The organism is Frateuria sp. Soil773, assembly GCF_001428405.1.
GTDB lineage: Bacteria > Pseudomonadota > Gammaproteobacteria > Xanthomonadales > Rhodanobacteraceae > LMSL01.
The window spans coordinates 383,769-439,289 of record NZ_LMSL01000041.1; the positions used below are offsets into that span (position 1 = coordinate 383,769).

Genomic DNA, 55,521 nt, shown 5'->3' on the forward strand with positions numbered 1-55,521 from the left:
GCCGGCGCCACCGCGGTCAGCCGCCGGCCAGCAGCGCCGCGTAGCCTTCGCGCGCATCCGGCCAGCGCGGCGCGAACCCGCTCGCGCGCAGGCGCGCGTTGCTCAGCCGCTTGCTGCCGATGCCGGGCGGCGCGGCGCCCTCCGCCGGCCGGGGCGCGCCGGCTAGGCTGGCCAGGTAGCCGTGCAGCACGTCCAGCGGCAACGGGGTGTCGTCCACGCCCAGGTACAACGGCTCGGGCCACTCCAGCCGCAGCAGGTGCGCGACCGCCGCGGCCGCATCGTCAATGTGGATCCGGTTGGCCCAGTGCGGCCGGTCGTGCGGCGCCCGCGCCTGCCCGGCGCGCAGGCGCTCGATCAGTTGCAGCCGGCCGGGCCCGTACAGGCCCGCCAGGCGCAGCACCACCGAGGGCAGCGCCTGCGCGGCCAGCCAGCGCTCCGCTTCCAGCAGCACGGCGCCGTTGAAGCCGGGCGGGTCCGCCGGCGTGGCTTCGTCCACCCAGCCGCCGTCGTGCTCGCCGTAGACCGCGCTGGAGGAAACGAACAGCACGCGCCGCAGCGCGGCGACATCCAGCGCACGGCACAGGCCGGCCAGCCCGTCGAGGAACACCGCGCGATAGGCCGCCTCGTCGCGCGCATCCGGCGTCGGCAGGTAGACCAGTTGGGTGATGCCCTCCGGCAGGCCGGCCAGGCTTTCCGGCCTGACCAGGTCGCCACGCAGCCAGCGCAGGCCGTCGCCGGCCGCGGCGGGCGGCCGCCGGCGCAGCGCGAACACTTCGTCGCCGCGCGCGAGCAGGCATTGCGCCACGCGCAGGCCCAGGTCGCCGCAGCCGGCCAGCAAAACGCGTTCGCTCATCGATAGGGCCCTGTTAGCATCTGCCTATGAATCCGTCGTGCAATCTCTTCGTGATCGGCCCCACCGGCGCCGGCAAGACCTCGGTCGGCCGGCGCCTCGCCGCGCATTATGGCCTGCCGTTCGTCGATCTCGACCAGGAGATCGAGCGCCACTGCGGCGTCGACGTCGCCACGGTGTTCGAGATCGAGGGCGAGGCCGGTTTCCGCCTGCGTGAAAGCGCCCTGCTCGACGAATGCAGCCGGCGCCCAGGCGTGCTGCTGGCCACCGGCGCCGGCGCCGTGCTCGCCCCGTCCAACCGCCGCCGCCTGGCCGAGCGCGGCTACGTGCTGTGGCTGGACGTGACCATCGAGCAGCAGCTCGAACGGCTCGCGCGCGACACCCGCCGCCCGCTGCTCGCCGGCGACGACCGCCGCACCCGGCTGGAAGCCATGGCCGTCGTCCGCGGCCCGCTCTACCGCGAGATCGCCGACCTCGCGGTGCCCGGCGCGCACGAGGCCGTGACCGCCGGCAGCGAGCGCTGCATCGACCTGATCGACCGCCACTGGCAACGCCAGCACGACACCCTGACCGCCGCGCCATGACCGCATCGACCGCTTCTGCCCCTTCCGTCCTGCGCACCATCGACGTCGCCCTCGGCGCGCGCAGCTATCCGGTCTGGATCGGCCGCGGCCTGCTCGGCGACGCCGCGCGCTGGCGCGCCCGGCTGCGCGGGCGGCACGTGCTGGTGCTCAGCAACACCACGGTGGCGCCGTTGTACCTGGAACGGGTGGCGCAGGGGCTGGACGGCCTGCGCTGGTCCAGCTTCCTGCTCGACGACGGCGAGGCGCACAAAACCTTCGCCAACATCGGCCGCGCGCTGGAGGCACTGGCCGCGCTCGGCGCCACCCGCGACGCCTGCGTGATCGCCCTCGGCGGCGGCGTGATCGGCGACATGGCCGGCTTCGCCGCCGCCTGCTGGATGCGCGGCATCGACTTCATCCAGATGCCGACCACACTGCTGGCGATGGTCGATTCCTCCGTCGGCGGCAAGACCGGGGTGAACCTGCCGGCCGGCAAGAACCTGGTCGGCGCCTTCCACCAGCCGCGCGCGGTGGTGGCCGACCTCGACACGCTGGCCACCCTGCCCGCGCGCGAATACCGCGCCGGCCTGGCCGAGGTGGTCAAGGGCGCGGCGATCGGCGACGAAGCCTTCTTCGCCTGGCTGGAGCGGCACGCCGACGCGCTCGCCGCGCGCGACGACGAGGCCCTGGCCGAGGCCATCGCGCGCAAGGTGGCGTACAAGGCCGGCGTGGTCGCCCGCGACGAGACCGAGCAGGGCGAGCGCGCCCTGCTCAACCTCGGCCACACCTTCGGCCACGCGCTGGAGACCGCCGGCCGTTATACCGCCCTGCTGCACGGCGAAGGCGTGGCGGTGGGCATGCGGCTCGCCGCCGGGTTGTCCGAGCGGCTCGGCATGAGTGCGGCGGCCGACACCGCACGGCTGCAGCGCCTGCTGGAGGCGCTCGGCCTGCCCACCGCGATACCGCCCGGGATGGATCCCGAGCAATTGCTGGCGCTGATGCGGCTGGACAAGAAGAACACCGCCGGCACGCTGCGCCTGATCCTGTGGCGCGGCATCGGCCAGGCCGAGATCGTGGCCGGCGTGGACGAGGCCGACGTGCTCACCCTGCTGCAATCGGCCGCCCGCGGCTGACTCCGGTCATCGCGGACCGAGAGACGGAAACGTGGAACTGATCGCACACGCCCTGTTCGCCGTCCTGCGCTGGCTGTGGGAGACACTCGTCGAGAGCTTTTTGTTCGAACTGGTTTGGCACACGGTGCTGTTCAACGTCGGCCGCGCCGCGCTGCTGCTCTGCACGCTGGGGCGCTACCCGCGCGGTGCGGCACTGGAATGCCACGAAGATCGCATCGCGGCGTTCGGGCTGCTGGTGGTGCTCGCCGTCGGCTTCGCGCCGCTCATCCATGGGAGCGCACCGGCGCCGGTTCCAACGATGCCTCTGGGCGACTGACGCGGCATCGCGCCGCACGCCGCCCGACCGTAAAGACCACACCCGGCTCGCCAGCATGCCGCCGGCCTTCTAGAATGTGCGGTTTGCGGCATGCCGCCGCCCCATCACGGACGCCATGCGCCTCTATCTGCAAACCATGCCCGCCTCCGCCGAGGCGCCGCGCTATGTCCAGATCGTGCTGGAACAGGACCTGCTCGGCGGCTGGACGCTGTACCGCGAATCGGGCACTCAGGGCGGCCGCGCCACCCTTAAGCGCGAGCAGTACCTCGAACGCGACGAGGCCTTCGCGGCGTTCGAGAAGGCCCGCGACGCCCAGCTCAAGCGCGGCTACCGCGTGATGTTCGCCCAGGGGCTGGAAGGCCCGCACGGACGTTGACATGAATGCACCGCTGAAGAACGACCGCTTCCTGCGCGCGCTGCGCCGCGAGCCCACCGACACCACCCCGATCTGGGTGATGCGCCAGGCCGGCCGCTACCTGCCGGAGTACCGCGCCACCCGCGCCCGCGCCGGCAGCTTCATGGCGCTGGCGCAGGCGCCGGAACTGGCCTGCGAAGTCACCCTGCAGCCGCTGGAGCGCTTCGCGCTGGACGCGGCGATCCTGTTCTCCGACATCCTCACCATTCCCGACGCGATGGGCCTGGGCCTGTCGTTCGCGCAGGGCGAGGGCCCGCAGTTCGCGCGCCCGGTGCGCAGCGCCGCCGACGTCGCCCGGCTCGCCGTGCCCGACATGGACGCCGAGCTGCGCTACGTGATGGACGCCGTGCGGCTGATCCGCCGCGAGCTGGACGGCCGCGTGCCGCTGATCGGCTTCTCCGGCAGCCCGTGGACGCTGGCCTGCTACATGGTCGAGGGCCAGGGCTCGCGGGACTTCGCCACGCTCAAGGCGATGTGCTGGAACGATCCCGCGCTCGCCCGCCGGCTGCTCGACATCCTGGCCCGCTCCGTCGCCGCCTACCTGATCGCCCAGGCCGCCGCCGGCGCGCAGGCGCTGATGGTGTTCGATACCTGGGGCGGCCTGCTCGGCCCTGCGCCGTTCCGGGAATTCTCGCTGCGCTACATGGCGCAGGTCGTCGCCGCGCTGAAGGCCGACGCCCACAGCCGCGACCTGCCGGTGATCCTGTTCTCCAAGGGCGCCGGCATGCACCTGGCCGAAATGGCCGACAGCGGCTGCGCCGCGCTGGGCGTCGACTGGACGATGGACCTTGCCGACGCCCGCCGCGCGGTCGCCGGCAAGGTGGCGCTACAGGGCAACCTGGACCCTGCCGTGCTGCGCTCCAACCCCGACACCATCCGCCGCGAGGCGCGCGCCGTGCTGGACAGCTACGGCAACCATCCCGGCCACGTGTTCAACCTCGGCCACGGCATCACGCCGGAAGTCGATCCCGCCCACGTCGAAGTGCTGGTGGACGAAGTGCACGCCTACGGCCGCGCGCTGCGCGGCTGAGGAACGCCCGCCCGGCCGGCCGCGCGATGCCGGCGCCGGCGACCGCGGGCAGCCGGCGCAATCCCCCGGCTTGCGGCATCCGGCACACGCACCGGGACGGGCGTTCAAGCCGACGCCACCCAGCCCGGCCGGCGATCCGGCCGCCCGTGGCATTGCCTTGCCCTGCCCATGCCTGCACGGGGCAGCCGCGCCGGCGCCGCCCGCGACGGCCCAGCGCCGTGCCCGGCCGCGCTTGGGGCTCGCAGCCTCCGCCCTTACAATGGAGCGTTCACGTCCCTTGCCACCGCGCGCCGGCCGGCGCGCCACCACGAGTCCCCGATGGAAAAGAGTTTCGAACCCGCCCAGATCGAATCGAAGTGGTACGCGCGCTGGGAAGCCAGCGGCGCATTCCAGCCGCCGGGCAAGGGCGAGCCGTACTGCATCCTGCTGCCGCCGCCGAATGTCACCGGCACGCTGCACATGGGGCATGCGTTCCAGCAGACCGTGATGGACATGCTGGTGCGCTACCAGCGCATGCGCGGCATGAACACGCTGTGGCAGGTGGGCACCGACCACGCCGGCATCGCCACCCAGAAGATCGTGGAGAACCAGCTCGCGGCCGAGGAGAAGACCCGGCACGACCTTGGCCGCGACGCCTTCGTCGAGCGCGTGTGGCGGTGGAAGGAGGAATCCGGCTCCACCATCACCCACCAGATGCGCCGCATCGGCGCCGCCGCCGACTGGTCGCGCGAGCGCTTCACCATGGACGAGGGCCTGTCCGCGGCGGTGCGCAAGGTGTTCGTGGAGTGGTACCGCGCGGGCCTGATCTACCGCGGCAACCGCCTGGTGAACTGGGACCCGGTGCTGGGCACCGCCGTCTCCGACCTCGAAGTGAACAACGTGGAGCGCGACGGCCACCTGTGGTCGATCCGCTACATGACCGTGGACGGCGCGGAAAGCGTGGTGGTCGCCACCACCCGCCCGGAGACCATGCTGGGCGACGTGGCCGTGGCCGTGCACCCGGAAGACGAGCGCTACGCCCACCTGGTCGGCCAGATGCTGCGCCTGCCGCTGACCGGGCGCGAGATCCCGGTGATCGCCGACGACTACGTCGAACGCGAATTCGGCACCGGCTGCGTGAAGATCACCCCGGCGCACGATTTCAACGACTACGCGATCGGCCAGCGCCACAAGCTGGCGCCGATCACCATCTTCACCCTGGGCGCGCAGGTCAACGACAACGCGCCGGAAAAATACCGCGGCCTCGACCGCTACGACGCGCGCAAGGCCGTGCTGGCCGACCTCGAAGCCGCCGGCCTGCTGGTCGAAACCAAGCCGCACAAGCTGCAGGTGCCGGTGAGCCAGCGTTCGGACGCGGTGATCGAGCCGATGCTCACCGACCAGTGGTTCGTCGACCTCACCTCCGACGTGCAGGCCGATGGCCGCCCGGGCGGGCGCAAGGCGATCACCGAGCCGGCGCTCGACGCCGTGCGCTCGGGCGAAATCAAGTTCGTGCCGGAGAACTGGAGCACGACGTACACGCAATGGCTGGACAACATCCAGGACTGGTGCATCAGCCGCCAGCTCTGGTGGGGCCACCGCATCCCGGCGTGGTACGACGAGGCCGGCAACATCTTCGTGGGCGAGGACGAGGCCGACGCGCGCGCCAGCGCGGCGACGGCGCCGGTCGGCGCGCTGCGCCAGGACGAGGACGTGCTGGACACCTGGTTCAGCTCGGCGCTGTGGCCGTTCTCCACGCTGGGCTGGCCGGCCGGCGGCCCGGTGAGGAACGAGCGCGGCGAGATCGTCGCGAACTGGGAGGACGACCAGGTCTTCCTGCCCAGCGCGGTGCTGGTCACCGGCTTCGACATCATCTTCTTCTGGGTCGCGCGGATGGTGATGGCGACCCGCTACTTCACCGGCCGCATCCCGTTCCGCGAGGTCTACATCAACGCGATCGTGCGCGATGCGGAAGGCCAGAAGATGTCCAAGTCCAAGGGCAACACGCTGGACCCGCTGGACCTGATCGACGGCATCGAGCTGGAACCGCTGGTGGCCAAGTCCACCCGGTCGCTGCTGATCCCGCAGGTGCGCGAGAAGGTGGAAAAGCGCATTCGCAGGGACTACCCCGACGGCATCAAGGCGATCGGCACCGACGCGCTGCGCTTCACCTTCGCCGCGCTCGCCAGCTACAGCCGCACCATCAACTTCGACCTCAAGCGCGCCGAAGGCTACAAGGCGTTCTGCAACAAGCTGTGGAACGCGGCGCGCTTCGTGCTGATGAACGTGGGGGATTCGGGATTCGGGATTCGGGATTCGGAAAAGCCGGCGACCGAGGCGGAGCGGTGGATTCTCACCCGCCTGAAGCAGACGCTGGCCGAGGCCGAAGGACACTTCGTCACGTACCGCTTCGACCTGCTGGCGCAGACGTTGTACGAGTTCGTGTGGAACGAATACTGCGACTGGTTCCTGGAGCTGTCCAAGCCTGCCCTGAGCAAAGTCGAAGGGCCGGCGCCCAACGGCGGCGACGCGGACGCGGCGGCCTCCACGCGGCATACCCTGCTGGTGGTGCTGGAAACCGTGCTGCGCGCGCTGCACCCGGTGGTGCCCTTCATCACCGAGGAGATCTGGCAATCGGTGGCGCCGAAGCTGGGGCTGGATCCCGCCGGCGGCATCCTGGGCCAGCCGTGGCCGCAGGCCGGCGCCATCGCCGCGGACGCCGCCGCCAGCGCCGAGATCGAATGGTTCAAGTCGGTGCTCTCCGGCATCCGCCGGATCCGCGCGGAGATGAACATCGCCCCCGGCAAGACGATTCCCCTGCTGCTCGCCGGCGGCGACGCCGGCGACCGCGCGCGCGCCGCGAAATTCGCCGCGCAGATCGCCTTCCTCGCGCGTGTGGACGCGCCGCAGTGGATCGAGGCCGGCGCGGACGAACCCGCCGCCGCGGCCGCCGTGGTGGGCTCGATGCGCGTGCTGATTCCGTTGGCCGGGCTGATCGACCTCGGCGCGGAGAAGGCCCGCCTGGCCAAGGAGATCGGCCGCATCGAAGGCGAGATCCGCAAGTGCGAGGGCAAGCTCGGCAACGCGAATTTCGTGGCCAACGCGCCGGCCGAGGTGGTGGCGCAGGAGCGCCAGCGCATCGTCGACTGGAGCGCCCAGCTCGGCGCGTTGCGCGAGCAGGTGCAGAAGCTGGGCTGACCCGCGCGGGAGGCCCTTCTTCCGAAAGCGAAGGGCGGGTGCGCCGTGCTTATTTCTGGAAATGGCCGGCGGCCATTTCCAGGGCCATCACGATGGCGTCCTCGCGCCCGTCGCGCGCGGGGTAGTAGCGCGGCCGCCGGCCGATCTCGCTGAAGCCCACCGACTCGTACAGCCGCTTCGCCAGGGGGTTGGAGGGGCGCACTTCGAGGAACACGCGCTCGGCGCCGTTCCAGCGCGCGATGTCGAGCAGGCGGCGCAGCAGGTGGCGGCCCAGGCCCTGCCCGCGCTGCGCCTCGCCGATGCAGAGGTTCAGCACGTGCGCCTCGCCGGCGGCGACCGACAGGATGCCGTAGCCGGCGATGGCGCCGTCCATCCACAGCACCCAGCAGGGATGGCCGGCCTTCAGGCAGTCGGCGAAGATTCCCTGCGACCAGGGGAAATCGTAGGACGCGGTTTCCAGCGCGCTGACGGCGGGCAGGTCCTCGCGCCGCATCGCACGCACCTCGACGTCGGGCCGAGCCACCGCGACCATCGCGGGTCAGCCCGTATCGCCAGCCAGGGCGCGGCGCAGTTGCCGCATGGCCGACCACAGGCGGCGCTTGCCGGCGGCCGTCGCCAGGATCTGCGGCGGCTCGTCGGCGAGCACGATCTGCGCCTGCGCCATCGCCGCCGCCGGCAGGTCGCGGCCCAGCGCACGCGCCTGCGCTTCGCCGAACACCAGGTAGGCGCGCACCTGCGGTAGCGGTCCGGCCACCTGGCCGTCCGCAACGGCGATCCGCGCCGCGCGCGCCAGGCCGGCACCGTAGGCGGTCAGCGCGCGCCCCAGCAGGTCAAGCTCGCGCGTGGCGCAGCCGCCGGGCAGCACCACCGCGCAGGCCAGTGCCGGTACTGGCGCGGCATCGGTGCCGGGCGGCTCGCCGGCGGACACGGACGCGGCCATAGCCGCGCCCTGCCCCGGCGCACGCAGGACCCACGGCGCCACCCCGAGCGCGCGCAAAACGCGGGCGCGGTGCGATGCGGGCGTGGCGCGCGGCAAGGCGTTCATGCGGCGCCGCGGCGGGCCCGGCGATGCGTGGCCCGTCCCCACAGGGTCATCACCGGGCCGGACAGCAGGTAGAGCGACGAGCCCACGAACAGCACCCGCGCCGTGTCCAGCGCCAGCAGCACCAGCAGCAGCACGGCGGCCACCACCCACCAGAACGGCACGCGGTCGCGGTCGCCCATCGGCAGCGACTTGAAGCTGTAGTAGCGGAACCGGCTGACCATCAGCAGCCCCACCACCACCGCCAGCACGAGCGTGACGAAGCACAGGTCGGCGCCGCCGATCCCGAACTTGTCCATGCTCCATACGTACGACATGCACACCGCGGCGCCCGCCGGGCTGGCCAGTCCCTGGAAGTAGCGCTTGTCGATCACCCCGACCTGGGTGTTGAAGCGGGCCAGCCGCAGCGCGGCGCAGGCGGCGTAGACGAAGGCCGCGGCCCAGCCCGCCTTGCCCCACAGCGGGCCGAACTCCTTCAGCGCCGACAGCGACCAGGTGTACATCACCAGCGACGGCGCGAGGCCGAAGCTGACCAGGTCGGACAGCGAATCGTATTGCACGCCGAACTCGCTCTGCGTGCCGGTCAGCCGCGCCACGCGCCCGTCCAGGCCGTCCAGCAGCGCGGCCACGAAGACCGCGATGGCCGCATCCGCATAGCGGCCGCCGATGCTGGCCACGATCGCGTAATAACCTGCGAACATCGCCCCCGTGGTGAACAGGTTCGGCAGCAGGTAGATGCCGCGGTGCCGCGGCGTACGGGCGGGTGCGCTGTCGCTCATGGAGCAATCCGTGACGTAATGCGCGCAGTGTAAACCATGCGGCTTGAGTCCCGGCCGCGGCGGTGCTAACAAGTGCGCTGGCATCCCATCCCGTGCTGGAGAATCCCATGCGTCGCCCGCTTCTCGCCGCTGCGCTGCTGCTGCTGACCCCGATCGCTTTCGCCCAGGCCTATAAGTGGACTGATTCGCACGGCACGGTGCATTACTCCGAAACGCCGCCGGCGCAAGGCACCAGGTTCCAGAAAGTCGCCACGACCGGCACCGCCGAACCTCTTTCCAAGCCCGCCGCGCCGGAGCAGGTACCCGCTTCCAGCCCCGCCAGCGGGCCCGTGGCCGATACCCCCGAGAATCGCAGCAAGCTCTGCACTTCGCTCAAGATGAATATGGATGCCCTCAACGCCAAAGGCCCGGTGGTGATGGAGACCAACGGCAGGCAGCAGGCACTCGACGATAATCAGCGTCAGCAGCAGCTCGCCTCGGCGAACATGGACTACCAGCGTTATTGCGTGCCGCGCTGAGGTTTGCCGCTTTACCGAAGTAGGAAGCCTGGTTCCAGGCGGGCGATTGCCGCTCCGTTGGCTATAATCGGCGTCTTTAACGCCCGCCGGATCGAACCATCATGCGCCTCAGCCAATTCCACCTGGCCACCGTCAAGGAAATCCCCGCCGACGCCGAAATCGCCAGCCACCGGCTGATGCTGCGCGCCGGCATGATCCGCAAGCTCGCCTCCGGCCTGTATACCTGGAGCCCGCTGGGGCTGCGCGTATTGCGCAAGGTCGAGCGGATCGTGCGCGAGGAAATGGACCGCGCCGGCGCGATCGAAATGCTGATGCCGTCGGTACAGCCCAAGGAGCTGTGGGAGGAAAGCGGGCGCTGGGAGAAATTCGGCGACCAGTTGCTGAAAATCCGGGACCGCAAGGAGCAGGAGTTCTGCTACGGACCGACCCACGAGGAAGTCATTACCGATTTCGCCCGCAACGAGCTGAAAAGCTACAAGCAGCTCCCGGTCAATTTCTACCAGATCCAGACCAAGTTCCGCGACGAGATCCGCCCGCGCTTCGGCGTCATGCGTGCGCGCGAATTCCTGATGAAGGATGCCTATTCCTTCCATCTGACCCAGGAGTCGCTGGCCGAGACCTACGCGGCGATGTACCAGGCCTATACCCGCATCTTCACCCGGCTCGGCCTGCAGTTCCGCGCCGTGCAGGCCGACACCGGCGCGATCGGCGGCAATGCCAGCCACGAGTTCCAGGTGCTGGCCGATGCCGGCGAGGATGCGATCGCCTTCTCCGACGGCTCCGACTACGCCGCCAACGTCGAGAAGGCCACCTCGCTGCCGCCGGTCACCACACGGCCGGCGGCGGCCGCCGACCTGCAGCGCGTCGACACGCCGCGCGTGCGCACCGTGGAAGACGTCTGCCGCCATTTCGGCACCTCGCCCGACCGCGTGCTCAAGACGCTGCTGGTGCGCGGCCGCGACGGCCTGGTCGCACTGTGCCTGCGCGGCGACCACGAGCTCAACGAGGTGAAGGCCGGCAAGCTGGTCGAGCTGCCGGACGAAGCCGTGCTGGCCCCGGAGGCGGAGATCCTCGCCGCGGTCGGCGCCCACCCCGGCTTTGTCGGCCCGGTCGGGCTGCCCGACGCGATCCCCGTGATCGTCGACCGCGACGCCGCGGTGCTGGCCGACTTCATCTGCGGCGGCAACGCCGACGATACGCACTACGCCGGCGCCAACTGGGAACGCGACGCGCGGATCACCCGCGTGGAAGACCTGCGCCAGGTGGTCGAGGGCGATGCCTCCCCGGACGGCAAGGGCAGCCTGCATTTGGCGCGCGGCATCGAGGTGGGCCACGTGTTCCAGCTCGGCCAGAAGTACGCCCAGGCCCTGGGCGCCACCGTGGTGGACGACCAGGGCAAGAACCAGGTGATGACCATGGGCTGCTACGGCATCGGCGTCAGCCGCATCGTCGCCGCCGCGATCGAGCAGCGCCACGACGAGGCCGGCATCGTCTGGCCGGAGGCGATGGCGCCGTGGCAGGTCGCCGTCTGCGTGATCAACCCGAAGAACGTGCCGGCCGTGAACGAGGCCGCCGAGGCCCTGTACCGCAAGCTCGGCGCGCAGGGCGCGGAAACCCTGCTGGACGACCGCGGCCTGCGTCCCGGCGCCATGTTCGCCGACATCGAGCTGATCGGCATTCCGCACCGCGTGGTGGTGAGCGAGCGCGGGCTCGCCGCCGGCACGCTGGAATACCGCAAGCGCGACGAAGCCGAAGCGCGCGCGATTACCGAAGAAGAGCTGTTCGCACTGCTCGGCTGAATGGCAAGCCAAGGCTAATGAAAACGGCCGCGCAATGCGGCCGTTTTCGTATCAATATGGCACCGCCGTATCTGCATGCAATACGCCGCCATTGTCCATTGGCATTACCGCCGAATCGCCTTCTTTTGCAATTAATCGGAAAATCGGGGAGAATCCGGCGCGCGCCAGGAAGGCGACCATTTTCAATGATGATGCCCCCCTTAATTCACAATAGGCATACGGGAGTTACCATGGCAGTCGATATCAAGAACCTCAATCACAATCAACTCAACGACCTTATCAGCAAGGCCCAGCTCCGCCAGAGCGAACTGCGCAAGGAGAAGGTCGTCAAGATCCGCGAAAAGGTGCACGCGCTGATCAAGGCCGAGGGTTATTCGTTCGAGGATATCTTCGGCGGCTCGCGCGGCAAGGCCCGCCGCAGCACCGGCACGGTCGCCCCGAAGTACCGCAATCCCGGCAACCCGGAGCAGACCTGGTCCGGCCGCGGCAAGCGCCCGCGCTGGTTCAACGATGCGCTGAAGGCCGGCAAGAAGGAAAAGGATCTGGCGATCTGATCCGCTGCCATCCGGCACGATGGAAAAAACAAAACGCCGGCCTTGCGCCGGCGTTTTCCATTCTGGACGGACCGGCCTTAGAGCCTCTTCACGGTCTTCAGATACCTCCCCCCCACGATACGTCATCCCAGCCGTTTTCAACGGCCGCAGGGCCGGTCAAGCAGGAGGCGCTTTTCAGCAGCCGAAGGGCTGGTCATCCAGCGACTCTCCCCTTCCCCCAAAACCCAGAGGCACTGGATCCCAGCTCTTGCCCCCTTTTCGGGGTTCGCTGGGATGACGCCCCGTGGGGGGACTCGGGAGACTTTGAACAGGCGCCTAGAGCGAGCGCCGCGGCGATACCAGCAGGTCGCCGAACAACAGCCCCGCCACCAGCGAAACCAACAGCGTCACCAGCAGGATGCCGGTATCCGTACCGAGCGTGGTATCGCGCTCGAACAGGTAGGACACGCTGCGGAAACCCACGCTGCCCGGCACCAGCAGGATGATCCCCGGTTCGCGGATGACCGCGCCCGGGCGGTGCATGTAGCGCGCATACAGGTTGGACAATGCGCCCAGCAGCAGGCCGCCGAGGAAGACGCCGAACGGGGCGCCGGGGATCGCACCCGAGATCGCCCCGCCCCAACGCGTGGCGAGGTACCCCACGATCACCGCCGCCATCACCACCAGCCAGTCGCGCGGCGCGGCGCGGAACACGATGGCGAACGCCAGCGCGCCCAGCAGCAGGGCGGGGTAATCGGTCCAGTGCGGCAGCGGCGGCAGCGCGAAATCGCTGGCGTGGATGCCTATCGCCACGCACAACTGGCTGGCCGCGACCGTGCCGAAGGTGAGCTTGAGCAGGGTCGCCACCGCGCCGCCCATCCGCGCCATGCCGGCCACCAGGTGCTGGCTGGATATCTCGCGCACCGCGGTGGTCAGCGCCATGCCGGGCACCAGCACGATCAGGCTGGCCAGCACCACCGCCTTGATCGCCAGCGGCACCACGAAGGCGCTGACCAGGGTGGCGATGACGGTGGCCACGAGGGCGCTGATCGCTTCGCTCGCCACCGCCAGGCGCGGCCGGGTGGCCGACATCACGGTGATCGTGCCGATGATCAGGCCGATCGCGCACGCCACCACCAGGTCGGCCCAGGAGCTGTGCAGCAGCAGCGCCACGATGCTGGCCGCGGACAGGCCGTAGCTGGCGATCACGCCGGCCTGGGCGCGGCGCGTGTCCGGCAGGCCCAGGGCGCGCAGCAGGCGGAAGCCCTCGCGCAGCCCCAGCTCGCCGGCGATCGCGCGGTCGGCGATCGCGTCGGCCTCGCACAGGCGCGCCAGATTCACGTCGCCCGGCGGCAGCCGCATCACCTGGGTGACCTGGGCCAACCCTTCCTCGCCCTGGTTCAGTTCGGCGAAGGAAATGATGATCGCGGTGGGACTGGACCAGACGTCCGCCGCCAGCCCCAGCCGCTGCGCCGACCCGGCCACCGCCGACTCCAGCCGCGGCGTGGAGGTGCCGTACTGGTGCAGCCGGCGCGCCAGCTCGACCAGGAAGGCGATGCGCGTCGTCAGCGGGGCGCTGGAGGGCGCGGCGGCAGGCGACGGTTCGCTCATGCGGCGGGCCGCACCTTCAGGGTGGTGCCTTCCACGCCGAGCACCTCGACCGTGCTGCCCAGCGGCAGGTCCGGCCCGCTGACCAGCCACTGGCCGTCGCCCACCTGCGCCTTGCCGCGGCCGTTGACGATCGGCTCGACCAATACGTAGCGCTGCCCGATCATCTGCTCGCCGCGCCGGTTGAGCCGCTCGTCGCCGGCCGCATGGCGCTGCAGGCGCGGCCGCAGGCCGTACCAGTAGACCGCGCAGGAGGCGAACGCCAGCAGCGCGAAGGCCACCGCCTGCGCCAGCAGCGACAGCGAGGGCGCCACCAGCAGCAGCAGGCCGGTCGCCGCCGCCGCGATGCCGATCCACAGCATGAAGTAGCCGGGGATGGCCACCTCCAGCCCGATCAGCACCAGCGCAAGAATCCACCACAGATAATGCATCGTGATCTGTTGAACCATGTCATCCCCCTGTCCGCCGGTCGCCCCACGGCCGGCGGGATTGATGGTCCGCTCAGCGCATGGCCGGCGGCGTGGTGCGGGCGGGCGCGCCGCCCTGCTGCTGGGCCAGCGACTCCTTCGCCAGTTCCGCGATGCCGGCCAGCGAACCGAGGATGCCGGTGGCCTCCATCGGCAGCAGCAGCATCTTCTGGTTCGGCGAGTTGGCCATTTCCTTCAGGGCCTCGACGTACTTGTTGGCGACGAAGTAGTTCAGCGCGTTGACGTTGCCGCCGGCGATCGCGTCGGAAACCATCGTGGTCGCCTTCGCCTCGGCCTCGGCCAGGCGGATGCGCGCCTCGGCCTCGCGGAACGCGGCCTCCTTCTTGCCTTCCGCGGCGAGGATCGCCGACTGCTTCTCGCCGTCGGCCTTGAGGATGGCCGCCTGCTTGAAGCCTTCCGCCTCCAGGATGTTGGCGCGCTTCTCGCGCTCGGCCTTCATCTGCCGCGCCATCGAGTCGACCAGGTCGCGCGGCGGCGCGATATCCTTGATCTCGATGCGGTTGACCTTGACGCCCCAGGGATGGGTCGCCTCGTCGACCACGCGCAGCAGTTGCGCATTGATCGCGTCGCGCTTGCTCAGGGATTCGTCCAGGTCCATCGAGCCGAGCACGGTGCGGATGTTGGTCATCACCAGCGCCAGCGAGGCCTGCTCCAGGTTCGCCACCTCGTACGCGGCCTTGGAGGCGTCCAGCACCTGGTAGAACACCACGCCGTCCACGCGGACCACCGCGTTGTCCTTGGTGATGACGTCCTGCGACGGCACGTCGAGCACCTGCTCCATCATGTTCATCTTGCGCCCGACCGTCTGGTAGACCGGGATCAGGAAATGCAGCCCCGGGCTCAGCGTGCGGGTGTACTTGCCGAAGGTCTCCACCGTCCACTCGTAGCCCTGCGGCACGATCCGGACCAGCTTCACCAGCACCACGACCGCCACCACGATCAGGACCAGCGCAAACAGGCTTCCCATGACATCCTCCCTCCTCTGGCAGAAGCGGCGAGTATAGGCGAGGAGCCCGCCGATGCCGCCTAGCCGTGCGCCGCGCCGGACGGCAGCAGCAGGCTCACGCGCAGGCCGCCCTTCTCGCGGTTGGCCAGCGCCACGCGGCCGCCGTGCGCCTCGGCGATCTCGCGCGCCAGCGCCAGCCCCAGCCCGGTGCCGGAGCGCTTGGTGGAATAGAACGGCAGCAGCGCCTGGGCCAGCACCGTCTCGCTCATGCCGGGGCCGCGGTCGGCCACCTCGATGCGCCACTCGTGGCCGACCAGGAGCAGCGACAGGGTCACCTCGTCTTCGTCGCCGCCGGCCTCGTGCGCGTTCTTGATCAGGTTGATCAGCACCTGCTCGATCTGCACCGCATCGAACCAGCCGGGCTGGGTCGGCACCGCGCCGGCCAGGCGGTAGCGGCAATGCAGGGCCAGGCTGTCCAGGAACGCCGGCCACTCGATCTTCTGCGGCTGCGGCGCCGGCAGCTTGGCGAAGCTGGCGTAGCCGGCGATGAAGCTGTGCAGGTGCCGCGCCCGCTCGCCGATGGTGGCGAACACGCCGGGCAGGCGGGCCAGGTCGCCGCGGCGGGCCAGCTCGGCGCCGGAATGCGCCAGCGAGGAGATCGGCGCCAGCGAATTGTTCAGCTCGTGGCTGATCACCCGGATCACCCGCTTCCAGGTGGTCACTTCCTGCCGCGACAGCTCGCGCGTCATGCGGCGGAACAACTGCAGGCGGTGCGGCTGGCCCTGCAGGCGGAACGCGCGCTGCGACAGGTGGAAGGTCTCCTCGCCGCCGTCCATCTCCACGCTGAGCAGCGCATCCTCGCCGCTCTCCACCGCGCGGCGCAGCGGCGGCGGCACGTCGTCCAGCAGCTCGTTGAAATCCAGCCCGTTGAGGCTGCGCCCCTCGTTGAACAGGTGCCGCGCGGCGATGTTGGCGTAGGTGACGCGGCCGCTGGCATTGGTGAGCACCAGCGCCACCGGCGTGTTCTGCACCACGGTGTCCAGCAGCAGTTCGCGCTGCACCAGGTGCTGGCGCTGCTCGCGCAGGGTCTGCCCGAGCGCGTTGTGCATGCGGATCAGCGTGCCCAGCTCGTCGCCGCGGTCGGCCGCGATGGAAAAGCTGAAATCGCCGTCGCGATAGCTGGCCACCGCCCCTTCCAGCGCGCGCAGCAGCCGCTTGACCGGCGCCATCGCCAGTCCGGCCAGCCAGAACGCCAGCGGCAGCAGCACCAGCAGGCTTGCCAGCAGGCCGCCGTACGCGCCGACCTGGGTCGGCGCGCGCACGTTGATCGCAAGGTCGCGGTGCAGCCAGCCGATGATCTGCGGCAGCGGCCACTGGGTGACCCCCACGTAGATCAGCGCCCCGGCCACGCCGGCCAGGGCCAGCAGCGCGGTCAGCCGCGTCTCCAGCGAATTCAGCCGCGGCATGCCGCGCTCCCGGCGGGATCGCGGCTCAGCGGCACGCAGGGTCCCTGGGCGTGTTCACGCAGTTCACGGCCGGGCGGCCGTCGCTGCCCACCACGCTGCGACCCATCACCGGCGCCTTGCCGGACTGGGCCTGGGCGGCGTTGCCCGGGGCGTCCTTGTAGCCGGCGCGCTGCTTGAACTTGAAGTGGCCGGACTCGCCGTCCGCGGCCTTCTGCGGCATGGCGCCATAGGCCGTGGAACCGGCCGGCGCGGGCTGCTTCGAGGCTTTCCAGTCGTCGCTGAGGCGGCTGGCGTCGGTCGCGCTCTGGGCCAGCGACGCGTCGGCGAGGGCCAGCGCGAGCAGGGCGAAAATCAAGGTACGCGATCGCATGAAGGTCTCCTGCAAGGTCAGGCGTCGATCATCCCCCGCCGCCGCGCGAGCGGCAAGGATGACTCATGGCCGGCCGGATGGCCGCGTCGCTTCCGGCATGCCGATCCGGGCGGCTACGACTGCGCGGCCAGCCCGTAGCGCTCCATCCGCCGGTACAGCGCCTGCCGCGACAGGCCCAGCGCCTGCGCGGCGCGGCTGACCACGCCGTCGGCCTTGTGCAGCGCCGCCTCGACCGACTCGCGGCTGGGCTCGTCCAGGTTGCGCGCCGCCTGCGGCGTGTGCTGCGGCAGGTTGAGCAGCGGCGGCGTGATGACGCCGTCGCCGGCGAGCAGGGCGGCGCGCTCGATCGCGTTCTTCAGCTCGCGCACGTTGCCCGGCCACGGATAGCCGAGCAGGACCTCGCGCGCGGCGTCGCCGAGCGCGGCGCGGCCGTCCAGGAAATGCTCGGCCAGCGGCAGGATGTCGTCGCTGCGCTCGGCCAGCGGCGGCAGGTTCACCTCGATCACGTTGAGGCGGTAGTAGAGATCCTCGCGGAACGTGCCCGCGCGCACCATCGCCTTGAGGTCGGCATTGGTCGCGCTGAGCACGCGCACCTTCACCTGCCGGGTGCGGCCGGAGCCGAGCCGCTCGAACTGGCCGGTCTCCAGCACGCGCAGCAGCTTCACCTGGCCGGACAGCGGCAGGTTGCCGATCTCGTCGAGGAACAACGTGCCGCCGTCGGCCAACTCGAAGCGGCCCTCGCGCGCCTTGTTCGCGCCGGTGTAGGCACCGGCGTCGGCGCCGAACAGCTCCGCCTCGATCAGCTCGCCCGGCAGCGCGCCGCAGTTCACCGCCACGAACGCCCCGCTGCGCACCGCCGAGTTGGCGTGCACGATCGCCGCGATGCGCTCCTTGCCGGCGCCGTTCGGGCCGGTGATCAGCACCGGCACCGGCGAGCGCGCCACCTGGCAGGCCAGCTCCAGCGTCTGCGCCATCGCGTCGGAGGCGAACACCAGGCCGTCCAGTTCGTAGGTGCGGTGCAGCGCGTCGCGGCGGCGCCGGCGCTCCTGCCGCGTGCGCGTCACCTCGCGGGTGGATTCGGACAGCTCCAGCAGGTTTTCCACCGTCGCCAGCAGCTTGGTGTCGTCCCACGGCTTGGCCAGGTAGTCGGCGGCGCCGGCCTTGACCAGTTCCACCGCGGTCTCCAGGTGCGTCCATGCGGTCAGCAGCACCACCGGCAGGTCGGTATGGCGCTGGCGGATCGCGCGGAACAGCGCCACGCCCTCCTCGCCCGAGGTGGTGTCGGCGGTGAAGTTCATGTCCTGGATCACCACGTCGACGCTCTCGCGCTCCAGCAGCTCCAGCCCCTCCTTCTGGGTGAGCGCGATCAGCGGCCGGATGTCGTGCAGCGAAAGCAGCAGCGACAGCGCTTCGCCCACGGCGGGGTTGTCGTCGATGATCAGAACGGTACGCATCTTTTTCCTGCACATGTCGACATGGATGCAGCTCCACGCCGAAAGGTTGCCATGACTGATGGCATTCTCGCGTAATTTCGCGCCGGCGAGGCGGTCGGCGGGCCGGGCGACGGCGAGCCGCCCCGCCGCGGCCCGCCATCCCCGCCGTCCGCGGCGCCCTCAGGCCGAGCGCATCGCCACCACCGGCGGCACCGCCGCGGCGCGGCGCGCAGGCCCGAGCACCGCTAGCTGCCCCAGCGCCCACAGCGCCAGCGCGCCTACCGGCAGGTAGAACAGCGGCAGCCGCGGCAGTTCGTAGAGCCTCATCAGCGCCAGGTTCAGCGCGCAGGCCAGCAACAGGCCCAGCACGACGCCGGCAGTGACGACCAGGAAGTTCTCGGCCAGGAAATAGCGCAGGATGTCGCCGCGGGTGGCGCCGATCGCCCGGCGGATGCCGATCGTACGTCGGCGCTGCTGCACCCAGAAATTCGCCAGCCCGGTGATGCCCAGCGCGGTGACGAACAGCAGGCCCAGCCCGGAGGCGACCAGCAGGCCGATCATGGTGGTGTCGCGCTGGAAATACTTGGCGCGCATCTGCGAGAACGTGCGCATCCGCTTCGGATTGACGATGCGGTTCGGGCTGGCCTTCACCAGCGCGGCCGACGCGGCCTCCAGCACGCGCTGGCGATCCTGCGGCGCGCTGCGCATCACGTACGTCACGCCGGAACCGTCGGGTAGCTGCGGCCACAGCATGCTGTCGTAGTCGACCCCCGGCTTGCGCAGGTTCGGGCGCAGCAGGGTGTCCACGATGCCGACCACGCGGATGGTCCGGTCGCCCACGTACAGGCTCTGCCCCAGCGCCGGCCGGTCCGGGTACAGGTGCTGCGCGAGCGCGCGGCTGATGATGGCGACCGCCGGGTTGCTCTTGTAGCCCACGACGTACTCGTCCGGCAGGAAATCGCGCCCCTCGACCAGGCGCAGGCCCAGCGTGCCGATCAGGCCGGGCGTGCCGTCGTAGACGCTGGGCTGCAGGCAGCCGGAGCCGTCCATCGACATCAGTTGCCGCACGCGATCCATCGCCTGCTTGTCCGGGCAGGTACCGTAGGACGATTCGCTCCGGCCCAGCGGCAGCGCATAGCTGACCGCCGCCACCGCGCGGACGCCGGGAATCGCCCGCAGCGCCGCCAGGTCGGCGGTATGCCGCGCCTGCGCGTTCTCGTCCTTCTCGATGCCCGCGCTGTGGATCATCGAAAGCTCCCGTTCGGCGACGCCGGTGGGCACGCTGATCCGCTGCACGCGTCCGGCCACCATGAACACCACGTTGCAGACGATGGCGCAGGTGAAGGCCACCTGCAGCACCAGCAGGATCGTGGTGAGCCTGTGGTGGCGCAGGCTGGCAAGTATGGGTTGCAATTGCATGTCCGGGATCCTCACAGGGCCTTCAGTTGCAGCGCCGGCGCCACGCGGCACACGCGCAGCGCCGGCAGCAGGCCGGCCAGCACGCTGGCGACGATGGCCAGCACGAAGGTGCCCAGCAGCATCGGTACGTCCATCTGCGCCAGTTGCGCGTAGTCGTCCGGGCGCTGGCGCACGCTCCACAGGCCGAGCTGGGCGATGGCGAGCCCGAGCACGCCGCCGGCCACCCCGATCACCGCCGATTCCACCCCCAGTTGCAGGAAGATGTCGCGCCGCTGCGCGCCCAGCGCCCGCCGCACGCTGATCTCGCCGCTGCGCCGCAGGAACTTCGCCAGCAGCAGGGCCACGATGTTGACCATGCACACGAGCAGGAAGCCCAGCGCCAGCCAGAGCTGCAGGCGCACGTCGTTCGGCACCAGGTTCTCGTGCGCCAGCCAGCCCATCAGGCTGTACAGCCTGGCGTTCGTCGGCGGCCGTTCGAAGCGGCCCAGCGCCTTCTGCTGCGCGGAGTAGTCGACCAGGAACTGCCGGTAGGCCGCCACCTGCGCGGGCGTGTCCAGTTGCATCCAGAACTGCAGCCAGCTCGTGCTGGCGTTGGTCTTCGAGTTCGCCTCGTCCCTGCCCCATCCGGAGTTGTTGCCGTTCACCGAAAGGTCCAGGTCCACCGCCACCGACAACGGGAGGAAAAACTGGTCGTCGTCGCTGTACTGGCTGCCGGTGGCGTCGGCGTAGAACATCGGCTTCGGCGCCCAGTCGCCGGCGATGCCGACCACGCGGTAGTCGTTGTCCTCCAGCCGCACCGTCCGGCCGAGCCCGCCGGCGTCGCCGAACAGCTTGCGCGCCAGCGCACTGCCCAGCACCACCACGTGCGCGCGCGCCTCGTCGTCGGCCGCGGACCAGCCCTGCCCCTGCTCGAACGGCACGCCGAACATCGCGAAGAAATCCGCCGTGGCGTAGCGGCCATTGGCGTTGAACGGCTGCAGGCCGGCCCGCGCCGGACGCACCATCAGCGAGCCGCCTGCCATCGCCGCCTGCCGCGTGGCGCGGTGCGCCTTGAGCAGGGCCATCGCGTCCGGCCAGGTGAGGTTGTCGGCCGGGTCGGGGCTGTCGTCGCCCTGCTTGTAGGCCAGCGGCAAGGGGTCGATGCGCGGCGTGTACAGGTGCGCGCTGCGCCCCGGCAGCGGATCGTCGGTCATCACGTGCAGCACCGTCAGCATGGTCATGCTGGCGCCGATGCCGAGCCCGATCGCGATCACCATCAGCGCGGTGAGCACCGGCGTGCGACGCAGGCTGCGCCATGCCAAATCGAGATAGTAGCCAAACATTCCACGCACTCCTTTCAGACTTTTCCATTCCCCGGCGGAAGCACCCCGTGCGCGATGCTTTTAGAGCGCAGAAAGCGCATCGCGCACGGCAGAGGCATTCCCGCCGCAGTTCCGTGCCTCACACCGACCGCGTCGCAACGGCCGGCGGCACCGCGGCCGCGCGCAGCGCCGGGCCGAGCACCGCCAGCTGGCCGAGCAGCCAAAGTGCCAGTGCGCCCGCCAACAGGTAATGCGCAGGCAGGTGGGCCAGCTCGAAGCGGTGCATCAGGAACAGGTTCAACGCATAGGCGAAAAACACCCCCAGCAGCACGCCGCCGCTGACGATCAGGAAATTTTCGGCCTGGAAGTAGTTGAGGATGTCGCCTCGCGTGGCACCCAGCGCCCGGCGCATGCCGATCTGCCGGCGCCGTTGCTGCACCCAGAAGCTGGCCAGCCCGCTCACGCCCAGCGCGGTGACCACCAGCAGGATCGCGATGATCGCCACCAGCATGCGGCCGGCGGCGAGGTCGCTCTTGAAGTAGTTTTCGCGCAGTTCGGCCATGGTATGGACCTTGTTCTCCACATGGCCGGGGTTGGCCTTCTGCAAGGCGGCGGCCGCTGCCTTGAGCGCCTGCGGCAATTGGCCGGGCCGACTGCGGATCAGGTAGCCGCCGCCCAGGTCCTGCGCGCCGATGCGGTACTCGGTCAGCAGTGCGTCGTCGTCGTTCGCGCGGCCGGTCACCTCGCTGCGCAGGTGATCGATGATGCCGATCACGCGATACGCATACCTGCCGTCGTAGAGAATGCGCTCCAGCGCCTTTCCGTCCGGATAGAGACGCTGTGCCAGGGCCTGCGTCATCAGCGCGGGCAACGGCGTATCCGTCTTTTTCATGAAGACATCCATCAGGTCCGGCAGATCGCCGTCGTTGAAATCGCGCCCCTGCACGATGCGCAATCCCAAGGTGGTACTCATGTGCTGGCTGCCCTGGACCACGTAGGCATGCGCGACCGGCCGCGAGCGCGCGGCGTCCGGAAAGATGGGATTCGTCTCCTTGCCCACGAAGGGCGGCGAACCGTAGGCCGCATCCAGCACGCCGGGCGCGTTGCGCAGTACGGCGATGTTTTCCGCACCCGTGCCCGGGTTGTCCTGACCCAGCACGCCGATGCTCTGAATCCATCCGATCTGGCTTTCCGCCACGCCTGTCGCCATGTGCGAACGCTGCATGGTGCCGTACACGATGAACACCAGGTTGCCGAGTACCGCCATGGTCAGCGCGATCTCGAGCATGAGCAGCGTCACCGCGGTCTTGTGGCTGCGCAGCGCGGAAAGAATGGGGCGGATCTGACGGAGAATTCTCATAGCGATTTCACCTGCAGGGCAGGAGCCACGCGCGAGGCGCGCAGGGCGGGCCACACGCCGGCGAGCAGCGCCGACAGCACCGCCAGGCCAAGCGCAATGCCCAGCATGGAAGGATCGAAGTGCGCGGAGGCGGCGAAGCTCACCGGTTGCTGGCGCACCATCCACAGGCCGAGCCAGGCCAGCGGCAGGCCCAACAGGCCGCCGGCCACCCCTACCACACCGGCCTCGACAAGGCACTGCACGAATACGGCGCGACGCGATGCGCCCAGCGCGCGGCGCACGCCGATCTCGCCCGACTTGCGCAGGAACTTGGCCACCATCAGGCCCACGGTGTTGACCATGCAGATCAGCAGCACGCCGAAGGCGATCCACGTCTGCATGCGCACGGTCACCGGGATCACGTGCTTGTAGTCCAGCCAGTCGATCAGGCCGCGCAGGCGCGCGTTGGGCGCACGCTGGAAGCGGCCAAGCTGGCGCTGCTGCGCGCTGTATTGCTCCAGCGCCGCACGGTAGCCCGCTACCTGCGCGGGCGTGTCCAGCTCCACCCAGAACTGCGCCCAGGTGCATTGCGGCGTCTTGGGATTGTGCTCGCCCGCATGGGGGTCGTTGCCCCAGCAGTTCACCGGGCCGTAGCCGTAGTCCTGCGGCAGGTCCAGCCAGGTGAAGAACGGCAGGTACATCTGCTCCGATTGCTCGAATGCGCCACTGTTGATGTCGTAGAAGCGCGGCTGCGGGTTCCACTCGTCGATCACGCCAACCACGCGAAAGGTCTTGGTGGCGATCACCAGATTCCTGCCTACGCTGTTCTCGCCGCCGAACAGCTTCTGGTTCATCGCACGCGACAACACCACCACCCGCGCCTGGTTCGCATCGTCCTGCGCCGACCAGGCCGAGCCGTAGAGGAAAGGCACGCCGAACATCGCAAAGAAATCGGCCGTGGTGGCACGGTCGGTGTACATCGCCAGCGGGCTGTCCGGCGCATCTGCGCGTGTGGGCAGGTGATTGGAACTCATGACCGCTCGACGCGGCGCGGCGCCCATCCGGTACAGATTCACCGCGTCGATGTAGGTCAGGTCGTCCGGCGGCTCGTCGGATGCGGCCGACAGATCCGTCGGGCGCGGGTCCACCTGCGGGTGGAACAGCAGCCCGCTGCGCCCCGGCATCGGGTTGCCCGACAGGTTGTGCAGCACCGCCAGCATGGTGACCGAGGTGCCGATGCCCAGCGCGATCGCCAGCATCATCAACCCGGCCAGTGTCTTGTGCTGTCTGAAGCTGCGCAATGCCAGGTCAAAATAATAGGCGAGCATCGATCGCTCCTCGGTTCAGGCGTTCCCCCGAGGGCGGAACCCCCATGGAAGATGGTCTCGGAAAATTCATACCGACCGCGTCGCCACTACCGGCGGCACCGCCGCGGCACGCAGGGCCGGGCCGAGCACGGCGAGCTGGCCCAGCACCCACAGCACCAGCGCGCCCAGCGGCAGGTAGTACCCGGGCAGGCGGCCCAGTTCGTAATGCCGCATCAGCAGCAGGTTGATGCCGTAGGTCAGCACCATGCCCAGCACGATGCCGAGCGTGGCGATCAGGAAGTTCTCGGCCTGGAAGTAGCGCAGGATGTCCCCGCGGGTCGCCCCGATCGCGCGGCGGATGCCGATCTGCCGGCGGCGCTGCGCCACCCAGAAACTGGTCAGCCCCACGATGCCCACGGCCGTGACGACCAGCAGCAGCAGGCATACGCCCACCAGCAGCCACGCCATCGCGCGATCGTTGCGGTAGTACTTGTCGCGCTGCGACTCCAGGGTGAAAGCGTATTTCGGCGTGATCAGGCGCATCGGGCCGCTGGCCTTCAGTGCGCGCAGCGCGCCCTGGATCACCGCCTCCCGCTGCGATGCGTCCTTGACCCGGATCACGTAGGCACCTTCCGTGTAAGGCAGGTTCACCGGGAACATCATGGCGTAGCCGTAATACGCCGCGGGACCGGAGTCGCGCGGCTGCACCAGCCGATCCAGCACCCCCACTACGCGGTTGGCGCCGAAGGCATAGATGGTCTTGCCGACCGCCGGCTGCCCCGGGAACAGATGCTCCGCCACCGCCTTGGTGATGATGACGGGCAGGCCGGGGCTGCCGCTGATGAGCTGCTCTCGGGTGACGAATTCGTCCGGCTTGAACCACTGGCCCGCTGCCAGTTTCAGGCCCAGCGTGCCGGCCAGCCGTGCGTCGCCCATGTACTGCGTGACCGGGATGCTCGGCGCCTTCGCCGCGTCGCTGAGGCTGACGCCGCTGGAGCTGAGCGAGTTGCCGAACAGCGTCTGGTTGATGACCGATGCGCTGGCGACGCCCGGGATGGCCTGCAGCGCGGCCAGGTCGGTGCGCGTCTGCGCCATGACCGCATCCGCCGAACCGGGCGTGACGCTGCCGATGAACAACTCGACCACGTGTGCCTCGTCCACGCCGCTGGGCCGCTGCATGCGCTCCAGCCGGTCGCCGATGAGGAACAACGCATTGCAGACCACCGCGCAGGAGAAGGCGATCTCCAGCACGAGCAGGCCGACGGCGATCCGGTGGCGGCCCAGGGCGCTCAGAATGTGACGGAAGTGCATCGGTAATGTCCTCTCGCCTGACGGCCTAGTTCGACTTGAGTGCCACGGCGGGCGCCACGTGCATGGCCCGCCACGCCGGCAGCAGGCCGGCCAGCAGGCTGCTCGCCAGGGCCAGCACGAAGGTGGCCAGCAGCATGCGCAGGTCCATGTGGACGTACGCGCCGTAGTCGGTCGGCTGGTGGCGCACCAGCACCAGGCCCAGCGCGGCCAGCGCCAGGCCGAACGCGCCGCCGGCGATGCCCACCACGCCGGCCTCCACCAGGCACTGCACGAAGATCGCGCGACGCGAGGCGCCCAGCGCGCGGCGCACGCCGATCTCGCCGCTGCGGCGCAGGAACTTCGCCAGCAGCAGGCCCACGGTATTGAGCAGGCAGATGCCCAGGAAGCCCAGCGCCAGCCAGGTCTGCAGGCGCACGTCGGCGGGCACCACGCCCTTGGCGTCCAGCCACTGCATCACGTCCAGCAACCCGGCTTGGCCGTCGTGGGTGAAACGCCCGCCCTGCTGCTGCAGGGCGATGTAGTTCTGCAGGTACTGCCGGTAGGCCGCCGCCTTGGCCGGGGTGCCCAGTTCCGCCCAGTACTGCAGCCATATGCACGGCGCGTCGGCGGCGCGTGGGTCGGGCGCGTTGCCCCAGCAGCTCGTCGAGCCGCTGGTGGACAGCTTCAGGTCCAGCGCCGTGGACAGGGGTACGAACACCTGCTCGCTGTCGCCGAACTGGCCGTTGCTGAGGTCGTAGAAGCGCGGGTTCATGCTCCAGTCGCCGAGCACGCCGACGATGCGCAGGGACTGGTCGCCCACCCGCAGCGTCTGCCCCACGCTGTCCGCGCCGCCGAAGAGCTGTTCGTTCAGCGCGTCCGAGATCACCGCGACGCGCGCGCGGCCCGCATCGTCCTCGCGGCGCCAGGCCGCGCCGTAGCGCATCGGCGCGTCGAACATGGGGAAGAAATCCGCGCCGGTATAGCGCGTCGCCACGCGCAGCGGCTCACCCTTCGCGGACACGACCACCATCGCGCCCGCCGACATCGCCGCCTGGCGGTCCGCCTGCCCGGCAAGAAGCAGCGCCTCGGCGTCGCGGCGGGTCAGGTTGTCCGGCACCTTGTCGCCCTGGCGGAAGCTGTCGTCCGGATACACGTTCATGCGCACGCGAAAAAGCTGCGCGCTCTTGCCCGGGATCGGATCGCCCGACAGCACGTGCATCACCGTCAGGGTGGTCATGCTGGTGCCGATGCCCAGCGCGATCGCCAGCACCATCAGCGCGGTGAGCACCTTGTTGCGCTTGAGGCTGCGCAATGCCAGATCGAGGTAATAGCCGAACATCCGTCACTTCTCCCCTTGCCCATGCCTTGCCGCGGCGCGCTTCCCGTGCGGCGAAGCGTCCAGTGGAAAACCGCGCGCGCCGGCCGCGTGCCGGCGCGCCCGGCCTCATCCCGACCGCGTCGCCACCACCGGCGGCACTGCCGCGGCGCGCAGCGCGGGGCCCAGCACCGCGACCTGGCCCAGCCCCCACAGCGCCAGCGCGCCGGCAGGCAGGTAGGCCAGCGGCAGGTGCGGCAGCTCGTAGAACCGCATCAGCATCGCGTTGAGCGCGAAGGCCAGCAGCATGCCGAGCGCGATGCCGAAGGTGACGATCAGGAAGTTCTCGGTCTGGAAGTAGCGCAGGATGTCCCCGCGCGTGGCCCCGATCGCGCGGCGGATGCCGATCTGCCGGCGCCGTTGCTGCACCCAGAAGCTGGCCAGGCCGACGATGCCCAGCGCGGTGACGCCGAGCAGGGCGGCGACCACGCCCACCAGCAGGCTTGCCATCACGCGGTCGCTGCGGAAGTAGCGCTCGCGCAGGTCGCCGAGGGTGCGGCTGTTCTCGTGGTCGATCACCACGTCGGGGACGGCCCTGGCGATCGCCGCCTTGGCGTCGCGCAGCACGCGCGGCAGGTCCTGCGGGGCGGCGCGCAGCAGGTAGGTGCCGACCAGGTTGGGGCCCGGCTGCGTGGGCACGAACACCGACCACTCGATGGTGCCGGTACCGCCCTCGCCCGCGCCCGGCCGCGCCATGTGAGCCACCACGCCAATCACGCGGAAGTGGTAGTCGCCGCTCCAGAACTCCTTGCCCAGCGGGTCCTGCCCTGGCCACAGGTGTTCGGCCAGGGTGTGGCTCACCACCACCTGCGAGTCCTTCGGCGCGAAGCCGACCATCGGCTGGAAATCCCCCGTCTGCGGAGCGCGGCCGGCAACCAGGCGCAGGCCCAGCGCCTCGAAGCTGCCGGGCCCGTCGAGGTACAGCCCCACCACGCCGCCGAAGCGCTTGCCTTCCCGGTCGAGGTTGATGCCGGCATTGCCGGTCGGCAGGCCGAACGGCGCGGTGTTGACCACGCTCGCCGACTGCATGCCGGGCACGGCGCGCAGGCCGGCGAGCATGCGCGCATTGAGGTCGCCCGCCTGCGCCGCCTCGAAACCGTCGATCTTGAACACCGCCAGCGCGCTCTCGTCCACGCCGCTGTCCACGCGGGTCAGCCCCATGCGATGGGCGATCAGGAAGCAGGCGTTGCACAGCACCGCGCAGGCCAGCGCGATCTCCAGTGCGATCAGCAAGGTGGCGAGGCGGTGCTTGCGCAGCGCGGCGAGAATCAGTCCAGTCTGCATGCGTTTCCCCTCACAGAACCTTGAGTTGCAGGGCCGGCGCGATGCGGCTGGCCCGCATGGCCGGCAGCGCGCCGGCGAGCAGGCTCACCGCCACGGCCAATCCGAAGGTGACCAGGAACATCGCCACGTCCAGGCGTGCCAGGTCGGCGTAGGCCACCGGCTGGCGGCGGATCAGCCACAGGCCCAGCAGGGTGAGCAGCCAGCCGCCGACGCCGCCGAGCACGCCGATCAGGCCCGCCTCGACCAGGCACTGCGCGAACACCGCGCGGCGGGTGGCGCCCAGTGCGCGGCGCACGCCGATCTCGCCGCCGCGGCGCAGGAATTTCGCCAGCAGCAGGCCCACCGTGTTGAACAGGCAGATCGCCAGGAAGGCGAACGCCAGCCAGGTCTGCAGGCGCACATCGCTGGGCACCACCTGGTTGAAATCCAGCCACTGCATCAGGCCCATCATGCGCGTGTCCTCGGCATACGCGATGCGCCCCAGCGTCTTCTGCTGCGCCGCGTAGCTGGCCAGGAAACTCCGGTAGCCGGCCACCTTCGCCGCGTCGTCGAGCTGCACCCACAGGCCCATCCACACGCACGGCGAGCTTTGCAGGCTGGCGTTGGCGGAGTCCCAGCCGGCCCAGCAAGTGAACGCATCGAAGTCGTTGCCGACGAGGTCCTCGGCGGCGGCGAACGGCACGAACACGTCCTCGGGCCGGCCGAAGAAGCTGGCGGTGTCGCCGTTGGAGTAGCGCCCGCCGCGCACGTCGTAGAACACCGGCGAGGGCCGCCACGGCGCCAGCACGCCCACGATGCGCACGTCGCCGTCCTTCAGCCGCAGCGTGCGGCCCACGCTGTCCTCGCCGCCGAACAGCTTGCGGTTGAGGTCGTCGGAGATCACCACCACGCGGGTGCGCCCGGCGTCGTCGTCGGCGCTCCAGCCGCGGCCGTAGCGGAACGGCGCGTCGAACATGGGAAAGAAATCCGCCGTGGTGGCCAGCGTCGGCACCATCAGCGGCGGCCGGCCCGAGCCCGGCGCGCCCAGCTTCACGGTGGCGTTGGCGATCAGCGCCTGGCGGTCCGCGCGGCGGGCGCTCCACAGGTCCATCGCCGAGCGGTAGTCCATCACGTCCCACGGCCCGTGCTTGGTGGACGCATGCGGCGACGGGTTCACCTGCGGATAGAAGATGCGCTGGCTGCGGCCCGGCAGCGGATCGCCGGAGAGCAGGTAGGTCACCGTGAGCGTGGTCATGCTGGCGCCGATGCCGACCGCGATCGCGATCACCATCAGCGCCGTCAATACCTTGTTGCGCTTCAGGCTGCGCAGTGCGAGATCGAGGTAGTAAACAAACATATCGTCATTCCATCGGGTTCGTCGGCGACGGTTCGCCGTTCGGGGGATTGCATGGGCGGGTTGCCCGGAAACCGGATGCGCCGAGCCGCTACACCGAGCGCGTCGCCACCACCGGCGGCACCGCGGCCGCGCGCAGCGCGGGCCCGAGCACCGCCGCCTGGCCGATCAGCCAGAGCACGGCGGCGCCCACGGGCAGGTAGAACGCCGGCAGCCGCGGCAACTCGTAGTGCACCATCAGGAACAGGTTGATGCCGTAGGCGAGCACCATCCCCAGTGCGATGCCGATCGTCGCCAGCAGGAAGTTCTCGGTCTGGAAGTAGTGCAGGATGTTCCCCCGCGTGGCGCCCAGCGCGCGGCGCACGCCGATGGTGCGCCGCCGCTGCGCCACCCAGAAGCTGCCCAGGCCGACGATGCCCAGCGCGGTCACCACCAGCAGGGCCACGCAGACGCCGAGCATCAGCCCCGCCATCGAGCGGTCGCCCTGGAAGAAATCGTCGCGGAGTTCGTCCAGCGTCTTCTTGTCCAGGATCACCCGGTGCGGGTCGGCCTTGCGCAGCGCGGCGGCGGCGGCGGCGAGCACCCGCTCGCGCTCGGCCGGCGCGCTGCGCAGCACGTAGCGACTGGCGTTGCCGGTATCCATCCGCAGCGGAAACACCATCGACCACTGCGCGCTGGCGTCGCCGTTGAACAGCGAGGGACGGATCAGCCCCGCCACCACGCCGATCACCCGCACCGAGGAATCGCCCAGGTAGATCGACCTGCCCAGCGGGCTCTGCCCCGGCCACAGTTTTTCGGCCAGCCCCTGGGTGATCACGATCGAGCCCACCTTGGCCTGCAGCTCTTCGTTGTTGCGGATGTCCGCGAAATCCATGTACTCGTCGTCGCGGAAATAGCGGCCGGCCACCAGGCGCGTGCCGAAGGTCTGCAGCAGGTTCTCCCCGTAGTACTGCGTGGCGTTGAGCGTGGCCAGCTTCTGCTTGGGGTCGAGCTTGATGCTGGTGTTCCACGAACTGTTGGTGAAAGGCACCTCGTTGACCAGCGCCGCCGCGGTCACGCCGGGGATCTGCCGCAGCAGCGCAAGGTCCTCCCTGGCGCGCGCCTTCGCATCCGCCTGCTGGCCGATGCTGGCCGCCTGCACCATTATCAGCTCGTGCTGGGCCACGCCGCCGGGCATCTTCATCCGTTCCAGGCGATTGCTGATCAGGAACACCGCGTTGCAGACGATGGCGCAGGTCAGCGCGATCTCCAGCACCACCAGCAAGGCGGTGGTCTTGTGCCGGCGCAGGGTGGAGAGAATGGGCACGATGTCCATGTCAGTTGCTCTTCAGTTGCAGGGCGGGAGTGACCTGGCAGGCGCGCCAGGCTGGCAGCAGACCGGCCAGCAGCGTCGCGCCGACGGCAAGCAGGAACGTGGTCGCGAGCATCGGCAGGTCCAGGTGCGCCAGCGCGGCATAGTTCACGGGCTGCCTGCGTACCAGCCACAGGCCGGCCACGGCCAGCAGCAGGCCGCCAAGGCCGCCGACCAACCCGACCGTGCCCGCCTCCACCAGCAGTTGCGCGAATACCGAGCGCCGCGATGCGCCCAGGGCGCGGCGCACGCCCAGCTCGGCGCTGCGGCGCAGGAACTTGGCCAGCATCAGGCCCACCGTGTTGACCAGGCACACCAGCAGGAAGCCCAGCGCCAGCCACACCTGCAGGCGCACGTCCGAGGGCACCACCTTGGCGTAGTCCAGCCACTCCATCAGGTTGCGCAGGCGCACGTTGGGCGGCCGCTGGAAATTGCCGATCGCCTTCTGCTCCTGCGAATAGTGGATCAGGAAATCCTTGTAGGCCGCCGCCTTGGCCGGCGAATCGAGCTGCACCCAGAGCTGCAGCCAGGTGCAGGTGGCGGTCTTCATGTTGTCGCCCGAGCCCTTGCCCCAGCAGTCCATCGAGCCGTTGCGGCCGAACTTCAGGTCGGCCGCGGTGGTCAGCGGCACGAACACGCTCTCCTCGCCCCCGTAGCGCGCCGAGAAGAGATCGTAGAAGTGCGGGTTGGGCCGCCAGTCGTCGATCACGCCGACGACGCGGAACGCCACGTCCTCCATCCGCACGGTGCGCCCGGTGCTGTCCGCGCCGCCGAACAGCTTGTCGTTGAGCTTGCGCGAGAGCACCGCCACCCGCGCGCTGCCGTCGTCGTCGGCCTCGCTCCAGGCGCGACCGTAGAGGAAGGGCACCTCGAACATGGCGAAGAACCCGGCGGTGGTGTAGCGCGCGTCGTCGTAGAAGGGCTCGAGCGACGACTGCTCCGGCTGGATCGGCACCGAGCCGCCGGTCATCAGCGCCTGGTTGTCCGCACGCTTGGCGTGCAGCAGGTTCATGCCGTCGGTCCAGCTTACCTGCAGCGGCGGCTCGTTCTGCGGCTGGTAGCCGTCCATGTCCTGCGGGTCGATCTGCGGGTAGTAGAGCCGCGCGCTCTTGCCCGGCAACGGGTCGCCGGACAGCACGTGCAGCACGGTCAGCGTGGTCATGCAGGCGCCGATGCCCAGCGCGATCGCCACCACCATCAGGGCGGTGAGCATGCGGTTGCGCTTGAGGCTGCGCAACGCCAGATCGAGGTAGTAGCCGAACATCGTGTCGCCCCTGTCGAAAGGTCCGCCTTCGCGGGTGAAGCCTCGGGTCGTGGAAAACGCGCGGCGCGCGGGCCGGTCACGCCGCCCGCGTCGCCACCACCGGCGGCACGTTGGAGGCGCGCCGCGCCGGCACGAACACCGCGCACTGGCCCAGCGCCAGCACCGCCACCACGCCGATCAGCGCGTAGAACACCGGCAGCCGGTCCATCTCGTAGCGGCTCATCAGCCACATGTTCAGGCCGACCGCCATGACGATGCCGATCACCGCGCCGGCGCCGGCGATCAGCAGATTCTCCATCTGGAAGTAATGCAGGATGTCGATCCGCCGCGCGCCCAGGGCGCGGCGCACGCCGATCTGCCGGTGCCGCTGGCCGACCCAGAAGCTGGTGAGGCCCACGATGCCGGCGGCGGTGACGCCGATCAGGATCAGGCAGATCACGCCCATCAGCACCGCCATGCCCACGTCGGCGCGATAGGCCTTGGCGCGGATGTCGGTGAACGGGCGGACGCTGTCGTCGTCGAGCACGCGCAGCCGGTTCACCTGGTACAGCGCGGGTGCCGTCGCCTTCATCGCCGCCTCGAGCTGGCCCGGCTTGGCGCGCACCGCGACGCGCGTGAAGTTGGCGTCCAGCCGGACCGGGACCAGGGTGGCGTGCCAGGCAAAGTTGTCGCCCCAGCCGACGGCCGGTGTCTGCATGCGCGCCACCACGCCCACGATGGTGCTGGGCGAACTGCTGCCATCGACGTAGATCGTCTTCCCCACCGCGTCGCCCTTCGGATACAGCTTGTCCGCCAGCGCCTGGGTGACGATCACCACCGGATACGTGAACTGCTCGCGGAACCCGTGGTTCTGCACGTCCGCTGCGTTGAAATTGCGGCCCGCCACCAGGCGCAGGCCCAGGGTGGGCAGCACCTGCTCGTCGGTGAAGTAGTACGCCGTGCGCACGTTGCTGCCCCTGTCGGTGAAATTGGTGCCCGGCTTGGTCGAAAGCGCGCCGGCCCAGGTGGAGTTGAGCAGCGAGAGCGAGTTGATCGGCGCCGCCGAAGCCACGCCGGGCAGGCTGCGCAGCGTGGCGAGATCCTCCTTCAGCATGGCGTCGAGCTTGGCCACGCCGTCGGGCGTGTCGGCGCTGGGCGCGCCCACCCATTGCTGGCTGACCACGAACAGGTTGCCCTCGTCCAGCCCCGTGGGCCGGCCCACCCGCTCGACGCGCTGGCCGATGATGAAGATCGCATTGCACACGATCGCCAGGGTCAGTGCGATCTGCAACGCGATCAGCACCACGCCCGCCTTGTGCTTTCGCAATGCCGCGATCATGGGATGCAGTTTCATGGTGGAATCCTCTCTGCTCGTCATTCCGGCGAACGCCGGAATCCGTTGCCTTGGCTGTAGTTGAGAGTCGCTGGCCGCCGGCCTTCGCCGGGGCGACGACCGGCTAGTTCGATTTCAGCTGCCACGCGGGCTGCACCCGCGAGGCACGGTAGGTGGGGTACAGGCCGGCCAGCATCGTGGCGACCACGGCCACCAGCATGGTCAGCACCAGCAGCGAGACATCGAGCCGGGCCAGGTCCGCGATGTCCTTCGGCATGACCCAGCCCACGCTGGCCACGCCGGTGCAGGTGAGCAGCAGGCCCAGCACGCCGCCGGCCGCGCCGACGATGCCGGCCTCGGTGAGGAACTGCATGTAAATCGCCGCACGCGGCGCGCCGAGCGCGCGACGCACGCCGATCTCGGCGCTGCGGCGCAGGAACTTCGCCAGCAGCAGGCCGATGGTGTTGACCAGGCACACCAGCAGCAGGCCCAGCGCCACCAGCAGCGAGACCTTGGTGTCGCTCGGCACCACGTGCTGGTTGTCCAGCCAGTCCGGCAGGTTGCGCAGGCGGTTGTTCGGCGCCCAGCTGAAACGGCCGGCCTGCTGCTGTTCGCGCGCATAGCCCTGCAGGTAGTCGCGGTAGGTCTTCGCCGCCGCCGCGTCGTCCAGTTCGGCCATGTAGGCGATCCACACGCACTCCGAATGCTGCAGGCCGACGAAGCCCGATTCCTTCGGCGTGGCATTGCAGTTGGTGTTGCCGTCGTTCGGGATGCCGGCCTGGATGGCGGTCAGGAACGGCACGAACACGTCCTCGCTGCCGCTGTCGAAGCCACCCGAGTTCACCACGTCGTAGAAGCGCGGCTGCGGGTTCCAGTCGTCCAGCACGCCCACCACGCGATAGCTGCCGCCCTCGATGCTGAGGTTCTGGCCCACGCTGTCGACGCCGCCGAACAGCTTCTGGTTGAGCTTGCCGCTGATCACCGCCACCTGGGCGCGATTGGCATCATCGGCCGCGCTCCAGCCGCTGCCGTACAGGAACGGCGTCTCCAGCATCGGGAAGAACTCGCCGAACACCGCGTGGCCGCTGACGTTGATCGGGTGCTTGCTCGCGTCGGCGGGCACGATGGAGGGCGAGATCTGGTACATCGCCGACTGCCGCTTCGCGCGGTGGTCGCGCATCAGCGTCGTGGCGTCGGCATAGCTCATCGCATTCGGCGGCTCGGCGCCGGCATCGCGGCCCTGCGGCCCCCAGTTGTCGATCTGCGGCACGAACAGCTTCGACGACTTCCACGGGATCGGGTCGCCCGACACCGCGCGGAACACCGACCACGAGGTCATCGAGGCGGCCACGCCGAAGCCGATCGCCAGCACCATCAGCGCGGTAAGGCCGGGGCTGCGCTTGAGGCTGCGCACGGCAAGATCGAGGTAATAGCCGAACATGGTGAGTCCTTGGGAAAGGGGATTCGGGATTCGGGATTTGGAAAAGCCTGGGGCTCGCTGCATCGCTGCTTTTCACGAATCCCCAATCCCCAATCCCGGTTGATTCACACGCTCCGCGTCGCCTCCACCGGCGACACGCGCGAGGCGCGCAGCGCCGGGGCCAGCACCGCGCCCTGGCCGAGCAGCAACAGCGCGACCACGCCGGCCACCACGTAGGCCAGCGACAGCCGCGCCATTTCGAACTGGGCCACCATCCACAGGTTGATGCCGACCGCCAGCACCGCGCCGATCAGCACGCCGCCGATGCCGATCAACAGGTTCTCGGTGAGGAAGTGGCCGAGGATGTCGCCGCGCGTCGCGCCCAGCGCGCGGCGCACGCCGATCTGCTTGCGCCGCTGGCCGACCCAGAAGCTGGTCAGCCCGACGATGCCGGCGGCGGTGATCGCCAGCAGCACCACGCTGATGATGCCCATCAGGATCGCCATGCCCACGTCGCGTTCGTAGGCGCGACGGCGCACCTGGGCGAAGCTCATCACGCCGTCCTTCGCGTTGATGATGCGCATGCGGCTCTGCGCGTACAGGGCCTTCGGCGCGTCGCGCATGGCGGCGGCAAGCTGGCCGGGCCGCGCGCGCACCAGGTAGTAGGTGTAGTCGTTCAGCAGCCGCGCCGGGATCAGCACGGCGTTGTACGCGTACGGATTGGCCCAGCTACCGGTCATGTGCGCCTGTAGCGTGTCGGTGATGCCGATCACGGTGGAAGGCGTGCGCCCCATCGACACGTAGATGGTCTTGCCCAGCGCCGAACCCTGCGGAAACAGCCGCTCTGCCAGCGCCTTGCTGATGATCACCTGCGCCGAATGCAGCGCGTCGCGCGGCTGCTGCGCGCCGATTTCGCCGGCGGTGAAATTGCGTCCGGCGACCAGGCGGGTGCCCAGCGCCGCCAGGGTGCGCTCGTCGGCGAAGAAGATCGCCGCGTCGGTGGTCATCTTGACCTGGTCCGGCTGCAGCTTGATGAAGTTGTCCCAGCCGGTGCCGCGCAGCGGGAAGCTGTTGGTGGACGACGCCTCCTGCACGCTGCCGAGCTGGCGCAGCGCGATCAGGTCCGCCTGCATCTGCGCGTCGATCCGCCGCGGGTCGGACTTGTCGGCCCAGTCGCTGCGGATCACGAACAGGTCGGTTTCCTCCACGCCGCTGGGCCGCGACACCCGGGCCGTGCGTTGCTGGATGATGAACAGCGCGTTGCAGACGATCGCCAGGGTCAGCGCGATCTGCAGCGCGATCAGCACGGTGCCGGCCTTGTGGTGGCGCATCGCGGCGAGGATGGGTTTGATCTGCATCGTCATCGCCCTCAGTTGCTCTTCAGCTGCCAGGCCGGCTGTACCCTGGCGGCGCGCCAGGTGGGATAGAACGCGGCCAGCACGGTAGCCACGATCGCCACCAGCAGGGTCGTCGCCACCAGCGAAAGATCCAGGTGCGCGAGCCGGGCGATCTCCGGCTCGAACAGCAGGCCGACGCCGAACATGCCCAGCGCGGTCAGCAACAGGCCCAGCACGCCGCCGGCCAGGCCCACCGTTCCCGCCTCGACCAGGAACTGGTGGTAGATCTCGAGCCGCGGCGCCCCCAGCGCGCGGCGCACGCCGATCTCGGCGGCGCGGCGCATGAACTTGGCCAGCAGCAGGCCGATGGTGTTGACCAGGCAGATCACGAAGAAGCCCAGCGCCACCATCAGCGAGATGCGGCTTTCCGGCGGCACCACCCGCATGTGGTCCAGCCAGTCGTTGACGTCGCGCAGGCGCACGTTCGGCGCCCAATGGAAGCGGCCGGCGCGCTGCTGCTCGGCGGCGTAGTTGGTCAGGAACTCGCGATAACCTTTCGCGGCGGCCGGGTCGGGCAGTTCCACCCACATCGGCACCCACACGCATTCGCCGTGCAGCCAGGCGTCGCGGCCGACGCCGAAATCCGCGTTGCTGCCGCAGTTGTTGCGGCCGGCGGTGTCCATCTGCACGTCGACCGCGCGGGCGAACGGCAGGTACAACTGCACCGGGTCCCCGAATGCGTTGCCGCTGAACAGGTCGAAGAAGCGCGGCTTCGGGTCCCAGTGAGCGGCCACGCCGACGATGCGGTAGGTGTGCCGGTCCATGGTGATCTCGCGGCCCACGCTGTCCGCGCCGCCGAAAAGCTGCTGGTTGAGCTCGTGGCTGATCACCGCCACCGCGGCGCGCCCTGCGTCGTCGCTCGCATGCCAGCCGCCGCCGTACTCGAACGGCACGTCGAACATGCCGAAGAAATCCGCGTTGGTGGCATAGCCGTTGGCGATGAACGGCAGGCTCTGGTTGCCCTCGGGCAGCACCGACGGCGCCACGTTGTAGAACAGCGTCTGGTGCGCGGCCTTGCCTGCCGCGACCAGGGCGGTGGCGTCGGTATAGGTGAGCGCCTCCGGCGGCTCGCCGTTGTCGTTGTACTGCGGCCCGCGATTGTCGATCAGTACCGTGTAGAGCTGCGCGGACTTGCCGGGAATCGGGTCGCCCGACACCGCGCGGAACACCGACCAGGTGATCATCGACGCAGCCACGCCAAAACCCACCGCCATCACCATCAGGGCGGTCAGCATGGGGCTGCGCCGGAGACTGCGCAGGCCGAGTTGGAGGTAATAAGCGAACATCGTGGATTCCGTTGGTTGTCGCGCCCTCCCGTCTGCACGGGAAGGCGCCCGCCGCGTTCGTCCCGCCTGTCCCGAAGGGAGCCCTTCGGCCGCCGGGGGAGTCCGGAAAGAGGCGCCCTTGCCGCGAGCGGCGCCCCGTTCCCCGGCCCCCTGCGCACAGGAGGCGCGATGCGGTCGACCTCAGCCGTGGGCCTGGTCGGCGGCGGCGTGCGCGGCGTGGAAGCGCGGATCCTCCGACAGGTCCACCACCTGGCCGTCGATGATGTGCACGTTGCGCTGCGCGCGCGCGGCCAGCTCCGGATCGTGGGTGACCATCACGATGGTGGCGCCCTCGCGATGGATCTCTTCCAGCAGCTCCATCACGCCGCGGGCCATCTGGGTGTCCAGGTTGCCGGTCGGTTCGTCCGCCAGCAGGAGGCGCGGCGAGCCGGCCAGCGCGCGCGCGATGGCGACGCGCTGCTGCTGGCCGCCGGACAGCTCGGCCGGATAGTGCTTGGCGCGCGAGGCCAGGCCGACGCGCTCCAGCGCCTCCATGATGCGTTGCTTGCGCTCGGCCGACTTCATGCCGCGGTAGCGCAGCGGCACCTCGACGTTGTCGAACACGTTGAGGTCGGGGATCAGGTTGAACGCCTGGAAGATGAAGCCGATCTTCTCGTTGCGGATCTTCGAGCGGGCGTTGTCGTCGAGCTTGCTCACCTCCACGCCGTCGAGGTGGTACTCGCCGCCGGTGAAGGTTTCCAGCAGGCCGGCGATGGTGAGGAAGGTGGTCTTGCCGGAGCCGGACGGGCCGGTGACGGCGACGAACTCGCCCTCCTTCACGTTGATGTTGAAATCGCGCAGCGCGTAGGTCTCCACCACTTCGGTGCGGTAGACCTTGGACAGGTGGGTCATCTTCAGCATGGAGGGTTTCCTCGTTCGTCTTGTGCGGTGGACTGTGGTTCGGAGGTTTCGGCTTTGATCGGGAAGGAATGGGAAGCGGTGAACGGGGAAAGGAAGGATCGAGAGCTCGTGTGCCCGAATCCGCCCTATTCCCTGTCCCCGTTCCCGGCTATCGGCTGATAGCCACCTTCGCCGCGTTCTTGAAGCTGTCGGTGCCGGAGATCACGATCTTGTCGCCTTCCTTCAGGCCGTCGAGGATCTCCACCTTGTCGATGCTGCTGGCACCGACGCGGATCGGGTGCTTCTCGGCGATGCCGTCGTGCACGAGGTAGGCGTAGCTGCCGCCGGACTCGTCGACGAACGAGCCGCGCTGCACGGTCAGCACGTTGTCGCGCTTGTCGAGAAGGATGCGCACGGACAGGCGCTGGTTCTGGCGCAACTGCTTGGGCGTGTCGCCCTCGAAGCGCAGCCGCGCGGCCACCTCGCCATTGACCACCTCGGGCGAGATCGCGCTGACCAGGCCCTTCCAGGTCTTGCCGTTGCCGGTGATCTCGCCGCCCATGCCGATGCCCAGGTCACGCGCGAAGCTTTCCGGCACCTTCATCTCCACTTCCAGCGCGGACAGGTCGATCACGCTGAGCAACTGGGCGTCCTTCGCCACGGTGGCGCGCTCGGCGATGAACAACTGGCCGACCTGGCCGTCCACCGGCGACTTCACGTTGAGGTCGTCGACTTGGCGCTGCAGGTCCTGCACCAGCAGCACCTGGCGCTCGTGCGCGAGCTTCTTCGACTGGATGTCGAAGTTGAGGCTGTCGTTGTCCATGCCCAGGTCGGCCTTGGCATGCATGGTGGTGATCTTGGCCTTCTGCAGGGTGTCCTTGGATCGGTCCACGTCCATGCCCGGCACCGCGCCCTTGGCGAAAGCCTTTTCGTTGCGGTCGAGGTCGCGCTCGGCGGCCTGCTGGTCGATCAGCGCGTTGTCGTAGGCCTTCTGCAGCTCGCCGCGCTTCTTGCGGGCGTCGATCTGCGCGCGCTGGTATTCCACTTCCATCGCGTCGGCGTTGGACTGCTCCTGCGCCAGCTTGTTGGTCAGCTCGGGGCTGACGATGGTAGCCAGCACCTGGCCCTTCTTCACCGTGTCGCCGGCGTGCACCTGCAGGGTCACCGCGCCGCCGGAGGTGGCGTACAGGGTGGGGCTGACCGCGGCGACCACCTTGCCCTCGGCGGCGATGTCGCGCACGAACGGCCCGCGCTCGACCGTGCCGAACGAAAGCCGCGAGGCGCTCACCGAGGCTTCGGCGGAGAACAGCCGCATCGCGCCGGGCAGGACGATGGCGAGCACGGCGAGTACGGCGACGCCGCCGCCGATCAGCAGCAGTCGGCGCCGGGGGCTGGATTTGACCTCGACCAGGCGGTCTTGAGCGGAAGTGTCACGGATCATTGGCTGTCCCTGGGCCGCGGACAGTGCGGCCATGCACAGCGTTCTGCAATCGCCGTGCCAGCTCCGGATCAGCCGATCAAGTCTTTCTATATCAGATAGTTGCCAGACACTCTCTGGCGACGGGCATTGTCCGCGGACACTCGGGCGGACAGGCGGACAAGCCGCCGGACAGCCCTCAGCCGCACGCCGGCACGGCGTCCAGCGCGACCGCCTCGGAACGCGCGATGTCCTGCGCGAGCCGGCGGCCGATCGGCGAGATCCGCGGCGCCCCGGCGCAGCCGAACGCGCTCAACCCGGCCAGGCGGCGATGGGAGAAGCACAGCAGCCTGGCCCGCATGGCGTGGAAGCGCGCACGCCGCTCGCGCAGCGCCGGCGCGGGGCACGGGGTGCCATCGCCCAGCAGGGCATCCCAGGCGAGGTAGTCGGTGTCCGGCAGCAGGTAGAGGCGCGCCAGCGTCTCGCCGCGCGCGTCGCGGCATTCGATCCATTCGCGCGGCCCTTCCGCGGTGACCGTGCTGGCCGCGTGCAGCCAGTGGGTATGCAGCAGCGGGGTCAGGTCCATGCTTTCCGCAAGCACGCCCGCCGCCGGCACCGCCTCCGCGGCGCCCTCGCCCTCCCGCCGCGCCAGGTAGAGCACGCTGCCCAGCGACGGCAGTCGCTGCGCCAGCCCCTGCGGCGACATGCGCAGCCAGCGGACGCTGGCGGGAACGCTGCGCATGCGGTCGCATACGCCGAATGTGGCAAGCCAGCCGAACACGGTCACCTCCTTGCAGGGAGTGGGGCCTGGCTGGCCGCTGGACGACGGCGCTGGCGACGGCGGGGGACGAGGTCGATCCGGCCGGTGGCCGGCGCGGTTCACTTGGTGAGGATCAGTTTGTCGTTGCGGGTGAGCCGCAGGTGGTATTCGCCGCCCTGGTGCTGGATCACCAGTTCGCGCGCGCCTTCGAGCAGCGACTGGCTCGAGATGCGGCGCACGTCCGCCGGCGCGGATGCGAGGCGATGACGGGGGAGCGGGGCGACGGGATGCGGCATGGAAAGGATGCTGATCGACATGGGTGGCTCCGGCATGGATGGCGATCAAATGATAATAATTCTCATTTGTATGTCAACCACCCTCTTGTTGCCCGGGTTCACACATCCGGTACGTGCCTGGCATGCGCGCCGGGACTCGCCATGGTGGGGATGCATGGAGTCGCGGGAGTAGCCGGAAGCCTGGAGCCAACCTGATTTCCCACGGGATCCGCTGGACTCGATACCCCCGCGCCCATAGGCCCTGGATCACGGCCTTCGCTGGGATGGCGTGTCATGGAGGAGCTTGGCGATCGTGGACGGTTCTCTGCGCCTGTCCACGATCCATCACCGCCGCCTCGTCATTCCTGCGAGGCGCCTTTCAACAGCCGGATGGCCGGTCATCCAGTGACTTGATGCTTCGAAACTCAACGACGCCGGATCCCAGCCCGTTGAAAGCCGCTGGGACGACGCTTCGACGGGAGATGCCTGGAGATCGCGAACAGGCGCTAGGCGAGCGCCTGCTCGATCCGCTGCCGCACCGACGCATCGATGCGCGGCAGGCATTCCAGGGCATCCAGGTTCTGTTCGAGCTGCTCGCGCCGGCTGGCGCCGAGCATCACGGTCGAGACGTGCGGGTTGAGCAGGCACCAGGCGATCGCCAATTGCGCCATCGATGCGCCCAGTTCCTCGGCGATGGGCTGCAGCCGGGCGACCCGGGCGAGGCGGTCGTCGCCCTGCCCCAGCACGTGCTCGCGCAGCCATTCGTAGCCCGGCTGGGCCAGCCGCGCATCCGCCGGAACGCCGTCCCGGTACTTGCCGCTGAGCAGGCCCGAGGCCAGCGGCGACCAGATCGTGGTGCCCATGCCGTAGGCCTCGTACAGCGGCGCGTACTCCACTTCCACCCGCGCGCGGTGCAGCAGGTTGTACTGCGGCTGCTCCATCGCGGGCGCGTACATGCGGTTCTCGCGGGCGATCCGGTGCGCTTCGTGGATGGCCTCGGCCGGCCATTCGCTGGTGCCCCAGTACAGCACCTTGCCCTGGCGCACCAGCGTGTCCATCGCCGCCACGGTCTCTGCGACCGGCGTGTCCGGGTCCGGGCGATGGCAGAAGTAGAGGTCGAGGTACTCCACCCGCAGCCGCCGCAGCGCCTGGTGGCAGGCTTCGATCACGTGCTTGCGCGACAGCCCGCGCTGGGTCGGCAGCGGATGCTCGACCGCGCCGAAGAACACCTTGCTCGACACGCAATAGCTGTCTCGCGGGAAGCGCAGGTCGGCCAGCACGTCGCCCATCAGTTGTTCGGCCACGCCGTCGTTGTAGGTCTCGGCGTTGTCGAAGAAGTTCACCCCGCGGTCGTGCGCCAGCGCGAGCAGGTCGCGCGCCAGCGAGCGCCCCACCTGCTTGCCGAAGGTGACCCATGCGCCGAACGACAGCGCGGACAACTGCAGGCCGGAGGTGCCGAGGCGACGGTATTGCATGGGGGGCTCCAGGTGGCGGGAACGACTCCGAAGCATGCCAACAGCACGGCCGGCGGTCCATCGGCGGCGAATGAAAACGCGCGCCATCGCACCGATGCGCGTCCCTGCCTCTATCGCAAAGCCATCGCCTACAGCCGAAGCGCGGAAACCGAGCCGCGTTCAGCGCAGCAGGTGCAGCCCCAGCGCCAGCAGCGCGGCGGCGAACGCGCCGGCCACCGCATCGTCCGCCATCACGCCCAGCCCGCCCTTGAGGTGCCGGTCCAGCCAGCGGATCGGCCACGGCTTCCACACGTCGAACAGGCGGAACAGCGCGAAGCCGGCGGCGACCGTCCACCACGGCGCCAGCAGCGCCGGCAGCAGGGCGATCCACTGGCCGACGAACTCGTCCCACACCAGGCTGCGGTGGTCGTCCACGCCCAGCGCGCGGCCGGCCCTGTCGCAGGCCCATACGCCCACCGCGAAACCCGCCGCGATCGCCAGCAGGTACAGCGGCAGCGGCAGTTGCCGCAGCAGCAGCCACGGCAGCAGCGCGGCCAGCGAACCGAAGGTGCCCTGCGCCACCGGCGCGAGGCCGGAGCCCAGGCCGCAGGCGAGCCAGCCGGCCAGGGAAGACGTCAGCACGCGCCGCTGCGCGCCGGTGAGGGTTTTCTTGTCGCTCATGCGGCGAAATGATCCCAGCCTTGCCGCGCCGGTTCCAGCCATGCGCCGTCCGCGCCGCGCACGCGCACGCCGCTGCCGTCGACGATCCGGCCGATCCGCGTGGCGCCGCAGCCGAGGCGCGCCAGGTCGGCCTGCACCTCGGCCACGCGCGCGGCGGGCACGGTGAAGCACAGTTCGTAGTCGTCGCCGCCGCTCAGCGCGAAATCGCGCGCGCCGTCGTCGTCGAACAGGCCGAGCAAGGCCGGCGAACGCGGCAGCAGTGCGCTGTCGATCTCGGCGCCCACGCCGCTCTCCGCGCAGAGGTGGCCCAGGTCGGCGAGCAGGCCGTCGGAGACGTCCAGGCAGGCGCTGGCGCGCTCCCGCAAGGCCATGCCGGCGGCGAGCCGTGGCTCCGGGCGGTTCAGGCGCTCGACCAGGTAATCGCGGCGCGGATCGCCCGCCGGGATGCCTGCGCCGGATTGCAGCAGACGCAGGCCGGCGGCGGCGTCGCCCAGCGTGCCGGTCACCAGCACCGCGTCACCGGCCTTCGCCCCGGCGCGGCGCAGTGCCTTGCCGGGCGGCACGAAGCCGTGCACGGCCACGCTGACGGCGAGCGGCCCGCGCGTGGTGTCGCCGCCCACCAGCGCCAGCCGGTGCGGCTGCGCCAGGCGCTCGAAGCCCTCGGCGAAGCCGTCGACGAAGGCCTGCGCCGCCTCGGCCGACGCGGGCCGCGGCAGGGTCAGCGCCAGCAGCGCCCAGGCCGGGCTCGCGCCCATCGCGGCCAGGTCGGACAGGTTCACCGCCAGCGCCTTCCAGCCGATGTCGGCCGGGGATGTGTCGCGCGGGAAGTGCACACCCTCGACCAGGGTGTCGATCGCCACCGCCAGTTCCTGCCCCTCGGGCACGGCGAGCAGCGCCGCATCGTCGCCGATGCCCAGGCGTACGTCGTCGCGGCCCTGGGCGGTGCGTTCGCGGATGCGGTCGATCAGTCGGAATTCCATGACGGCCCGATGGGAAAAACTGCGCGAAGCAGACCATCCGGCGCCCGCGCGCGCAAGCGCCAGGCTGAACGGTGGCCGCCGCGCACCCGGGCCATCAGTCATGGCTGCGGGCCTCTCCGGTGCCTGCCTAGAATCGACTACCCTGGGCCTTCCACCGGAGCACGCCATGCACGCACGCCCCCGACTGCCGTCGCGGTTCGCCTTCGCCGCCGCCATCGCCCTGTTCGGCGCCGGTGCAAGCCACGCCGCCACCCCGGAAGAGAAGGCCGTGCTGGCGCCGTTCCAGCAGCTGCTGGACGGGCTCGGCAAGCGCGACCACGACATGATGCGCGCGGCCCTGCTGCCCGGCGGGATGGTCACGCTCAAGCGCGGCGAAAAGATCGCCCAGTTGCACTTCGACGCCTTCATCGCCCACATTCCCACCACCGGCAGCGAACGACTGGCCGAACGCATCCACGATCCGCTGGTGCGCATCGACGACGACATCGCCATCATCTGGACGCCGTACGAGTTCCTCATCGACGGCAAGGTCGACCACTGCGGCACGGACATCGCGCACCTGGTCAAGCGCGACGGCAAGTGGCTGGTGGCGGGGATCGCGGACAACCAGCACGCGAGCTGCCCCGGGAAGTGAGCGGACCGGAGTGAGCGGGACCGAAGCGATCGGCCGCGGCGCGGGGCGAACGACCATCCGCCCAGGCAACAAAAAAGCCTTGCTCGCGCAAGGCTTTTTCGATCCGGCCCCCTCCGCTCGAGCCGGCCAAGCCGGGCTCCGCTCAGCGCCGGTAAACCCCGATCGGCGCGTCGTGATACACGGTGTCGGCCCACTTGCTGAATCCGGCCTTCTCCGCCACGCGTATCGACGGTGCGTTCTCCGGCGCGATAATGCACACGGCCCGCAGTTGCGGGATGTGCTCCCGCGCCCACGCAGTGGCCGCGGCCACCGCCTCGGTCGCGTAGCCCTTGCCGTGCGCCCACGGCGAGAGCACCCAGCCGAATTCCGCCATGCCGCGCAGCGAGGGATCGATGTCGCGGCGAAGATCGGCATGGCCCACGTCGCCGACGTAGCGGCCGCCGGACTTTTCCTCCACGGCCCAGTAGCCGTAGCCGAGCATCGCCCACAACCCGAGGGAGCGCAGCATGCGATCCCACGCCTGCTCGGCGGTCTGCGGCTTGCCGCCGATGAAACGGGTGACGTCAGGGTGCGACCAGGTGGCGTAGCAATCGCCATGGTCGGCCTCGCGGTGCGCGCGCAGGCGCAGGCGATCGGTCTCGAGCACCGGCACCAGCGCAGCGAAACGCCCCGCCAGCGCGGGGTTCACCCCTTCTTCTCCGGCGCACGCAACTGCGCGGCGAGCTTGTCGAGCACGCCGTTGACGTAGCTGTGGCCGTGGTCGGCGCCGAAGCGCTTGGTGACCTCGATCGCCTCGTTGATGATCACGCGGTACGGCACGTCGGGGCGGAATTTCAGCTCGTAGGCCGCTAGGCGCAGCGCGGCGCGCTCGATCGGGTCGATCTGCCCCACCTCGCGGTCCACGTAGGGCTTGAGCGCCGCGTCGAGTTCCTCGACGTGGCGCGCCACGCCGTGCAGCAGGTCCTCGAAGTACTCCAGGTCGGCCACTTCCATGTCCTGCTCGTGGCGGAACTGGTCGATCACCGCGTTCATGTGGCTGCCGCTCATCTGCCACGCATACAGCGCCTGCAGGGCGCGGCGGCGGGCGCGCGAGCGCGCGGCCAGGTCGATGCCCTGCGTCATCACAGCTTCCCGTACAGGTTGACCATCTCCAGCGCGGCCATCGCCGCGTCGGCGCCCTTGTTGCCCGCCTTGGTGCCCGAGCGCTCGATCGCCTGCTCGATGCTGTCGGTGGTCAGCACGCCGAACGCCACCGGCACGCCGGAGGCATAGGCGGCCTGGGCCAGGCCCTTGGCGCATTCGCCGGCCACGTAGTCGAAGTGCGGAGTGGAACCGCGGATCACCGCGCCCAGCGCGATCACCGCCGCGTACTTGCCGGAATCGGCCAGCTTGCGCGCGGCCAGCGCGATCTCCCACGCGCCCGGAACGCGGACCAGCTCGATCGCCTCGTCCTTCACGCCATGGCGCACCAGCGCGTCGCGCGCGCCGGCCACCAGCGGCTCGACGACGAAGCCGTTGAAACGGCCGGCGACGATGGCAAAACGCCCCTTGGGCGTGGCGAAATCGCCTTCGATGATCTTCATGGCAGTGCTTCCTTTGATGGACCGCCGGCCCATGCGAGCCTGCTATTTTACGGGTTTGCGCCACGCCCTGCTCGGGCCTGCCCGCCAGGACGGAAGGGCGGCGGGAGCCGGCTATCCCGCCCCTGCCGCTCCCGGCGCGCGATGGGGGACGGGGAACGGCAGGTGCGGATAGCCGCCGAAATCGAGCCGGGCCTGGCCGTCCGCCGCCCGCAGCCGCGCCGGCGCGCCGAACGGCAGGGTGAACTTGTCCGGCTCGTGGCCGAACGGCAGGCCGCCGACGACCGGGACGCCGGCCACGCGGCGCAGTTGCGCGAAGCCTTCCGCGAGGCCGTAGCCGTTGTCGTAGGCGCTGGGCCTGCACTGGCTGAAATGCCCCAGCAGCAGCGCGCGCTGGCGCCCGAGCACGCCGGACAGGTGCAACTGGTACAGCAGCCGCTCGATCCGGAACGGCGGCTCGCCGACGTCCTCGACGAACAGGATGCCGCCGTCGATGCCGGGAAAATACGGCGTGCCGAGCAGGCTGCACAGCACCGCCAGGTTGCCGCCCCACAGCGGCCCCTCGACGTCGAGCGCGGCGTCCGGCCCGCCGCCGTCGCGGGTGGTCCACGCCGCGCTGGACCGCGCCGCGCCCAGCGTGTCCCAGAAATGCCGCAGGGTGGCTTCGTCCGGCGTCTGCGCGCCGAAATCCGCCCCCAGCATCGGTCCGCCGAAGGTGACCAGGCCGCTGTGCGCGTACAGCGCCATCTGCAGCGCGGTGAAGTCGCTGTGGCCGACCAGGGCGGTCGAGGTGCCGGCCAGCCGTTCGCGCAGTGCACCGTAGTCCAGGTGTTCCAGCAGGCGCGTGGCGCCGTAGCCGCCGCGCACCGCCAGCGCGATGTCGGGCAGCGTGTCCGCGATGGCGAGCCGGTTGATGTCGCCCGCGCGCTCCGCGTCGCTGCCGGCGTAGCGCAGCTCGACGCGGTCGAGCACCTCCAACCCTTCCAGCCGGCAGCCGGCCTCGCGCAGCCGCGCCACGCCGCGCGCCATCGCGGCGCGGTCGTGCGGATAGCCGGAAGGGGCGATCAGGCGGATGCGGATGGACGGCATGGCGACGGCATCGGTGCGAATCGAGTGTGCATCGTAGAACAGCTTTAGGAGGCGGGTGCCCTTCGACTCCGGCCCTACGGGCCTACGCTCAGGGCGAACGGTTCTTCCAACGTTCGCCCTGAGCGTAGCCGCGCAGCGGCGAAGTCGGAGGGCTTTCCAGCCGCCCGCTAGACGTATTCGACCACCTCCAGGTCGAAGCCGGCCAGGCCGACCAGCTTGCGCGGCGTGCCCAGCACGCGCAGCCGGCGCACGTGCAGGTCGGCGAGCATCTGCGCACCGAGGCCGAGCTGGCGCCATTCCTGCTGCTGCGCCTCCTCCGGCGCCTGCTGCACCGGCTGGCGGCCGAGCCGGCGCAGCAGCGCGTCGGGCGTGTCCTCGCCGGACAGCACCAGCAGCACGCCGCGGCCCTCGTCGGCGATCCGCCGCAGCGCGGCGGTGACGGTGAGGCCGAGGTCGTCGCGCTTCAGGTGCAGCACGTCGGACAGCGTATTGCGCACGTGCACGCGGGTGAGCACCGGCGCGCCGTCGTCGACGTCGCCGCGCACCAGCGCATAGTGCAGGCCGTGGCGGATCGCGTCGCGGTAGGCCACCAGCCGGAACGGGCCGAACTCGGTATCGACCTGCTCCTCGTGCACGCGCTGCACGGTCTTCTCGGTTTCCAGGCGATAGCGGATCAGGTCGGCGATCGTGCCGATCTTCAGGCCGTGCTTGTGCGCGAACGCCTCCAGCTCCGGACGGCGCGCCATCGAGCCGTCCTCGTGCAGCACCTCGATCAGCACCGCCGCCGGCTCCAGCCCGGCCAGCGCGGCGAGATCGCAGCCGGCCTCGGTATGGCCGGCGCGGGTGAGCACGCCGCCCGGCTGCGCGGTGAGCGGAAAGATGTGGCCGGGCTGGGAGAGATCCTCCGGCCTGGCGTCGCTCTTCACCGCCACCTGGATGGTGCGCGCGCGGTCGTGCGCGGAGATGCCGGTGGTGACGCCCTCGGCCGCCTCGATCGAGACGGTGAAGTTGGTGTGGTACGGCGAGGTGTTGTCGCTGACCATGGGCTTGAGGCCGAGCTGGCGCGTGCGCTGCTCGGTGAGCGTGAGGCACAGCAGGCCGCGCGCCTCGCGCACCATGAAGTTGACGTCTTCCGGCCGCACCATCTGCGCGGCCATCACGATGTCGCCTTCGTTCTCGCGGTCCTCGTCGTCGAGGATCACCACCATGCGGCCGGCGCGGATGTCTTCGAGGATTTCGGGGATGGAATTGAATGCCATTGGAGTTTCCGGGATTCGGGATTCGGGATTCGGGATTCGGGATTCGGGAAAGGCTCGTCATTCCAGCGAAAGCTGGAATCCAGTGCCTCCGCTCTCGAATCAGGCAACGGAAAGGCGAAAGTCGCTGGATTCCAGCTTTCGCTGGAATGACGGTGTGTGGGTCAGGCAAAGCCGTGCTGCCTCAGGAACGCCTCGTCCAGCGCCGGCGCGTCGCCGCTGCCGACCAGCCGTTCCACGTAGCGGGCGATCACGTCCACCTCTATGTTCACCGCGTCGCCGACGCGGCGCGCATGGAACGCGGTGTGCGCGACCGTGTGCGGGATCAGGTTGACGCCGAAGCGGTGCCCGGCGACTTCGTTGACGGTGAGGCTGGTGCCGTCGATGCAGACCGAGCCTTTCGCGGCGATGTAGCGCGAAAGCGCGGCCGGCACATCGAAGGTCCAGCGCTGCGAGCGGCCGTCCGGCACGATCGACGCCACCTTGCCGAGGCCGTCGACGTGGCCGGACACCAGATGGCCGCCGAGCCGGTCGGCCAGCCGCAGCGCCTTTTCCAGGTTCACCGGGTCGCCCGGCTTGAGCCTGCCCAGCGTGGTCAGCGACAGCGTCTCGTTGGAGACGTCGGCGCTGAAGCCCTGCGGCTCCAGCGTCACCGCCGTGAGGCACACCCCGGAAACGGCGATCGAGTCGCCCAGTTGCACGTCGGCAAGGTCGAGGCCGGCCGTATCGACGGCCAGCCGCACGTCGCCGCCGCGCGGTTCGAGCCGCACGACGCGGCCCACGGCCTGGATGATCCCGGTGAACATCAGCGCACCTCCCGGCGGGAGGCGGCAGGCGAAACAGAAACGATGGCAGGCATGAAACGTTCTCCGCATCGAAAAGCAAGCGAGAACGCCCCAAGGCATGAGGCAGACGCACGGCATCGCTGCCGTCCGCCTAGCCGTCTTCTTTCATCCGGACTGTGGGCCGCCCCGGCGAACCGGGACAGCGTGGACCGTCGGCTCCGGCATCGGACCGGATCTGCTGACCTCCCGATGCTGCCGGGAGCGCTCGCGGGCTCGTTCCGAGGAACCTACCGCCGGTGGGGAATTCCGCCCCGCCCTGAAGACGTCGTGGTTGTCTGCCGGTGGAACCGGCCGCGCAAGTCTAGCACTCCATGCTCCAGCACCCCATGCCTGGCACCCCATGCCCCGGCACCCCGCGTTCCAGCCCCATCGTGCCCGCTCAGGCCCGCGCCAGCGTCTCGGCCAGGTAGTCGATCAGGTGCCGCAGCGCCGGCGTGCGGTCCGCGCCGGGCAGCCACAGCAGGTGGATCGGGAAGGACGGCAATTGCCAGTCCGGGAACAGGTCGACCAGCCGCCCCTCGGCGACCAGGCCATCAGCCATGTAGTCGCCTTGCAGGCCCACGCCCACGCCGGCCAGCACCGCGTCGCGGATGGCCTGCGAATCGTTGCAGACCAGTACCGGGTCGATGCGCACCGCGCGGCGCTGGCGCTGCCGGCTGAACGACCACAGCGTGCCGCGGCGGTAGCCGCTGAAGGCGATGCAGCGGTGCGCCTTGAGATCGGCCGGGTCGCGCAGCGGCGGCGCCGCGGCCAGGTAATCGGGCGAGGCGCAGGGGAATACGCGCATCGTGCCCGCCCGGCGCGCCACCAGTTGCACGTCGGCCAGCCGCCCCAGGCGCACGGCCAGGTCCACCTTGCCGGCCACCATGTCCACGTAGGCGTCGTCGTAGACCGCCTCGATGCGCACCCCGGGATGCTCGCGCATGAAGCCGGCCAGCATCGGCGCCATCAGGTAGCGGCCGAAGCTGGCCGGCAGGTGCACGCACAGGCGGCCGGCCAGTTCGCCGTCGGGCGGGCGCAGATCGGCGGCCAGCTCGGCCATCACCGTCTCCATGCGCTGCCATTGCGCCAGCAGTTGCTCGCCGCGCGCGGTGAGCGCCATGCGCCGCGTGGTGCGCAGGAACAGCCGCGCGCCCACGGCTTCTTCCAGCGTGGCGATGCGCCGGCTCAGCACCGATGCCGTGCAACCGACCTCCAGCGCCGCACGCGAGAAGTTGAGCCGCCGCGCAGCGGCGGCGAAAGCGCGCAGTTCGCGCAGGCGGGCGGGCGTGAGGTCGAATGATTCATTCATTGGGTGAATAAAAGATCGCCTATTCCTGTGGATTATCGCAAGCCGCCGGCGGCGGGACCCTATCCGCATTCCCACCACGGAGTCGTACCATGCGCGCCATCCAGCTTTCCGCCTTCGGCCTCGATCACCTGCAGCAGGTCGACCTGCCCGCCCCGCGCCCCGGCCCGAACGAGGTGCTGGTGCGGGTGGAGGCCGCCTCGCTCAACTTCCGCGACTGGATGCTGGTCGACGGCCAGCTTTACCGCGGCGTGTCGCTGCCCATCGTGCCGGTGTCCGACGGCGCGGGAACGGTGGCGGAGGTCGGCGCGGCGGTCACCCGCTTCAAGCCCGGCGACCGCGTCACCACGTTCTACAAGTCGCGCTGGATCGCCGGCGCGATGCGGCCGGAATGGGAAGGCGCCGAGATCGGCGGCCCCGAGCCCGGCGTGATGCGCGAGCTGGCCTGCTTCGACCAGTACTCGCTGGCGCGTGCACCCAGCCACCTGACCAGCCTCCAGGCCGCCACGTTGCCGATCGCCTCGCTCACCGCCTGGCAGGCGCTGGAACTGGCCGGCATCACCACCGGCCAGACCGTGCTGCTGCTCGGCACCGGCGGGGTCTCCCTGTTCGCGCTGCAATTCGCCAAATTGCGCGGCGCGAAGGCCATCGTGGTGTCTTCCAGTGACGACAAGCTGGCGCGCGCGAAGGCGCTGGGCGCCGACGTCGGCATCAACTACACGGAGCACCCGCAGTGGGGTGCGCTGGTGCGCGAGGCCAGCGGCGGCGCGGGCGTGGACGCGGTGATCGAGACCATCGGCGCGGCCACCCTGCCGCAATCGCTGGACGCGGTGCGCATGCACGGCTTCATCGGCGTGCTCGGCTGGATCGGCGGAATGGACGCCACCCTGCCGCTGTCCAAGGTGGTACTGAAGCGCGTGCGGGTGCAGGGCATTTCGGTCGCCCCGCTGGAAGAACACGAGCGGATGGTCGCGGCCATCGAGGCCACGCGCCTGGAACCGGTGATCGACCGCGCCTACGGCTTCGGCCAGTTGCGCGAAGCCTTCGAGCAGCTCGTCGCCGGGCGCCACTTCGGCAAGCTCGCCGTCGATTTTTCGGTTTGAGCCGCGCCCGCTCTTTCCCGTCTCGAGGAACCACCCATGCGCCCCGTACCCCGTTCCAGCCATGCCATGCCCAGCTTGCTGGCCGTGCTGCTGCTCTGCCTCGCCTCCCTGGCCCGCGGCGCCGACGCATCGCCCGACATCCGCCTGTACGCGCTCGATTGCGGGCGCATCGAGCTGAGCGACATGCGCATGTTCGACGACAGCGGCGCGCTGGACGGCAAGCCCGGCACGATGTCCGTGCCATGCTTCCTCATCCGCCATCCCAAGGGCCTGCTGCTGTGGGACACCGGCCTGGGCGACTCGCTGGCCGGCGGGCCCGGCGTGGACTTCCACCCGGGCGTGCACGGCAGCGTGCGCACCACCCTCGCCAGCCAGCTCGCAACGCTCGGCATCGAGCCTGCCGACATCGACTACCTGGCCTTCTCGCACTGGCACCTGGACCACACAGGGAACGCCAACCTGTTCGGCCATGCCACCTGGATCCTGCAACGCAGGGAGCTGGCCGCCGCGACCGGGCCCACGCCGCCGCCGTTCGAGGCACTGACGCCGGTCGTCGCCTACCGCTCGGCGAAGCTGCGCATGATCGACGGCGATGCGGACGTCTTCGGCGACGGCAGCGTGCGCCTGCTGTCGATGCCGGGCCATACGCCGGGCCACCAGGTACTGGAGCTGCGGCTGCCGCAGGCCGGCGCGGTCCTGCTCAGCGGCGACCTCTACCATTCGCGCGAGAACCGCCGCCTGCGCCGCGTGCCGCGCGTCAATGTCGATCGCGCCGCCACGCTCGCCTCGATGGACCGCTTCGAGGCCCTCGCCAGGCGCGACCATGCCCGCGTGGTCATCCAGCACGACCCGCGCGACATCGCCCTGCTGCCGCGCTTCCCGGCCTACCTGCACTGATCCGTCCGCACCGCTGCGCCGCCTGCACGGCGGCCCTCGGAGCCTGTTCAGAGTCTTCCTGCCGGACTGGAATCCGCCACGCTCCCCGCTCGTTACTCCTGCGGCTTTCAACGGCCGCAGGGCCGGTCAAGTTGGGATCCAATGTCGTTGGGCCTTCGANNNNAACAACCACTGGATTCCTGCTTGACCGGCCCTGCAGCCGTTGAAAGCCGCAGGAGTAAATATCCCCCGGCAAAGCCGGGGGCTTTAACTTGTGAGCCGCTCAAAGCGGCTTGGCGGGGTCGCTAACGCGGCCCCTCGTTTTGTGCCACCTATGCGATGGTTCCTAGCTCAACAGATTCAACGGCTCCAGTCGGCGATCCTCGAGCTCATGCTCCCGGATGTACTCTCGTATCAACCCTTCATCCCTGCCCACTGTCGATACGAAGTACCCACGCGCCCAGAACCTCTGGCCCGCATAGTTGCGCTTGCGCTCCCCATACACCCGCGCAATGTGGATCGCACTCTTCCCCTTGATGTACCCCACCACCTGCGACACCGAATACTTCGGTGGGATCGAAATCAGCATGTGCACGTGATCACTCGTGATGTGGCCTTCCTCGATCCGGCTTTCCTTGTAATGCGCCAATCGTCGAAATACCTCCGGCAAGTGGTTCCTCAACCCCTTGTAAAGGCTCTTCTTTCGATACTTCGGAATGAACACCACATGGTATTTGCACTCCCATTTGGTGTGACTTAGGCTCTCCGCTTCGTCCATCGCGACTCTCCTCTCGTGTGCTTGGCGGCTCACGTAGGGAGTTTTCGCGATGGACTCCCGTAAATGTCAAACCGGTTCATCCTCCCCGGCAAAGCCGGGGGTTTCTTGTTTCACAATGACGAGGAGGCGGTTGGATCGACGGGTAGACCGTGAATGGCCTTTACGGCCTGCCGCGGTAGCCGCGCAGCACCTGGTCCATCACCCAACTGGTGCGCGCGCCGCTGCGCCCGGTGGAGGGGCACGCGCCGGCCTGTCCGGTCAGCTCGGCCACGATGGTTTCGATCAGCGGCTGCTGGATGTGCGCCGGGTTGTCGACGTGGAATTCCTGCACGCCCTGGGTGTTCTCCAGCCGGATCGGGCCGTCGCCGAAGGTGGCGAACGACAGCCGGCCGCGGTCGCCGACGATTTCCACGCTGTCGTGGCGCTGCCAGCTGCCGAAGTTCCACAGGCCGGTGCCGAGCATGCCGTTGCCGAAGGCGAACGACACCGCCACGCAGTCCTCGGCCGGGTACGCGCCGAGCTGGTTGGCGGCCTGGCCGCCGGCGGAAACGATCGGGCCGAACAGCCAGTCGAGGATGTCCAGCGTGTGGCAGCCCAGGTCCATGAAGAGGCCGCCGCCGGCGAGTTCCGGCCGCACGCGCCAGGGCCGGTCTGCCGGGTTCTCGTAGCGCGGCTGGTGCGGCTGGTGCAGCACTGCGTGCACCGTGCGCGGCGTACCGATCGCCCCGGCGTCGAACAGCAGTTCGCGCACCTTGCCGAAGCGCGGTAGCGCGCGCCGGTAGTAGGCCACGAACACCGGCACCCTGGCCGCCTCGCCGGCGCGCACGATCCGCTCGCATTCGGCGGCATCCATCGCCATCGGCTTTTCCACGTACACGGGCTTGCCCGCGGCTATGCCCATCAGGGCGTACTGCATGTGCGTCGAGGGCGGCGTGGCGATGTAGACCGCATCCACGGTCGGGTCCGCGACCAGCGCCGCGGCATCGTCGTACCACCGCGGCACGCCGTGGCGCTGCGCGTAGTCGCGCGCCTTGGCGCCGTCGCGGCGCATCACCGCGGCCAGCGAGGAACCCGGCACCAGACCGAAGGCCGGGCCGCTCTTGACCTCGGTGACGGCACCGCAGCCGATGATGCCCCAGCGGACGGCGTGCAATCGGCCCATGTCGCCTCGATCTCCTCAGCCGTTGGATGGTGGCCGCAGGCGCTCGCCCGCCGCCTCCGGATGCCGCCGCCGCGCCCTACCGCGGACGCAGCAGCAGGCGCGTGTCCTCGCCGAGCTGGCGGCGGTCGACGACGTGCAGCCGCCAGCGTGCAGCCATGTCCGCCAGCGGCGGCAGCTCCAGCAGCGGTCGCGCCGCGCTGCCGAGCAGGACCGGCGCGACGTAGAGCAGCAGTTCGTCTGCCAGCCCCTGCGCGAACAGTTCGCCGCACAGGCGCGGGCCGGCTTCGACATGCAGCTCGCCGACCTCCCGGGCCGCCAGTTGCGCGAGCACCGCGGCCAGGTCCGGCCTGCCGTCGGCCCCGGCCGGCGCCTCGCCGAAAACGGCGCCTCGCGCGGCCAGCGCCTCGCGCGCGTCGCCGCGCACGCCCGGCAGGCCGATCAGCAGCACGGGCGACCCGTCGTCGAACAGCGCGGCGCCCGCCGGCGTGCGCAGGCGGCTGTCCAGCACCACGCGCAGCGGCGCCTCGAACGGCACGTCCTGCGGCAGCCGCACGGTAAGCCGCGGATCGTCCGCCAGCACCGTGCCGATGCCGGTGAGGATCGCCGAGCTGCGCGCGCGCCAGCGCTGCACGTCGGCGCGCGCGGCCTCGCCGGTGATCCATTTCGACGCGCCGTCGGCCAGCGCGGTGCGGCCGTCCAGGCTCATCGCCAGCTTCAGCCGCACCCACGGCCGGCCGCGCTCGATCCGGCTGAAGAAGCCGACGTTGAGTTCGCGCGCCGCCTCGCGCAGCAGGCCGGCATCCACCGCAATACCCGCTGCGCGGAGCCTGCCGATGCCGCGCCCGGCCACCTGCGGGAACGGATCTTCCGCCGCGACCACCACGCGGGCGACCCCGGCGGCGACCAGCGCGTCCGCGCACGGCGGCGTGCGCCCATGGTGCGCGCACGGCTCCAGCGTGACGTAGGCGGTCGCGCCGCGCGCCGCCGCGCCGGCCTCGCGCAAGGCGAACACCTCGGCATGCGGCCCGCCGGCGCGCCGGTGGAACCCCGCGCCGACGACCCGCTCGCCGTGCGCGATCACGCAGCCTACGCGCGGATTGGGCCGGGTGGTGTACAGGCCGCGCTCGGCCAGGCGCAGCGCGTGCGCCATGTGCGCGTGGTCGAGCGCGCTGAAGGTCGGGTCGGGCGTGGGCATGCGGCCATTCTCGCAGAAGCCGCCGGCGCGGGACGAACCGCCGGCTCAGCCTTTCCGGCCGCGCCGGGCGATGCTCTCGCCGAGCAGCGACAACTGCAGGCTGTCGAGCCCGGGCAGGTCGCGCT

Annotated in this window: 54 protein-coding genes and 1 riboswitch (1 of these 55 cut by a window edge); of the genes, 12 read left to right on the top strand and 42 right to left on the bottom strand. The window is 69.9% G+C overall.

Going from position 1 to position 55,521, the window contains the following annotated elements; genetic code table 11:
- Positions 1-16: 16 nt before the first annotated feature.
- Positions 17-853 carry an NAD-dependent epimerase/dehydratase family protein gene (locus tag ASG87_RS17535; protein ID WP_056008224.1) on the bottom strand — a complete coding sequence of 279 codons (837 nt, stop codon included), beginning with the start codon at positions 851-853 and terminating at the stop codon, positions 17-19.
- 26 nt (positions 854-879) lie between these two features.
- On the opposite strand from ASG87_RS17535, the gene ASG87_RS17540 reads away from it, so the two are divergent.
- The 6 genes from ASG87_RS17540 to ASG87_RS17565 all read left to right on the top strand — a co-directional run bounded on the left by ASG87_RS17540 (position 880) and on the right by ASG87_RS17565 (position 7,484).
- The gene (locus tag ASG87_RS17540) at positions 880-1,434 is read left to right on the top strand and encodes a shikimate kinase (RefSeq protein ID WP_056008226.1); all 555 of its coding nucleotides are present in this window, start codon (positions 880-882) and stop codon (positions 1,432-1,434) included.
- A complete protein-coding gene (gene aroB, locus ASG87_RS17545; RefSeq protein WP_056008229.1) occupies positions 1,431-2,546 on the top strand; it encodes a 3-dehydroquinate synthase in 1,116 nt (371 codons plus the stop codon). The genes ASG87_RS17540 and aroB overlap by 4 nt, the downstream gene beginning before the upstream one ends.
- Before the next feature lie 31 nt (positions 2,547-2,577).
- Positions 2,578-2,862, top strand: coding sequence for a hypothetical protein (locus ASG87_RS17550; protein WP_056008232.1), 285 nt, complete (start codon positions 2,578-2,580; stop codon positions 2,860-2,862).
- A 115-nt stretch (positions 2,863-2,977) separates the two neighbouring features.
- Positions 2,978-3,238, top strand: coding sequence for a WGR domain-containing protein (locus ASG87_RS17555; protein ID WP_056008235.1), 261 nt, complete (start codon positions 2,978-2,980; stop codon positions 3,236-3,238).
- A 1-nt stretch (position 3,239) separates the two neighbouring features.
- Positions 3,240-4,307 (top strand): uroporphyrinogen decarboxylase, encoded by a 1,068-nt coding sequence (gene hemE / locus ASG87_RS17560; RefSeq protein ID WP_056008237.1) that lies wholly within the window; start codon positions 3,240-3,242, stop codon positions 4,305-4,307.
- 318 nt (positions 4,308-4,625) lie between these two features.
- Positions 4,626-7,484, top strand: a complete 2,859-nt coding sequence (locus ASG87_RS17565; protein WP_056008240.1) for a valine--tRNA ligase — start codon at positions 4,626-4,628, stop codon at positions 7,482-7,484.
- Between the two features lie 49 nt (positions 7,485-7,533).
- On the opposite strand, the gene rimI is transcribed toward ASG87_RS17565, so the two are convergent.
- The 3 genes from rimI to ASG87_RS17580 are packed head-to-tail and all read right to left on the bottom strand — an operon-like array spanning position 7,534 to position 9,305.
- A complete protein-coding gene (rimI, locus tag ASG87_RS17570; RefSeq protein WP_056008243.1) occupies positions 7,534-8,016 on the bottom strand; it encodes a ribosomal protein S18-alanine N-acetyltransferase in 483 nt (160 codons plus the stop codon).
- Positions 8,017-8,022: 6 nt separating this feature from the next.
- Positions 8,023-8,529 (bottom strand): hypothetical protein, encoded by a 507-nt coding sequence (locus ASG87_RS17575; protein WP_056008245.1) that lies wholly within the window; start codon positions 8,527-8,529, stop codon positions 8,023-8,025.
- Complete coding sequence (locus ASG87_RS17580; RefSeq protein WP_056008248.1) at positions 8,526-9,305, bottom strand: phosphatidylcholine/phosphatidylserine synthase; 780 nt, start codon at positions 9,303-9,305, stop codon at positions 8,526-8,528. Before ASG87_RS17580 ends, ASG87_RS17575 begins: the two co-directional genes overlap by 4 nt.
- A gap of 107 nt (positions 9,306-9,412) precedes the next feature.
- On the opposite strand from ASG87_RS17580, the gene ASG87_RS17585 reads away from it, so the two are divergent.
- The 3 genes from ASG87_RS17585 (at position 9,413) to ASG87_RS17595 (ending at position 12,176) form a co-directional block, all read left to right on the top strand.
- Entirely contained in the window at positions 9,413-9,823 is a 411-nt protein-coding gene (locus ASG87_RS17585) for a DUF4124 domain-containing protein (RefSeq protein WP_056008251.1), read from the top strand.
- Positions 9,824-9,924: 101 nt separating this feature from the next.
- Positions 9,925-11,622, top strand: a complete 1,698-nt coding sequence (locus ASG87_RS17590) for a proline--tRNA ligase (protein ID WP_056008254.1) — start codon at positions 9,925-9,927, stop codon at positions 11,620-11,622.
- A gap of 230 nt (positions 11,623-11,852) precedes the next feature.
- Positions 11,853-12,176 (top strand): H-NS histone family protein, encoded by a 324-nt coding sequence (locus ASG87_RS17595; RefSeq protein WP_056008256.1) that lies wholly within the window; start codon positions 11,853-11,855, stop codon positions 12,174-12,176.
- A gap of 315 nt (positions 12,177-12,491) precedes the next feature.
- Here ASG87_RS17595 and ASG87_RS17600 read toward each other — a convergent pair whose 3' ends face one another.
- The 27 genes from ASG87_RS17600 to thiL all read right to left on the bottom strand — a co-directional run bounded on the left by ASG87_RS17600 (position 12,492) and on the right by thiL (position 43,590).
- Positions 12,492-13,766, bottom strand: coding sequence for a threonine/serine exporter family protein (locus tag ASG87_RS17600; protein WP_056008257.1), 1,275 nt, complete (start codon positions 13,764-13,766; stop codon positions 12,492-12,494).
- On the bottom strand, positions 13,763-14,212 hold the full coding sequence (locus ASG87_RS17605; protein WP_056008259.1) for an NfeD family protein: 450 nt from the start codon (positions 14,210-14,212) through the stop codon (positions 13,763-13,765). Before ASG87_RS17605 ends, ASG87_RS17600 begins: the two co-directional genes overlap by 4 nt.
- 52 nt (positions 14,213-14,264) lie before the next feature.
- Positions 14,265-15,218 carry an SPFH domain-containing protein gene (locus tag ASG87_RS17610; RefSeq protein WP_056008262.1) on the bottom strand — a complete coding sequence of 318 codons (954 nt, stop codon included), beginning with the start codon at positions 15,216-15,218 and terminating at the stop codon, positions 14,265-14,267.
- Positions 15,219-15,277: 59 nt separating this feature from the next.
- On the bottom strand, positions 15,278-16,663 hold the full coding sequence (locus tag ASG87_RS17615) for an ATP-binding protein (protein ID WP_056008265.1): 1,386 nt from the start codon (positions 16,661-16,663) through the stop codon (positions 15,278-15,280).
- A gap of 25 nt (positions 16,664-16,688) precedes the next feature.
- On the bottom strand, positions 16,689-17,033 hold the full coding sequence (locus tag ASG87_RS17620) for a hypothetical protein (RefSeq protein ID WP_157511146.1): 345 nt from the start codon (positions 17,031-17,033) through the stop codon (positions 16,689-16,691).
- Positions 17,034-17,146: 113 nt separating this feature from the next.
- On the bottom strand, positions 17,147-18,487 hold the full coding sequence (locus tag ASG87_RS17625; RefSeq protein ID WP_056008270.1) for a sigma-54 dependent transcriptional regulator: 1,341 nt from the start codon (positions 18,485-18,487) through the stop codon (positions 17,147-17,149).
- 159 nt (positions 18,488-18,646) lie between these two features.
- A complete protein-coding gene (locus ASG87_RS17630) occupies positions 18,647-19,885 on the bottom strand; it encodes an FtsX-like permease family protein (protein ID WP_056008273.1) in 1,239 nt (412 codons plus the stop codon).
- An 11-nt stretch (positions 19,886-19,896) separates the two neighbouring features.
- A complete protein-coding gene (locus tag ASG87_RS17635) occupies positions 19,897-21,207 on the bottom strand; it encodes an ABC transporter permease (RefSeq protein ID WP_056008276.1) in 1,311 nt (436 codons plus the stop codon).
- 118 nt (positions 21,208-21,325) lie between these two features.
- Positions 21,326-22,546 (bottom strand): FtsX-like permease family protein, encoded by a 1,221-nt coding sequence (locus ASG87_RS17640; RefSeq protein ID WP_056008278.1) that lies wholly within the window; start codon positions 22,544-22,546, stop codon positions 21,326-21,328.
- Positions 22,543-23,853 (bottom strand): ABC transporter permease, encoded by a 1,311-nt coding sequence (locus tag ASG87_RS17645; protein ID WP_056008280.1) that lies wholly within the window; start codon positions 23,851-23,853, stop codon positions 22,543-22,545. The genes ASG87_RS17640 and ASG87_RS17645 overlap by 4 nt, the downstream gene beginning before the upstream one ends.
- A gap of 66 nt (positions 23,854-23,919) precedes the next feature.
- Complete coding sequence (locus ASG87_RS17650) at positions 23,920-25,143, bottom strand: FtsX-like permease family protein (RefSeq protein WP_056008282.1); 1,224 nt, start codon at positions 25,141-25,143, stop codon at positions 23,920-23,922.
- A 25-nt stretch (positions 25,144-25,168) separates the two neighbouring features.
- Positions 25,169-26,461, bottom strand: coding sequence for an ABC transporter permease (locus ASG87_RS17655; protein WP_056008283.1), 1,293 nt, complete (start codon positions 26,459-26,461; stop codon positions 25,169-25,171).
- Positions 26,462-26,566: 105 nt separating this feature from the next.
- Positions 26,567-27,781, bottom strand: a complete 1,215-nt coding sequence (locus ASG87_RS17660) for an FtsX-like permease family protein (RefSeq protein ID WP_056008286.1) — start codon at positions 27,779-27,781, stop codon at positions 26,567-26,569.
- Positions 27,782-27,791: 10 nt separating this feature from the next.
- Entirely contained in the window at positions 27,792-29,117 is a 1,326-nt protein-coding gene (locus ASG87_RS17665; RefSeq protein ID WP_056008289.1) for an ABC transporter permease, read from the bottom strand.
- 88 nt (positions 29,118-29,205) lie between these two features.
- A complete protein-coding gene (locus tag ASG87_RS17670) occupies positions 29,206-30,429 on the bottom strand; it encodes an FtsX-like permease family protein (RefSeq protein ID WP_056008292.1) in 1,224 nt (407 codons plus the stop codon).
- Position 30,430: 1 nt separating this feature from the next.
- A complete protein-coding gene (locus tag ASG87_RS17675; protein ID WP_056008296.1) occupies positions 30,431-31,729 on the bottom strand; it encodes an ABC transporter permease in 1,299 nt (432 codons plus the stop codon).
- Positions 31,730-31,805: 76 nt separating this feature from the next.
- Positions 31,806-33,062: an ABC transporter permease gene (locus ASG87_RS17680; RefSeq protein WP_056008299.1), complete on the bottom strand. Its 1,257-nt coding sequence runs from the start codon at positions 33,060-33,062 to the stop codon at positions 31,806-31,808.
- A 103-nt stretch (positions 33,063-33,165) separates the two neighbouring features.
- On the bottom strand, positions 33,166-34,482 hold the full coding sequence (locus ASG87_RS17685) for an ABC transporter permease (RefSeq protein ID WP_056008303.1): 1,317 nt from the start codon (positions 34,480-34,482) through the stop codon (positions 33,166-33,168).
- Positions 34,483-34,586: 104 nt separating this feature from the next.
- On the bottom strand, positions 34,587-35,825 hold the full coding sequence (locus tag ASG87_RS17690) for an FtsX-like permease family protein (RefSeq protein WP_082583059.1): 1,239 nt from the start codon (positions 35,823-35,825) through the stop codon (positions 34,587-34,589).
- Between the two features lie 5 nt (positions 35,826-35,830).
- Positions 35,831-37,144, bottom strand: coding sequence for an ABC transporter permease (locus tag ASG87_RS17695; protein WP_056008306.1), 1,314 nt, complete (start codon positions 37,142-37,144; stop codon positions 35,831-35,833).
- Between the two features lie 180 nt (positions 37,145-37,324).
- Positions 37,325-38,044, bottom strand: a complete 720-nt coding sequence (locus ASG87_RS17700; protein WP_056008309.1) for an ABC transporter ATP-binding protein — start codon at positions 38,042-38,044, stop codon at positions 37,325-37,327.
- 148 nt (positions 38,045-38,192) lie between these two features.
- Positions 38,193-39,464 carry an efflux RND transporter periplasmic adaptor subunit gene (locus ASG87_RS17705; RefSeq protein WP_056008312.1) on the bottom strand — a complete coding sequence of 424 codons (1,272 nt, stop codon included), beginning with the start codon at positions 39,462-39,464 and terminating at the stop codon, positions 38,193-38,195.
- 175 nt (positions 39,465-39,639) lie between these two features.
- The gene (locus ASG87_RS17710; RefSeq protein ID WP_157511147.1) at positions 39,640-40,221 is read right to left on the bottom strand and encodes a hypothetical protein; all 582 of its coding nucleotides are present in this window, start codon (positions 40,219-40,221) and stop codon (positions 39,640-39,642) included.
- 98 nt (positions 40,222-40,319) lie between these two features.
- Positions 40,320-40,496, bottom strand: coding sequence for a hemin uptake protein HemP (locus ASG87_RS17715; protein WP_235499694.1), 177 nt, complete (start codon positions 40,494-40,496; stop codon positions 40,320-40,322).
- Positions 40,497-40,981: 485 nt separating this feature from the next.
- Positions 40,982-41,950: an aldo/keto reductase gene (locus ASG87_RS17720; protein ID WP_056008319.1), complete on the bottom strand. Its 969-nt coding sequence runs from the start codon at positions 41,948-41,950 to the stop codon at positions 40,982-40,984.
- A 159-nt stretch (positions 41,951-42,109) separates the two neighbouring features.
- On the bottom strand, positions 42,110-42,610 hold the full coding sequence (locus tag ASG87_RS17725; protein WP_056008322.1) for a phosphatidylglycerophosphatase A: 501 nt from the start codon (positions 42,608-42,610) through the stop codon (positions 42,110-42,112).
- On the bottom strand, positions 42,607-43,590 hold the full coding sequence (thiL, locus tag ASG87_RS17730; RefSeq protein ID WP_056008325.1) for a thiamine-phosphate kinase: 984 nt from the start codon (positions 43,588-43,590) through the stop codon (positions 42,607-42,609). The genes ASG87_RS17725 and thiL overlap by 4 nt, the downstream gene beginning before the upstream one ends.
- A gap of 166 nt (positions 43,591-43,756) precedes the next feature.
- Here thiL and ASG87_RS17735 point away from each other — a divergent pair, with 166 nt between their 5' ends.
- Entirely contained in the window at positions 43,757-44,224 is a 468-nt protein-coding gene (locus tag ASG87_RS17735) for a nuclear transport factor 2 family protein (protein ID WP_056008330.1), read from the top strand.
- Between the two features lie 142 nt (positions 44,225-44,366).
- Here ASG87_RS17735 and ASG87_RS17740 read toward each other — a convergent pair whose 3' ends face one another.
- The 7 genes from ASG87_RS17740 to ASG87_RS17770 all read right to left on the bottom strand — a co-directional run bounded on the left by ASG87_RS17740 (position 44,367) and on the right by ASG87_RS17770 (position 50,285).
- The gene (locus ASG87_RS17740) at positions 44,367-44,912 is read right to left on the bottom strand and encodes a GNAT family N-acetyltransferase (protein ID WP_082583060.1); all 546 of its coding nucleotides are present in this window, start codon (positions 44,910-44,912) and stop codon (positions 44,367-44,369) included.
- Positions 44,909-45,346: a transcription antitermination factor NusB gene (nusB, locus tag ASG87_RS17745; RefSeq protein ID WP_056008331.1), complete on the bottom strand. Its 438-nt coding sequence runs from the start codon at positions 45,344-45,346 to the stop codon at positions 44,909-44,911. The genes ASG87_RS17740 and nusB overlap by 4 nt, the downstream gene beginning before the upstream one ends.
- Positions 45,346-45,807: a 6,7-dimethyl-8-ribityllumazine synthase gene (gene ribE, locus ASG87_RS17750; RefSeq protein WP_056008334.1), complete on the bottom strand. Its 462-nt coding sequence runs from the start codon at positions 45,805-45,807 to the stop codon at positions 45,346-45,348. The genes nusB and ribE overlap by 1 nt, the downstream gene beginning before the upstream one ends.
- A 111-nt stretch (positions 45,808-45,918) precedes the next feature.
- Positions 45,919-46,893 (bottom strand): muramoyltetrapeptide carboxypeptidase, encoded by a 975-nt coding sequence (gene ldcA / locus ASG87_RS17755; protein WP_056008337.1) that lies wholly within the window; start codon positions 46,891-46,893, stop codon positions 45,919-45,921.
- Between the two features lie 167 nt (positions 46,894-47,060).
- A complete protein-coding gene (gene ribBA, locus ASG87_RS17760) occupies positions 47,061-48,152 on the bottom strand; it encodes a bifunctional 3,4-dihydroxy-2-butanone-4-phosphate synthase/GTP cyclohydrolase II (RefSeq protein WP_056008339.1) in 1,092 nt (363 codons plus the stop codon).
- A gap of 161 nt (positions 48,153-48,313) precedes the next feature.
- Positions 48,314-48,955, bottom strand: coding sequence for a riboflavin synthase (locus ASG87_RS17765; RefSeq protein ID WP_056008342.1), 642 nt, complete (start codon positions 48,953-48,955; stop codon positions 48,314-48,316).
- 132 nt (positions 48,956-49,087) lie between these two features.
- A riboswitch (FMN riboswitch) is annotated at positions 49,088-49,262 on the bottom strand.
- 111 nt (positions 49,263-49,373) lie between these two features.
- Positions 49,374-50,285 (bottom strand): LysR family transcriptional regulator, encoded by a 912-nt coding sequence (locus ASG87_RS17770; RefSeq protein WP_056008345.1) that lies wholly within the window; start codon positions 50,283-50,285, stop codon positions 49,374-49,376.
- Between the two features lie 89 nt (positions 50,286-50,374).
- Here ASG87_RS17770 and ASG87_RS17775 point away from each other — a divergent pair, with 89 nt between their 5' ends.
- On the top strand, positions 50,375-51,385 hold the full coding sequence (locus ASG87_RS17775) for an NAD(P)-dependent alcohol dehydrogenase (protein ID WP_056008348.1): 1,011 nt from the start codon (positions 50,375-50,377) through the stop codon (positions 51,383-51,385).
- 36 nt (positions 51,386-51,421) lie between these two features.
- Positions 51,422-52,282 (top strand): N-acyl homoserine lactonase family protein, encoded by an 861-nt coding sequence (locus ASG87_RS17780; RefSeq protein WP_082583061.1) that lies wholly within the window; start codon positions 51,422-51,424, stop codon positions 52,280-52,282.
- A gap of 325 nt (positions 52,283-52,607) precedes the next feature.
- Here the strand turns inward: ASG87_RS17780 and tnpA are convergent, their stop codons facing one another.
- The 4 genes from tnpA to nrdR form a co-directional block, all read right to left on the bottom strand.
- Positions 52,608-53,039 (bottom strand): IS200/IS605 family transposase, encoded by a 432-nt coding sequence (gene tnpA / locus ASG87_RS17785; protein WP_056008353.1) that lies wholly within the window; start codon positions 53,037-53,039, stop codon positions 52,608-52,610.
- A gap of 160 nt (positions 53,040-53,199) precedes the next feature.
- Complete coding sequence (locus tag ASG87_RS17790) at positions 53,200-54,201, bottom strand: Gfo/Idh/MocA family oxidoreductase (RefSeq protein WP_056008356.1); 1,002 nt, start codon at positions 54,199-54,201, stop codon at positions 53,200-53,202.
- A gap of 76 nt (positions 54,202-54,277) precedes the next feature.
- On the bottom strand, positions 54,278-55,351 hold the full coding sequence (gene ribD, locus ASG87_RS17795; RefSeq protein ID WP_056009112.1) for a bifunctional diaminohydroxyphosphoribosylaminopyrimidine deaminase/5-amino-6-(5-phosphoribosylamino)uracil reductase RibD: 1,074 nt from the start codon (positions 55,349-55,351) through the stop codon (positions 54,278-54,280).
- 90 nt (positions 55,352-55,441) lie between these two features.
- Positions 55,442-55,521 carry the final stretch of a transcriptional regulator NrdR gene (nrdR, locus tag ASG87_RS17800; protein WP_056008359.1) on the bottom strand. The gene runs 442 nt beyond the window's last position, so only the last 80 of its 522 coding nucleotides appear in the window; its start codon lies off the right edge, out of view; it ends in the stop codon at positions 55,442-55,444.

What these genes read in the sequence shown, in the direction of transcription:
- ribD (WP_056009112.1), bottom strand. Translation starts at nt 55,351, where the DNA reads ATGGCGCACGCGCTGCGCCTGGCCGAGCGCGGCCTGTACACCACCCGG.
- hemE (WP_056008237.1), top strand. Translation starts at nt 3,240, where the DNA reads ATGAATGCACCGCTGAAGAACGACCGCTTCCTGCGCGCGCTGCGCCGC.
- ASG87_RS17635 (WP_056008276.1), bottom strand. Translation starts at nt 21,207, where the DNA reads ATGTTTGGCTACTATCTCGATTTGGCATGGCGCAGCCTGCGTCGCACG.
- ASG87_RS17660 (WP_056008286.1), bottom strand. Translation starts at nt 27,781, where the DNA reads ATGCAGACTGGACTGATTCTCGCCGCGCTGCGCAAGCACCGCCTCGCC.
- thiL (WP_056008325.1), bottom strand. Translation starts at nt 43,590, where the DNA reads ATGGAATTCCGACTGATCGACCGCATCCGCGAACGCACCGCCCAGGGC.
- ASG87_RS17655 (WP_056008283.1), bottom strand. Translation starts at nt 26,461, where the DNA reads ATGTTCGGCTATTACCTCGATCTGGCATTGCGCAGCCTCAAGCGCAAC.
- ASG87_RS17775 (WP_056008348.1), top strand. Translation starts at nt 50,375, where the DNA reads ATGCGCGCCATCCAGCTTTCCGCCTTCGGCCTCGATCACCTGCAGCAG.
- ASG87_RS17720 (WP_056008319.1), bottom strand. Translation starts at nt 41,950, where the DNA reads ATGCAATACCGTCGCCTCGGCACCTCCGGCCTGCAGTTGTCCGCGCTG.
- ASG87_RS17780 (WP_082583061.1), top strand. Translation starts at nt 51,422, where the DNA reads ATGCGCCCCGTACCCCGTTCCAGCCATGCCATGCCCAGCTTGCTGGCC.
- ASG87_RS17575 (WP_056008245.1), bottom strand. Translation starts at nt 8,529, where the DNA reads ATGAACGCCTTGCCGCGCGCCACGCCCGCATCGCACCGCGCCCGCGTT.
- ASG87_RS17695 (WP_056008306.1), bottom strand. Translation starts at nt 37,144, where the DNA reads ATGTTCGCTTATTACCTCCAACTCGGCCTGCGCAGTCTCCGGCGCAGC.
- ASG87_RS17670 (WP_056008292.1), bottom strand. Translation starts at nt 30,429, where the DNA reads ATGGACATCGTGCCCATTCTCTCCACCCTGCGCCGGCACAAGACCACC.
- ASG87_RS17565 (WP_056008240.1), top strand. Translation starts at nt 4,626, where the DNA reads ATGGAAAAGAGTTTCGAACCCGCCCAGATCGAATCGAAGTGGTACGCG.
- ASG87_RS17630 (WP_056008273.1), bottom strand. Translation starts at nt 19,885, where the DNA reads ATGCAATTGCAACCCATACTTGCCAGCCTGCGCCACCACAGGCTCACC.
- ASG87_RS17770 (WP_056008345.1), bottom strand. Translation starts at nt 50,285, where the DNA reads ATGAATGAATCATTCGACCTCACGCCCGCCCGCCTGCGCGAACTGCGC.
- ASG87_RS17690 (WP_082583059.1), bottom strand. Translation starts at nt 35,825, where the DNA reads ATGACGATGCAGATCAAACCCATCCTCGCCGCGATGCGCCACCACAAG.
- ASG87_RS17590 (WP_056008254.1), top strand. Translation starts at nt 9,925, where the DNA reads ATGCGCCTCAGCCAATTCCACCTGGCCACCGTCAAGGAAATCCCCGCC.
- ASG87_RS17600 (WP_056008257.1), bottom strand. Translation starts at nt 13,766, where the DNA reads ATGAGCGAACCGTCGCCTGCCGCCGCGCCCTCCAGCGCCCCGCTGACG.
- ASG87_RS17680 (WP_056008299.1), bottom strand. Translation starts at nt 33,062, where the DNA reads ATGAAACTGCATCCCATGATCGCGGCATTGCGAAAGCACAAGGCGGGC.
- ASG87_RS17540 (WP_056008226.1), top strand. Translation starts at nt 880, where the DNA reads ATGAATCCGTCGTGCAATCTCTTCGTGATCGGCCCCACCGGCGCCGGC.
- ASG87_RS17685 (WP_056008303.1), bottom strand. Translation starts at nt 34,482, where the DNA reads ATGTTCGGCTATTACCTCGATCTTGCCGTGCGCAGCCTCAAGCGCAGC.
- ASG87_RS17580 (WP_056008248.1), bottom strand. Translation starts at nt 9,305, where the DNA reads ATGAGCGACAGCGCACCCGCCCGTACGCCGCGGCACCGCGGCATCTAC.
- ASG87_RS17615 (WP_056008265.1), bottom strand. Translation starts at nt 16,663, where the DNA reads ATGCCGCGGCTGAATTCGCTGGAGACGCGGCTGACCGCGCTGCTGGCC.
- ASG87_RS17555 (WP_056008235.1), top strand. Translation starts at nt 2,978, where the DNA reads ATGCGCCTCTATCTGCAAACCATGCCCGCCTCCGCCGAGGCGCCGCGC.
- ASG87_RS17650 (WP_056008282.1), bottom strand. Translation starts at nt 25,143, where the DNA reads ATGCACTTCCGTCACATTCTGAGCGCCCTGGGCCGCCACCGGATCGCC.
- ldcA (WP_056008337.1), bottom strand. Translation starts at nt 46,893, where the DNA reads ATGCCGTCCATCCGCATCCGCCTGATCGCCCCTTCCGGCTATCCGCAC.
- aroB (WP_056008229.1), top strand. Translation starts at nt 1,431, where the DNA reads ATGACCGCATCGACCGCTTCTGCCCCTTCCGTCCTGCGCACCATCGAC.
- ribE (WP_056008334.1), bottom strand. Translation starts at nt 45,807, where the DNA reads ATGAAGATCATCGAAGGCGATTTCGCCACGCCCAAGGGGCGTTTTGCC.
- tnpA (WP_056008353.1), bottom strand. Translation starts at nt 53,039, where the DNA reads ATGGACGAAGCGGAGAGCCTAAGTCACACCAAATGGGAGTGCAAATAC.
- ASG87_RS17535 (WP_056008224.1), bottom strand. Translation starts at nt 853, where the DNA reads ATGAGCGAACGCGTTTTGCTGGCCGGCTGCGGCGACCTGGGCCTGCGC.
- ASG87_RS17625 (WP_056008270.1), bottom strand. Translation starts at nt 18,487, where the DNA reads ATGCGTACCGTTCTGATCATCGACGACAACCCCGCCGTGGGCGAAGCG.
- ASG87_RS17620 (WP_157511146.1), bottom strand. Translation starts at nt 17,033, where the DNA reads ATGCGATCGCGTACCTTGATTTTCGCCCTGCTCGCGCTGGCCCTCGCC.
- ASG87_RS17705 (WP_056008312.1), bottom strand. Translation starts at nt 39,464, where the DNA reads ATGATCCGTGACACTTCCGCTCAAGACCGCCTGGTCGAGGTCAAATCC.
- ASG87_RS17790 (WP_056008356.1), bottom strand. Translation starts at nt 54,201, where the DNA reads ATGGGCCGATTGCACGCCGTCCGCTGGGGCATCATCGGCTGCGGTGCC.
- rimI (WP_056008243.1), bottom strand. Translation starts at nt 8,016, where the DNA reads ATGGTCGCGGTGGCTCGGCCCGACGTCGAGGTGCGTGCGATGCGGCGC.
- ASG87_RS17645 (WP_056008280.1), bottom strand. Translation starts at nt 23,853, where the DNA reads ATGCTCGCCTATTATTTTGACCTGGCATTGCGCAGCTTCAGACAGCAC.
- ASG87_RS17640 (WP_056008278.1), bottom strand. Translation starts at nt 22,546, where the DNA reads ATGAGAATTCTCCGTCAGATCCGCCCCATTCTTTCCGCGCTGCGCAGC.
- ASG87_RS17665 (WP_056008289.1), bottom strand. Translation starts at nt 29,117, where the DNA reads ATGTTTGTTTACTACCTCGATCTCGCACTGCGCAGCCTGAAGCGCAAC.
- ASG87_RS17735 (WP_056008330.1), top strand. Translation starts at nt 43,757, where the DNA reads ATGCACGCACGCCCCCGACTGCCGTCGCGGTTCGCCTTCGCCGCCGCC.
- ASG87_RS17585 (WP_056008251.1), top strand. Translation starts at nt 9,413, where the DNA reads ATGCGTCGCCCGCTTCTCGCCGCTGCGCTGCTGCTGCTGACCCCGATC.
- nusB (WP_056008331.1), bottom strand. Translation starts at nt 45,346, where the DNA reads ATGACGCAGGGCATCGACCTGGCCGCGCGCTCGCGCGCCCGCCGCCGC.
- ASG87_RS17700 (WP_056008309.1), bottom strand. Translation starts at nt 38,044, where the DNA reads ATGCTGAAGATGACCCACCTGTCCAAGGTCTACCGCACCGAAGTGGTG.
- ASG87_RS17595 (WP_056008256.1), top strand. Translation starts at nt 11,853, where the DNA reads ATGGCAGTCGATATCAAGAACCTCAATCACAATCAACTCAACGACCTT.
- ASG87_RS17675 (WP_056008296.1), bottom strand. Translation starts at nt 31,729, where the DNA reads ATGTTCGGCTACTACCTCGATCTGGCGTTGCGCAGCCTCAAGCGCAAC.
- ASG87_RS17605 (WP_056008259.1), bottom strand. Translation starts at nt 14,212, where the DNA reads ATGGTTCAACAGATCACGATGCATTATCTGTGGTGGATTCTTGCGCTG.
- ASG87_RS17725 (WP_056008322.1), bottom strand. Translation starts at nt 42,610, where the DNA reads ATGAGCGACAAGAAAACCCTCACCGGCGCGCAGCGGCGCGTGCTGACG.
- ASG87_RS17765 (WP_056008342.1), bottom strand. Translation starts at nt 48,955, where the DNA reads ATGTTCACCGGGATCATCCAGGCCGTGGGCCGCGTCGTGCGGCTCGAA.
- ASG87_RS17715 (WP_235499694.1), bottom strand. Translation starts at nt 40,496, where the DNA reads ATGCCGCATCCCGTCGCCCCGCTCCCCCGTCATCGCCTCGCATCCGCG.
- ribBA (WP_056008339.1), bottom strand. Translation starts at nt 48,152, where the DNA reads ATGGCATTCAATTCCATCCCCGAAATCCTCGAAGACATCCGCGCCGGC.
- ASG87_RS17610 (WP_056008262.1), bottom strand. Translation starts at nt 15,218, where the DNA reads ATGGGAAGCCTGTTTGCGCTGGTCCTGATCGTGGTGGCGGTCGTGGTG.